This window comes from Virgibacillus senegalensis, from assembly GCF_000821245.2.
In the GTDB taxonomy this organism is placed as follows: Bacteria; Bacillota; Bacilli; order Bacillales; family Amphibacillaceae; genus Sediminibacillus; species Sediminibacillus senegalensis.
Genome location: NZ_LN611424.1, coordinates 252,339 through 310,009 on the forward strand (window position 1 = coordinate 252,339; position 57,671 = coordinate 310,009).

Consider the following 57,671-nt stretch of genomic DNA (forward strand, 5'->3'; position numbering starts at 1 on the left):
CGTTTAGGGTTACGCAGTTTATACCAACGATATATTTTCTTACGTCAATCTTAAGGAAACCGCCGTATACGGGGCCGTATGTACGGTGGTGTGAGAGGACGGAGGTTAATCGCCTCCTCCTACTCGATTTGTTATAATGGAGAAGACAATAATTGCCGAAATCTTTTGAAAGTGGGGAGAGAAGATGAAACTGGTCAGCTATACGTATAAAAATAAGCTAGGGAATGTCCGTATCGGAGCCATCGATGGGGACCGGATTATCGACCTTGAGGAAGGGCACAGACATTTTCTTCTGTCACAGGGCGAGGAAGCAGGTGAAAAGTTGCTGCCATCCGATCCGATGGCTTTTTATAGGATAGGCCAAACCGGCATCCATCAAGCCAAGGCGGCCCTCGCATATGTGGCGGAACATCAGGTGGCGAGTGCTGAAGTGGGTCGGACGGAGGTAAAGCTTGAACTGCCCGTGTCCAACCCAGGAAAAGTCATTTGTGTTGGTACCAATTATGCGGATCACGTGAAAGAAATGAACAGTATTATCCCTGAACACCCAGTGCTGTTTGCTAAATTTACCAACGCGCTAATCGGGCCAGAAGATAAAATCGAAAAATCAACTGCTACGGAAAAACTTGATTATGAAGTGGAGCTTGCAGTAGTAATCGGAAAACGCGCGAAGAAGGTTACCAAAGAGGAGGCCATTCCATATATTGCTGGTTACACGATTGGCAATGATGTTTCAGCGCGTGACTTACAAAAACGAACCCCGCAATGGCTGCAAGGAAAGACGCTGGACAGAAGTACGCCGATCGGTCCGTGGGTTGTAACTGCTGATGAAATTGCAGATCCCGGTAACCTTGAGGTGAAGTCATTTATCAACGGCGAGCAGCGACAGTCTTCCAATACGAGCGAGCTCATTTTCGATGTTCCCTATCTCGTCTCCTTCGTCTCGGATTTAATGACGTTGGAACCCGGCGATATTATTCTGACCGGGACTCCACATGGTGTCGGCTTTGCGATGGATCCTCCACAATTCTTGAAGGCGGGAGACCGTGTGACGATGGAAATTGAAAAAATAGGCCGCATGGAAAACATCGTTATCGACCAGGACGCATAAAAAACCCTGTGCAGCTTATCAAAGCTGCACAGGGTTTCTTCGTGTATCAAATCATTCTTCAATCACGATCGCCTGGCTGCCCATTTGTATCCAGGCCTTTTCAAAATTTTCCCTGTCCACTTGTTTGTTCTTTCCACCGTATGGGTCGTTGATATAAACATAGTCGTCCTCATATCCGGTAACTGCCACGCTGTGGAGGCTGAATGTAACCTCTACCTCTCCATTTGGAGTCTGCCAGGTTTCAAACCCGCCGGCAGGAGCAAAGGAAGAGGTGGTAATGATCCAAACCGGATGGCTATTATCCAATGCTTGATAGATGGCGTCCGGATTGCTGCCAGTTAGATCAACTGCTCGATCACCGACATATTTACGGGCTAAATCCATCATCGGTCCATGATAAACTCCAAGTCCCGGACCGTCTGCCATGTTTCCGACAAACCCTTCATTCGGATCCCCTTTAAGCCCATTTTCATAAGTGAGCGGGACAACATTCACGTTTTCCGCCAATTCGTTTTTCGTTACATCGTATCCATGATAATTCAGGATCATCGCCAGACTTGTTACCTCACATCCGTTATACAGACGGGGTGCCGCCATTTGTTCGATAAGTGGTACATCGAGTGGCAGGTCTGCTTTTTCTTCCGGAATGTCCAGTATGAATAAAGGGTCTGCTGTTTGTTCTTCTACGGTTATCGGAATATCGAGCTGCTTTAAAAAATCGGCAGTGGCATAGAGCTTATGGCCATAAGCAAGCACTTGTTCCTGGTTAACTCCATTCATTTTTAAGGCTTGCAGCTTTTCCTGTTGGCTCTGTTGCTTGGATTGGGGAAAATGAATTTGTTCTTCCTCGACCGTAGCAGTAGCCACCTGTAATAAGGAATCGTAAGCAAGCTTGATCGAAGGGTGATAGGTCAAAATGGGATCCACTGGTAAGTAATATTGCTTTCCTTTCCGCAGTACCGGATTTTCGAGTTGTTTTTCTTTAATCTGTAGCTTCGCTTCAGACTTGGTCACGGGAGTCGTGGCTGGTTTTTTGGCCGTCTCCGCTGAAGCTGTTTTTTCTTCCATCTTAGCAGGCTGCACAGCTGTTTTATAGAATAGATAACTAATAGATGCTATGCATAAAAACGCTACAAGAATAAGCGATTTTTTCAATCCAATCAACTTCCTTTGTACTTCTGAATTAGTGCTTATTATAGTACAAGATTCATAGAAAGAAAATGACCTGGATTGCTCAATTTGTCCAAGAGTGTCGGGAGTTGTCGATCGTCGATCGGCTTGATAGATTGCCCTTTTCGAGCTGCATTACCTGGCTCTTCCGTCAAATCTGCTTGTAACTTGTTTTACGCCTTCTCTGCTATTCTCACAAGCTGCTTACCAATGTTTTCACCGGTGAACAGTCCAAAAAATGCTTCTGGAATTTGTTCGAAGCCTTCTTTTATGGTTTCTTTATAGGAGAGTTTCCCACTTTCGACCCATTCTGCCAGTTTGGAAAAGCCTTCTTTGAATCTGGACTGGTAATCACTAACGATGAAACCTTTTACAAGCGCACGGGATTTGACGATATACATTTGCAATCTCGGTCCCTGGGCATCTGGATCATTATAGGTAGCAATCGATCCGCATTGCGGAATTCTCGCGAAATCATTCAGCAGTGGGTACACAGCATCCGATACTTCTCCTCCTACATTATCAAAATAAACATCGACCCCATTCGGACATGCTTCAGCCAATGCCTCCCGGAAGTGATCGGATTTATAATTAATTGCCTTGTCGACCCCTAGCTCTTCTGTTAAATAACGGTTTTTTTCCTCACTGCCTGCTATTCCCACGACATGAGCACCATAAATTTTGGCAATTTGCACGACAACAGACCCAACTGCTCCTGCTGCAGCAGATACGACGACTGTTTCCCCTTTTTCCGGCCTGCCGATATCGGTAAGACCGAAATAAGCGGTTAAACCAGGCATTCCTAAAACACCCAACGAAGTGGTGACAGGGCCTAGGTCAGGGTCTATTTTTCGAAGTCCGTCGGCTGGTGCTGTGGAATACTTTGCCCATGGCAAGGTCCCTGTAACCACATCGCCGGGTGCTAGCCTGTCTGCATTGGATTCCACTACCTGCGCAATGACTCCGCCGTTGATCGCCTCATGTAAGGCAAAAGGTTCCACATACGATTTGGCATTGCTCATCCGTCCTCTCATATACGGATCGACCGATACATAAAGGGTCTTTAGCAGTACCTCATTTTCCCCGGGCACCGGCATTTCCGTCTCCACGCGTTGAATATGTTCTTCAGTCGGCATTGCTTCTGGCCTTTTTACTAATTGGATTTCCTGATTTTCAGTCATGCTTCTCTCCCTTTCGTATAAAAGTAGTTTCTATTTAAATGGTAACACGCTCGATTTTAATGGGCATCTCATAAGGGTTGAGAGCAGTGCTTATCTGTTTTCAGAGATAAAGAGAATGAAACGCTTATCGTAAATGTTGAAATATCTGAATAAAATAAAAAATACGGTTGTATAAAAATTCATATTAAAGTATAATTATTAACCAATCAATTGTATGGTCAGGAGTGAGGATTTAAGGTGAAGGTAGCGATTATTGGTGGGACCGGCTATGGTGCCATCGAACTGATACGTTTTTTATATAACCATCCATATGCAGAGATTGAAGCAGTTATCTCCCATTCACAAAGCGGTCAGCCGCTTGCAGCAGTGTACCCCCATGTTAACGGAGTACGAGAAATGCCGCTTGAAAAACTTTCCGTACCGGATCTGGCTGATCGTGTCGAGTTGGTGTTTTTCGCCACTCCACCTGCTGTCAGCAAGGATTTGGTGCCACAGTTTCTGGAGTATGGTATCCCATGCATCGATCTCTCAGGAGACTTTCGCCTGAAATCTCCACAAGCTTATCAGGAATGGTACGGTTCTCCTGCCGCTGAAGAACGGTATTTGGAAGCGGCGGTTTATGGGTTAAGTGAAATGAATGGAGCGGAAGTGGCTGCAGCAAACCTGGTAGCCAATCCCGGCTGCTATCCAACCGCTGCCCTGCTCGGGCTGATTCCGGCAATCAAAAGCAACATAATCGAAGACCGATCGATCATCATCGATGCGAAGTCGGGTGTTTCCGGTGCTGGACGGGGAACATCGCTGAACACCCATTATCCTGAAATGAATGAGAATTTAAAGGCTTATAAACTTGGACGGCACAAGCATATACCGGAAATTGAACAAGAGATTAGTAAGATGGCTGGCCATCCTGTGCAAGTAACGTTTTCGACTCATCTTGTCCCGATGACAAGGGGGATAATGAATACGATATATGCAGACCTCCGTCAGCTTGTTTCAACGGATGAAGTGATAGAGATGTATGAAGCATTTTATCGGCTGCAGCCTTTTGTGCGTATTCGCAAAAATGGAGAACTGCCTGCAACGAGAGAAGTATATGGAAGCAATTACTGTGATATTGGGATCCATGCCGATCAGAGAACAGGGAAACTGACCATTGTTTCAGTGATCGACAATTTAGTGAAGGGGGCGTCAGGGCAGGCCATTCAAAATATGAATCTATTGAAAGGCTGGGACGTCTCTACAGGTCTAAACTACTTACCTATTTATCCTTAAGGAGGGCGAAAAAATGTCAGAACATGTAGAACAATTGACCAAAAAGGAAGTGACCCTGTTGCCGGATGGAAACATAGCCACTCCTCAGGGGTACACGGCAGGCGGTGTCCATTGCGGACTTCGAAAAACCAAACTGGATTTTGGCTGGGTATATTCGGAAGTACCGGCAACAACGGCAGGTGTCTATACAACAAATGCTTTTCAGGCGGCACCGCTCCTAGTAACCCAAGAAAGCATCAATAGTAGTCAAAAAATCCAGGCGTTACTTGTCAACTCCGGGATTGCCAATGCTTGCACGGGGGAGCAGGGGCTTAACGATGCGTATCAAATGCGTAAGTGGGGAGCAGAAGCATTTCATGTTATGGAGGAGTACACGGCCGTTGCATCGACGGGGGTCATCGGTGAAACTCTGCCGATGGAAAAAATCAAATACGGCATCGATCAAATCCATCTGCCAGACAATAATCATGTTTCCCGCTTTGAACAAGCAATTTTGACAACCGATACAAAAGAAAAGGCGACTGCCGTTGAACTTGAAATTGATGGTCGAAAGGTATCGATCGGCGGAGCGGCAAAAGGTTCCGGAATGATTCACCCGAACATGGCAACGATGCTGAGCTTTATTACGACGGATGCGGCTGTCGAAGCGTCGTCTTTATCGCAGGCTTTGAAGGAAATTACTAATAAATCTTTCAATATGATTACCGTAGACGGAGACACGAGTACAAACGACATGGTACTGGTGCTTGCGAATGGCAAGGCAGGAAATCAGCAGCTGAAAGCAGATCATCCGGACTGGGAATTGTTTAAACAAGGGCTGACGACAGTTTGCGAACTACTGGCAAAAGAGATCGCCCGGGATGGAGAAGGTGCCACCAAATTAGTAGAAGTCCAAGTGGAAGGGGCGGATTCTGATCAGTCAGCCCGCACCGTCAGCAAGGCAATTATTTCTTCCAATCTGGTAAAAACGGCTATTCACGGAGCAGATGCCAACTGGGGGCGGATTATAACGGCAATTGGTTATAGCGGCCAGCCGGTAGATCCAGGCAAGGTCAGCATTTCGCTCGGCCCTGTTCTGGTAGTGAACAAAGGGATGCCTGTACCGTTTGATGAAGCAGTGGCAAAGGACTATTTACTTCAGGATAAAGTATCGATTCATACCGATTTGGGGAGTGGTACTGGAAAAGCTACGGCCTGGGGCTGCGACTTATCTTATGAATACGTACGGATCAATGCATCCTACCGTACTTAAAGGGAGGAAGTCGGAATGGAATATGTTGTAATCAAGTGCGGTGGCAGTATCTTTTCACAGCTGCCGCCAGCTTTTTATCGAAATATCGCAGAATTGCATAAAGACGGAGTCCAGCCGGTGCTTGTCCACGGTGGAGGACCCTTGATATCCCAAACACTTTCTCAACTACACGTGGAAACCCAGTTTGTTGATGGATTAAGGGTGACGACGGAGGATGTATTGGAAGTAGCAGAAATGGTCCTAAGTGGATCGATGAACAAGCAGCTTGTACGGCAACTACAGCTGCAGGGTGGAAAAGGATTTGGCCTAAGCGGGGTAGACGGTGGGTTGCTACAGGCTGTCCCTGCTGAAAAGCTTTCTCTCGGTTATGTCGGCACGGTTGAAAAAGTAGAGGTCTCGATCCTCGATAACCTTTTCAGCCAGGGTTTTATCCCGGTTATATCCCCGATTGGAATGGACCAATCTGGCCAGAAATACAACATCAACGCTGATGTAGCCGCTGCCGCAATTGCCCAGGCGCTACAGGCGAAATTGTGTTACATCAGTGACATCCCCGGCATTTTAGTCGAAAAGAATGGCAAAACGGTGGTTCTGCATGAAACGACGAGCAGCCAAATCGAACAATTAATCGTCGATGGGACGATTACCGGTGGGATGATTCCCAAAGTACGATCGGCATTGCAGGCGCTGGAAAACGAAGTGCCGGAAACTGTGATTCTGAACGGATTGGAGCCGTACAGCCTGCTGTCTTTCTACCAGGGAAAGGCTGTCGGAACCAAAATCAGTTTACATTCGGAGGTAAAATATGTCTAAACAAACAGTACCTATGGCCACACCAATGCTCATGCCTACTTATAATCGTTTTCCACTTACATTGGTCAAAGGGAAAGGAAGCTGGGTTTGGGATGAAACGGGCGGTAAATACCTTGATTTTACGGCCGGTATTGCCACTTGTAATCTCGGTCATGCTCCCGACCAGGTGAAAGCAAAGCTGGAGCTTCAACTCGATCAATTATGGCATTGCTCGAATTTGTATCATATACCCCCTCAGGAAGAATTGGCCGAAATGCTGGTGAAGAACAGCTTCGGAGACCAGGTGTTTTTTTGCAATAGCGGAGCCGAGGCAAACGAAGCGGCAATTAAATTGGCTAGACGCTATGCACAGGTAGTTAAAGGAACAAATGCTTGTGAAATCGTCACTTTCAGTCAGTCATTTCACGGCCGGACGCTGGCCACCCTGGCGGCTACAGGACAGGAGAAAATCCAACAAGGCTTTGCGCCGCTGGCCGAAGGATTTCGTTATCTTCCTTATAATGACAAGGATGCACTGGAACTTCTGGTAACGGATAAAACATGTGCTGTTTTACTCGAACTCGTCCAAGGAGAGGGAGGAGTCATTCCTGCAGATTATGATTGGGTTCAACAGTTGGCAGCAATTTGTAAGCAAAACGGTATTTTGTTGATGATTGATGAAATTCAAACGGGGATTGGCAGAACAGGAACGTTGTTCGCTTATGAACAATACGGTCTCGAACCGGATGTAATCAGTTTGGCTAAAGGACTGGGGAGCGGCATTCCGATTGGAGCGATTATCGCCAATCAAAAAGCGGCCCAGGCATTTTCACCCGGCTCTCATGGTAGTACTTTTGGCGGCAACCCCTTTTCTACAACAGCTGGACTGGCAACCATTACGCACATCATCGAGCAGGGAATAGTGAAACAGGCAGCAGAATTGGGTGCTTATTTAGAGGAAAAATTGCACGGATTAAAACAGCAGTTTCCGGAAATTAAAGAGATTAGAGGAAAAGGCTTGCTGCAGGGTATCGTCGTAGAAGGCAATGCAATGGATTATGTGACAAAAGCGCGGGAGCGGCAACAGCTTTTATTACTTGTTGCCGGCCCAGACGTCATTCGTGTCCTTCCACCATTGACGACCAGTGAAGCCGAGATTGATCAATTTATTGCTGCGATGGAAAAAGTATTTGCCTCATAAACAGTTGGCAGCTCTCCCATACAATGGCACAACGTATAGTAGAAAAATGTTAAACGTATCATTTGTCCTCTGTTTAACCTGAAGCGATTTGCCTATCGGTACGTTTTCTTTAAATATATAGGACATATCGAGTACAATATAAAGGCAGATATTTAGAAAAAGAGGGATTTATAATGACAGATACATCGCAAGCCAACTGGAGTGCTTTTCAGGAACAACATAAGAACAAAGCAAGATTATTAATTCATTGTCCGGACCAGCCTGGGATTGTCTCGGCTGTTTCTGAATTTTTATATCAGCATGGAGCCAATATTATCGAATCGAACCAATACACGACGGATCCTTCTGGCGGGGAATTTTTTATGCGTCTGGTGTTCGAAGCAGAGGAGCTTTCGGCTAAAAAGGAAAAACTTGAACAAGATTTTCAGTCCATTGCTCAATCCTTTCAAATGGATTGGCGTTTTAGCTATGTCTATCAAATCAAGCGGATGGCCATTTTTGTCAGCAAAGAGCTTCACTGTCTCCGTGAACTGTTGTGGGAATGGCAGAGCGGTGACTTAATAGCAGATATTCCCCTCGTCATCAGTAATCATGAAGATGCAAGGGAGACCGTTGAGTCACTTGGCATTCCGTTTTACCATATTCCAGCTAACAAGGATATTCGAAAGCAAGTTGAGGAGAAACAACTGGAACTGTTACAGGAATACGATATTGATTTAATTGTTCTTGCTCGCTATATGCAGATTCTCACCCCTGAATTTGTGGCGGCAAATAAAAATAAGATCATCAATATACATCATTCCTTCCTGCCTGCTTTTATCGGTGCCAACCCATATGAGCGTGCTTATCAGCGCGGCGTGAAGTTAATCGGGGCGACTTCTCACTTTGTGACCGATGAGCTGGATGAAGGACCGATCATTGAACAAGATATCAGTCGTGTCGACCATCGTGACAACAGTGCGGCTATGAAAAAAATCGGGCAATCGATCGAGCGGAGTGTACTTGCCAGGGCAGTCAAATGGCAGCTGGAAGATCGAATTATCGTCCATCAAAACAAAACAATCGTTTTTTAGTTTAAGCGTGAACCCAGGTCATCCGATGACTTGGGTTTTTGTCTGCAGGAGCAAATACCACGTTATGTCTCGGTTTTCCGTATGCTTGTTTTTCCGGTATACTGAGAACAGTTAATTCGTTGCGAAAGACAGCGGAACGGAACCGGAGGTGATGGAATGACACGATGGCAGGATAAATCAAAAAGCGAGCTTGTTTATGAGGGCTTTATGATCGTGCTGGCCGCCTGCTCGGTTGCTACGATCTGGCAAAGTACCCGTTATAATAGTTACATCGTCTGGGTCACCTGGGGGATATTTTTCGTGGACTTTGTTTACCGGGTTCTACGTAGTGACCATAAGTGGCAATTTATCAAAAGCAACCCTTTTCTTCTCATTGCTGCCATTCCATTAGATGCAGTCTTTCAGCTTGCCCGCTTTGCCCGAATCTTACATTTGCTGCGCCTGAAGACGATCACGAAGTACTATACCAAGCCGTTCCTGCGGTTTCTTCGCCGGCAGCGTTTGGGAACCGTTCTTTCTGTAACCATAGTGCTTGTCTTTCTTTCAATCATTCCATTGCATTATTTTGAACCCGGGGTACAGAGTTACTGGAAAGCGTTGCTCGGCAGCATCAGGACGCTCGTCTTTTTTGGACAGGCATCCTTTGACCCTGCTACGCCAGCTGGTCATGTAACGGTGGTAGTGCTGACGGTTTTTGGGGTCATCCTTCATGGACTGGTAATAAGTACGGCTTTTGATTATTTCTTTCATTCTCGAATTGTCCAAAAAATGGTGCAAAAGAGGAAACAAAAAGCAGGTTAGCTGCACGTTTTTTGTTACCGCTGAATAGTTTAGCTATGGGCGGTGATGAAATTGACCAATCATTTTCAAATAAACCAGGAGTTGGAACGTCTTTTAATCCAACCAAATTTAACCAGGGCAAATGTGGCCCATAGTATTTATATTGATCAGTTGCTGCACATGGTCCAAGTACATGGTGGACGTATTTCTGTGGATACGACCCATCTTCGGGAAGGGACTCACCAGTTACACATTGTTTCTATCGAACTTCCAACAGGAATACCGGTAGCTTCTGCTGAATGGGAATTTCAAATTGGACAGCGACACGCTAGAGTTCGAGATTTTCACCCGGGTGATATTCTTGTGGCAAGTGATAACCTCGACGAGCTAAAAACAGGTTATGTCGGCCATTCTGCACTTGTAGTCGATAAAGAAAATGTTATTGAGTCGCCTGGCTTGCACCCAGCTATTCGCAAAGCATCGATCCAACAGTTCTTGGATAAGCATCCTATTCATGCCCATTTCCGGCCAAAGTCGCCTGAGGCAGGAAAATCTGCCGCTGATTTTGCAAAGGAATACCTCAGTCAGTTCAAAGAAAAAGGGCAGCAAGCGCCAGTTTTTTCCTTCAATCTATCATCTGCTTTAGATGACCCGTGGGAATATATCTATTGTTCAAAACTGATTTGGCTCAGCTACTACTACGGAGCAGACTATAAGATGGAAAACGATTTTCTTTGGTTCTCACCGGAAGACCTGTATAATAAATTGAAGGAGAACGGTGACTTTACGACAGTTTACAAGCATCCTGATGTAAAGTTCATTCTCAACACGTAGCCGATTCTCCGGCTGCGTTTTTGTTTGGTGGAAAGGAAAAAACGTATGGGAAAGTTTTTTAGGAAGTCTTAGCGAGAATACTTAGATGAACAAACGGAAAGGAGCAACAAAATGAATCAATCGTTTCGAGCATACAAAGTGAATCAGACAGAGTCGGGATTTTCGGCCGGTATCGAGTCTCTTCAAAGTGAAGAGCTGCCGAAGGGCGAAGTATTGATAAAGGTTCATTACTCCAGCGTCAATTTTAAGGACGCAATGGCTAACACCCCAGATAACAAAATTGTGGAAGCCTATCCTATGGTGCCAGGAATAGACCTGTCGGGAGAAGTAGTCGAATCGGAAGATGACCAGTTTAAACCTGGCGATAAGGTGATTGCAACCAGTTACCAAATCGGAACCGGGCATTATGGCGGTTACAGTGAATATGCCAGAATCCCATCTGAATGGGTCGTGCCGCTACCGGATGGTTTGTCGCTGAGAGAATCGATGATTCTTGGAACGGCAGGCTTTACTGCTGCCCTGTCCATCCAGCAGCTGGAGGCAGCTGGATTAAACCCCGATAAAGGCAAAGTGTTGGTTACAGGAGCTACTGGAGGAGTAGGCAGTACCGCAATTGCCATGCTGGCCAAACGCGGTTACCATGTCGTGGCAAGTACAGGAAAAGAACATGCCCACGAGTACTTGCGCAACATAGGAGCAGACGAAATTGTATCGCGGGAAGCCGTTTATGATGGGAAAATTAGACCTTTGGATAAGCAGGAGTGGGCCGGTGCTGTCGATCCGGTCGGTGGTGAACAGCTCGCCTCCCTACTTACCAAGCTGCACTATGGAGGGGCGGCAGCTGTCAGCGGCCTGACAGGCGGCACTTCCGTTCCCACGGCTGTATTTCCGTTTATCAGCCGTGGCATCCAGCTGTTGGGCGTTGATTCTGTAAACTGCCCAATGCCTATTCGCAAAAAGGTCTGGGAACGTTTGGCAGATGACTTGAAGCTAGAAAGCCTGACAGAGTACATTGAAAAAGAAATCAGCTTGGATGATCTACCGGATGCCTTGCAGACGATCCTCGAAGGAAAAGCGCAAGGACGGATGGTTGTCAATCTCCAGAAATGATAGAAAACGAAAACCTTCGCTTGCATACCATGCATGCGGAGGTTTTTTGTATAGATTTACAAAAGCCACAAAAAATAACGGTAACGATACATAGATGGGAGGGTAAAAAAATGTACCGATTAAAAAGAAGCTGCTGCATGTTAGCCTTAATGATAGCAATTCTATTCATTGGCGCGGGCACTATTCAAGCTGATGAGGACCAACAGGAGATAGTGGAGAAAAAGCCAGAGCTCACTGAACATCAACAAAAAGAGCTGGCAACTTTGTATCAAGACTTGTTTGACAAGCGCAAAGGGATCATCAACAAATATGTGGAATTCGGTGTAATAGAAAAAGAAAAAGCGGATAAAATCATCAAAAAACTGGATGAGCATTATCGAGTGCTTGAAAAGAACGGTTTTATAATGGATCACAAACATCATAAGGGAAAACATGATCATAAATTTTCCCACTAGCCAAAAAGCCCAGCCAATTTTGGTTGGGCTTTTATACTGTCATGTCCTCTTTCTTTTCCGTCTTTTCTTCCGTATCATCCGCCCGAAATAGCCTGTCTCATTCTTCTCTTTTCCTTATTTTTTGAATAAATTACTCGTTATAGTTGATTGTACGTACAATTTAACTTATTATTAAATTATCCGAAACTTATACGTACAAATGACAACTTGTTTGATAAGGGGGAAGCAATATGCTTGAACAACTAAAGCAGGAAGTGTTGGAAGCGAATCTTGCTTTACCGAAACATGGATTGGTGACTTTTACTTGGGGAAATGTAAGCGGTTACTCTGAAGAGGAACAATTAGTTGTGATTAAACCAAGCGGAGTGGCTTACGATGAATTGACGGCACAGGATATGGTGGTAGTTGATATGCAGGGAGATGTAGTGGAAGGGAGACTGAATCCTTCTTCTGATACCCCTACCCATCTCGTTCTATATCGGCATTTTAAAGGTATTGGCGGTATTGTCCATACGCATTCTCCTTTTGCTACAAGCTGGGCACAGGCGGGAAGGCCAATTCCGGCATTGGGAACCACCCATGGTGATTATTTTTATGGAAGCATCCCATGTACTCGCCGAATGACCGAAATGGAAATTCATCAAAATTACGAACAGGAGACAGGGAAAGTGATTGTAGAAACATTTAAAGATACCGATCATCACCAGGTACCCAGTGTTTTGGTACATAGCCATGCCTCCTTTAATTGGGGGAGGAATGCACAAGAAGCTGTCCATAATGCTGTCGTTCTTGAAGAAGTGGCTAAAATGGCCATGCATACTTACCAATTGAACCCGGCGGTAGAAGAGATGGATCAAGCTTTACTGGATAAACATTACCTAAGAAAACATGGTTCTGACGCTTACTATGGTCAAAAAAATAGGTGAGGGGGAGAAGCGGAAAATGACAGAAAGATATGCAATTGGAATAGATTTTGGGTCCGAATCGGGCAGAGCTGTACTTGTTTCCTTGAAGGATGGAAAAGAGATTGCAGATCATGTAACCCATTACCCGCATGCAGTCATGACAGAACAGCTTCCTACAGGAGAACCGTTAGGACTGGAATGGGCTCTGCAACATCCTGATGACTATTTGGAGGTACTCCGGAAGTCGATTCCTGCTGTGCTCAACATATCAGGAATAAATCCGGTCGATGTCATTGGGGTTGGAATCGACTTTACAGCATGTACCATGCTGCCAATAGATACATTAGGCAACCCGTTATGTTTTGACCAATCGTTAGCCCGTAATCCGCACAGCTGGGTAAAGCTGTGGAAACATCATGCGGCTCAGCCTGAAGCGACAAAACTAAATGAAATTGCCGCACAGCGCGGAGAGAATTTTCTTGCGCGTTATGGAGGGAAAATCTCCTCAGAATGGATGATAGCGAAAATTTGGCAAATCCTTAACGAAGCGCCTGATATTTATGAGCGAACCGATCAGTTTGTGGAAGCGACTGATTGGGTTATTTCCAAATTGACCAACCAGCTTTTACGTAACAGTTGTACTGCTGGCTACAAAGCGATTTGGCATAAGCAGGAAAGTTATCCGTCCAAAGACTTTTTTAGGGCATTGGATCCCCGGCTGGAGAACCTTACGGAGACTAAGCTTCGGGGCGACGTAGTGCCGCTCGGAACAAAAGCCGGAGGGTTGACGGAAGAGATGGCCCACATTACCGGTTTGCAACCCGGCATTGCGGTAGCTGTCGGAAATGTTGATGCACACGCCGCCGTTCCGGCCATGGGCGTGGTATCCCCCGGAAAAATGGTAATGGCAATGGGCACCTCGATTTGCCACATGCTGCTTGGTACAAATGAGCGCGAGGTTGAAGGGATGTGTGGGGTGGTAGAGGATGGCATTATTCCAGGCTATTACGGTTATGAGGCAGGCCAGTCGGCTGTAGGTGACATATTTGCGTGGTTTGTGGATAAGGCTTGTCCGGAAGAAGTGTTCCGTGCTGCTGAAACCAATGGTGTCAGTGTACACCATTGGTTGGAATCAAAGGCAGCAGCTTACAAACCGGGCGAAACAGGTCTACTGGCCCTCGATTGGTGGAATGGCAACAGGTCCGTGCTAGTTGATACAGAACTGAGTGGATTACTGATTGGGGCTACATTGCAAACAAAACCAGAAGAAATCTATCGAACATTGCTAGAATCCACCGCTTTCGGGACAAGAAAAATAGTAGATGCATTTCATGACAATGGCATAGCCGTTCATGAGTTGTATGCTTGCGGCGGACTGCCGCAAAAGAACAAACTGCTGATGCAAATTTACGCGGATGTAACCAACCGGACAATCCGGATTGCAGACTCCAGGCAAACCCCTGCCTTAGGGGCAGCGATGTTCAGTGCCGTTGCAGCCGGAAAAGAGCAGGGCGGATTCAACTCTATCGTGGAGGCGGCTGAAAAAATGGGTCGAGTAAAGGAAGAGGTAGTCACGCCGATTCCAGAGCATGTGAAAGTGTATGAGCAGCTTTACCAAGAATACAGCAGGCTGCACGACTACTTCGGTCGTGGTAAAAATAATGTGATGAAGCGGTTAAAAACCGTTAAAGCTTCAGCCAGAAAGGAAGCTGCAGTAAAAACTACTTAAATTTGAAACTGTTGAACAAGGAGAGGGTCCGAGATGTTAACAATAAAACCTTACGAGTTTTGGTTCGTAACGGGAAGCCAACACTTATATGGGGATGATGCACTAAAGGAAGTGGAGGAGCATTCGATCCAATTAGTAAAAGGGCTAAATGAAGGAGACAGTTTTCCTTTTAAAATTGTATTTAAATCTGTCCTAACCACGGCAGAGGAGATATATCGGTTTATCCAGCAGGCAAATACCGATGAACACTGTGCCGGAATCATTACCTGGATGCATACCTTTTCACCGGCGAAAATGTGGATAGCTGGTCTCGACAGCTTGCAAAAACCGCTTCTCCATTTGCATACCCAGTATAATAGGGACATTCCATGGCAAAAAATAGATATGGATTTCATGAACCTAAATCAATCCGCTCACGGGGACAGGGAGTACGGTTTTATTGGGACTAGGATGGACATCTCACGGAAAGTGATTGTCGGTTATTGGAGAGATCCGAAGGTGCTGGATAAAATAGGAATCTGGATGTTGACAGCCGCTGCTGTGGTTGAAGGCAGGAATATCAAAGTAGCCCGCTTTGGGGATAATATGCGAAATGTAGCAGTTACGGACGGAGATAAAATTGAAGCCCAGATAAAATTCGGATGGTCCGTTGATTACTATGGGATTGGTGACTTGGTAGAAGAAATCGAACGAGTTGAGCAGGACCGTGTCGATGCTTTATTTGAAGAATATAAGCGTGTTTATACAATAAAAGACGAAGAGATTAATAGAGATACAATAAGAGAACAAGCGAGAATAGAAATTGGCCTCAAGCGATTCTTGGACCGTGGAGGTTATACAGCTTTCACTACCAACTTTGAGGATTTACACGGAATGCAGCAGCTGCCAGGATTAGCAGCACAACGCCTCATGGCTGAGGGATATGGATTTGCAGGTGAAGGTGATTGGCGTACTGCGGCATTGCTTCGGCTGATGAAAATCATGGCAAACAACCAGGGTACGTCTTTTATGGAAGATTATACGTACCATTTGGAACCTGGAAATGAGATGATTTTAGGCTCCCATATGCTGGAGATTTGTCCGACGGTTTCTGCTACGAAGCCGGAGATCGCGGTCAATCCCCTTACTATGGGAGGGAAGGCGGATCCAGCCCGGCTCGTATTTGATGGAAGAGGAGGCCATGCTGTCAATGCTTCTCTTGTCGAGATGGGTGGAAGGTTTCGTTTGGTTGTCAACGAAGTGTTGGCCGAGCAGCCATCTATCGAAACCCCGAACCTTCCAGTAGCAAAGGTGCTTTGGAAACCACTTCCGTCTTTAAGTGAGGCTACCGAGGCTTGGATACTCGCCGGGGGTGCCCATCATACGGTCCTGTCGTTTAACGTGGCAACAGACCAGCTGCTGGACTTTGCTGAGATGTGCCGGATTGAATGTGTGGTTATCGACCAGGATACTAATCTACGGCAGTTCAAAAAAGAACTAAAATGGAATGAGAGTGTCTGGAAATAAGGATAATACGTAGAGGGCAGAGATTATGGCAAAGTCTCTGCCCTTTTTATCATCATTACGGAGGAAGCCGAAATAAATCCTATTTGGAAGACATAGCCTTTCGTAGAATGAGGTGTTATACTGACAAGGATAACTTATACGAATAACTTTAGGGATGTATAACAAGCAGAGGTGTTAAGATGCAAACCAAACATAGTATGGTGAAACAGGCGATAAAATCGAAAATACTGGACGGAACGTTTCAACCCAATCAAAAAATAAGTTCTGAAAGTGAATTGATGAAGCAGTTTAATGTCAGTCGGCATACGGTCCGTTTAGCAATCGGGGACCTGGTCAATCAGGGATGGCTATATCGTGAGCAAGGTGCTGGTACGTTTTGTGCAGATCGTTCCAGCTTAGAAGATAAAGACAGGCCATCTCAAAAAAATATTGCCATTATAACGACCTATATTTCTGATTATATCTTCCCCTCTATTATTCGAGGTGCAGAATCGTATTTAAGTGATAAGGGCTATAATGTTTCATTGTTCAGCACTAATAATAACCATGAGAGTGAAAAAGAATTATTGGAAAAAATATTGACTCAACAGTATGACGGAGTGATTGTAGAACCAACCAAAAGTGCATTCAGTAATCCTAATATCAATTTGTACTTGAACTTAGAGCGGATGAACATTCCATACTTGATGATCAATGCGTTCTATGAGGAGTTAGAGCCGCTTTACATCGTGATGGATGATGAAAAAGGCGGGTTTACTCAAACGGAGTATTTAATTAAACAGGGACATAAAAATATAGTTGGATTCTTTAAAACGGATGACTTGCAGGGAATTAAAAGGATGAAGGGATTTATCAAAGCACATAGAGCGAACCGTTTGCAAGTTGATCCGCAGAACATCATCACCTATAGTACCGAAGAGAAACGATCCAAGCCCTCAGAGGAGTTAGCATCTATTCTTGCTTCATCCGGTAATCGTCCTAGTGCACTCGTTTGTTACAACGATGAACTTGCGTTAAATATCCTGGACGTTTTACGAGAACGAATGTTATCAGTCCCGGATGATATCTCGATTGTCGGATACGATGATTCCATACTCGCGCAACTTTCTGAGGTGAAATTGACAACGATAGCACACCCGAAGAGCGAAATGGGCGAAAAGGCAGCACAAGTAATCCTTGAGTTGATTGATGCTAAAAATGGCAGAGGGAAATTGAATGTCGATACGATTTCGTCCGTGGTGTATGAACCAGAATTAATTGAACGAAATTCGACGAAAAACCTTGAGATCGTAAAGGGTTAAATAAAAATCGCTTTTCGTATTTGTATGGTAACGATTTTAGCTGCAGGACAACAGTATGGATACAAGGAAAGGAAGTTTTTACAGGCACCAGGGTGTACATGATCCATATTCTACAGATAATGATTCCAATACAGTTATTAAAGGGATATCCAGTAAAAGTACGTACAACTGGATATTCTTTTTTATTTGGTTTGGACAAGCGATTTCACGCCCTTTATCAAAGGTATCTGGCGATATTCTATATAAGTTTTTCGAAAGTTAAAAAAGTTATTGCATAATGAAAGCGCTTATCTTATAATAAACGTACGTACAACTTGGGCGCTTGATGAAAAGAAGCTGTGTATTCCAATCTCTTCTTTTGAAAGCGTTATCTAAATCTGAGTAAGGAAAACGAGGGGGAGAAGCATGAAAAAATGTTATGCACTATTATTTGTTGTATTTGCGCTTGTTCTTAGTGCTTGTGGAAACAGTGGCCAGGCCGGCAGTCAGGAAGAAGGAGACAAAACAGTAGGGATCGCTATGCCGACAAAGTCGTCCGAACGGTGGGTTCATGATGGAGATAATATGGTAGAGCAGTTTGAAGAGCTGGGTTATAAAACAGATCTGCAATATGCGGAAGATGTAGTGGAAAATCAGGTATCTCAAATTGAGAATATGATTACCAAGGGCGTGGACTTGCTGGTGATCGCTTCGATTGACGGCGAGGCACTTACAGATGTTCTGGAACAAGCTGAACGTTCGGATATTCCGGTAATTGCTTATGACCGCTTGATTATGAACAGTGAGCATGTAAGCTATTATGCTACTTTTGACAACTTTCAAGTCGGTGTTTTACAAGGAGAGTATCTGGAAGAAAAACTAGGTCTTGCAGATGGTGAAGAGGGACCGTTCAATATCGAGTTATTTGGAGGATCTCCAGATGATAACAATGCCTATTTTTTCTGGGATGGGGCAATGTCGATTCTTCAGCCATATATGGATGAAGGGAAGCTTGTAGTACCAAGTGGCCAAACAGATTTCAATCAGGCAGCAACGTTAAGATGGAGTGGATCAGAAGCGCAAGAACGTATGGACAACATCCTAAGTGCCCATTATTCAGATAAAAACCTAGACGCGGTTTATTCCCCGTATGATGGAATCAGTATCGGTGTCATCTCTTCCCTGAAAGCTGTCGGATATGGAACCGATAATCAGCCGCTCCCGGTTATAACGGGACAGGATGCGGAAAGCGCCTCGATCAAATCGATTATTGCTGGTGAGCAAACCCAAACGATTTTCAAGGATACCCGCATACTTGCAGAGAAAGCTGTTTCGATGGCAGATGCAGTGTTAAAGGGTGAGGAGCCAGAAGTGAACGATACAGAAACTTATGATAACGGAAAGAAAGTAGTGCCTTCCTATCTTGTTGAACCGGTTTCAGTGGATGCTTCTAACTATGAGGAAGAACTAATCGAAACAGGATACTACACGGAGGAAGATTTAAAGTAACGCCCGGTACATAGATGATTCGGTTGTAAACTGAGTCATCTATATCCTTTTTTGCAGGAGTGATAAAACAGATGGCAACGATATTGTCGATGAAAGATATTACGAAAACATTTCCTGGTGTAAAAGCACTTGATAACGTGAACTTGGAGGTGGAACAAGGAGAAATTCATGCCCTGGTAGGTGAAAACGGGGCTGGAAAATCCACCTTAATGAAAGTGCTTAGCGGTGTTCATCCTCATAATAGCTACTCTGGCGATATATTCTTTCAAGGAAAAAAGTGTGAGTTCAAAAACATCAATGAAAGTGAAGAATTGGGGATTGTGATTATCCATCAGGAGCTAGCTTTAATTCCTGAGTTATCGATAGCAGAAAATGTTTTTTTGGGGAATGAGCAATCGAACAAAGGAGTCATTAACTGGCACGAAACGGTTGAAAAGACCAAAGCACTGCTTCATAAAGTAGGATTGCCAATCGATCCTCAAGTATTGATCAAGCATATAGGTGTAGGCAAGCAACAGCTTGTTGAAATAGCCAAAGCACTCTCGAAAGAAGTAAAACTACTTATATTGGATGAGCCTACCGCAGCACTGAATGAAGAAGACAGCGAAAATCTTTTGAATCTATTGATTGAATTTAAAAAACAGGGCATTACTTCCATATTAATTTCCCATAAGTTAAAAGAATTAATGGCAGTGGTAGATACCATTACTATCCTTAGGGATGGAAAAACAATTGAGACGCTTTCAATGGAAAAAGACGGCGTTACGGAGCAGCGTATTATCAAAGGGATGGTCGGGCGTGATTTGCGTGATCTTTATCCTGAGCGTATTTCACAACCTGGTGACACAGTTTTGGAAGTGAAAGACTGGAAGGTTTTCGATCCGGAAAATCCACACCAGCAAATCATCCATAATGCTGACTTTTACGTTAGGAAAGGCGAAATAGTTGGTATCGCAGGTTTGATGGGCGCGGGCAGAACCGAGTTGGCGATGAGTGTGTTCGGGAAGTCATATGGAAGAAATATAAGCGGCAAAATCTATAAAGATGGAAAAGAAATTCAAATAGAAAATGTCAATCAGGCTATCGAGAATGGACTGGCATATGTATCAGAAGATCGAAAAAAATATGGTTTGATACTGAACGATAGTGTAAGGAAAAATTTAAGTTTGTCTAACTTATTTAGAATATCACAGAGAGCCATCCTTAATAAACATGAAGAAGTGAAGCAGGCTGAAACCTTAAAAACATCGATGAATATTAAGACGCCTAACATTGAACAAAAAACAATCAATTTAAGTGGTGGCAATCAACAGAAGGTTGTTTTAGGAAAGTGGATTTTTACAGATCCGGACGTATTGATATTGGATGAACCTACCAGAGGGATAGATGTAGGAGCTAAAAACGAGATTTATAAAAAAATAAATGACTTAGCCTTAGAAGGCAAGGGGATCCTGATGATTTCCTCGGAACTGCCGGAATTACTAGGTATGTGTGACCGGATTTATACGCTGGCAGAAGGTGTAATCACAGGGGAGGTCAATAAACAAGAGGCAGACCAAGAGAAATTAATGACATATATGACTCGTAGTAGGAGGTCCTGAGAATGGGAGAGTTGAAAGAGATCATTTCGCAGAACGTTAGACGGTTTGGCATGGTGATAGCATTAATTGGTATTGTTTTATTGTTTCAAATATTGACAGGCGGTATCTTATTAACGCCTTTGAATATAACGAATATCGTTATGCAAAATAGTTATATCATTGTCCTGGCCATTGGAATGACATTGATCATCATTACCGGAGAAATTGATTTATCGGTTGGATCCGTGGCAGCATTTATCGGTGCCATTTCCGCCTATTTTATGATCAATCTTGATATGTCTGTAGCTGTTGCTGTCATTCTTTCACTTATTGTGGGGGCTGTTATCGGGGCATGGCAAGGTTTTTGGGTCGCATTTGTCAATGTGCCAGCTTTTATTGTGACATTGGCAGGGATGCTGATTTTTAGAGGGTTAACCTTAATTGTTCTCGGTGGAAGGACGTTATCCCCTTTTCCAGAAGGTTTCAGTACCATAAGTTCTGATTTTCTTCCTGATTTATTTGGTGGGGGAGATTTGCATTTACTAACCTTACTATTGGGCGGATTGGCCGTTATCATTTATCTAATCAACGAGATGAAATTAAGAAAAGACTATATTAAATACAATTATAATATTGTTAGTTTTCCTATGTTCCTCGTCAAAGTGATAGCTATTTCTATTATTATTCTAGCATTCACCTATATTCTCGCCTTGTACGCAGGTGTTCCTAATGTAATGCTGATTCTTTTATTCCTAATAATCGGTTATAGTTTTTATATGAATAATACGACTACGGGACGTCATATTTATGCGGTGGGCGGTAACAAGCATGCTGCACAGTTATCAGGCATAAAGACAAAAAAGGTAACCTTTTGGGTTTTTGTCAATATGGGTGTGTTATCAGCGTTGGCTGGATTGATATTTGCAGGTCGGTTAAACGCGGCAACTCCCCAGGCTGGTAACTTATTTGAACTGGATGCCATCGCTGCTGCGGTAATTGGCGGTGCTTCACTGGCCGGTGGAATTGGCACAGTAGTTGGAGCGGTTATTGGGGCATTGATAATGGGTGTTCTTAATAACGGGATGTCCATTCTGGGTATAGGAATTGACTGGCAGCAGGCAATTAAAGGACTCGTACTCTTAGCAGCTGTGGCGTTGGATATGATTAGTAAAAACAAGACCAGATAGGTTTATTAAAATGCCCCTTTTATTTACATAGAGACGGCATCAGGTATAAGATAATGCCATACCACCGAAGAAAAGGGGGCATTCTTTTGTTTGCGCTTGTGAAAAAACTAGCAGCCGAAATAGCCCGTGCTGATAAAATCGCAGTACTGACTGGTGCAGGGGTTTCCACGGCAAGCGGAATCCCTGATTTTCGTTCTGCAGGCGGAATCTGGCGGGAAGATCAATCACGCGAATACTACATGTCGCAGGAATACTTTTATCAAAATCCAGAAGATTTTTGGGGGAAATATAAAGAAGTCTTCCGTTTGAAGTTGTTGAAGAATTACGCCCCCAACCATGTGCACCTATTTTTACATCACTTGGAACAGGAGGGAAAGCGGGTTTCTGTAGTGACCCAAAATGTCGATGGTCTGCATGAGGCAGCTGGCAATCAGCATGTGATTGAATACCATGGCAACGTAAACACGGCGACATGCCCCACCTGTGGAACCAAGTACCCGTTGGATTATGTAATGGCCAGGCAAGTACCTCGCTGTTCGGAAACGGGATGTGGGGATATCCTGAAACCCGATATAGTCTTGTTCGGTGACCCGATCACCAAGCATGATGCAGCAGAGGTGGAAGTGGAACAGGCTGATCTATTGCTGGTAATGGGAACTTCCTTGCTTGTATCTCCGTTTAATCTTCTGCCGATTTACGCTTGGGACAACCAAAAACCATCCGGGTTGATTAATCGGGAACCGACCCCGATGGACGATCAGTTTGATGTGGTCATACATGCTGATTTAAGCGAGACAGTCAAAGAGCTGAAAAGCCTGATAAAATAGGGAGCTGCAAACGAAGGCAGCTCCCTGTCATTTATCCCTCTATCATTTTTCCGATGTATCTGCGGCTTCGCGGTCCATCGAATTCACAAAAATATACCCCTTGCCAGGTTCCTAATTCAAGCTTGCCATCGGAAATAATCAACGTCTGGGCATGCCCGACGGTGCTTGTTTTCAAATGGGAGGCAGTATTGCCTTCTGCGTGTCTGTCCTGCGGGTGCTCCCATGGAAAAACTTCATCAAGGCGCATCAAAAAATCTTTTTTGACATCGGGATCAGCATTTTCATTCACCGTAATTCCGGCTGTGGTATGAAGAGAAGAAACAATCAGGATTCCTTCTTTGATATTTTCTTCCCGGATCCATGCTTCCAATTCACTCGTAATATCGATCATCTGCGAATGGTTACTTGTTTTTACATGAAAGGTCTTTTTCATGACCAGTCTCCTTTCTTTTTTGGAGAAATAATCTCCCATTACTAACTTTGGACGACTTCTTTCCATCCTTACCGGAGTGGTCATCCATTGCTGCGGAAATACTCTGCGCTTTCCGCGGGCGGTTGGTGAGCTTCCTCGAGCTAAAGCTCTGCGGGATCTCACCGAGGCCTTTCCACCCGCAGGACAAGGAAGGCTACGGCAGCGACACATCGCAAGAAGGAAATCGGTTTGTATTTTCGAGGAGTCTTCGGATATTTCCTCCGCAATAAATTAGTAAAGCCGGATTACCCGCTTTTCTTTGCTGCTTTTTACTGCTGTTTCAATGATTTGAATGGTGCGCAGGCCATCTTCCGCTGGAACAGGATTGTCAGCCCCGTTCCGGATACACTCGTAAATTCCCTCATAATAAGCAGGATAGTTGCCTGGGATCGTTCTAATCGGCTTTTCCAATTCCTGTCCAGCTTCGTTCACATACAGCTTCCCATAGTTTTCCGGTTCATCGGCTCCCCAGTCATCCTGATTTGGCAATTGACCCGCACTCAAGGCCGCCTCTTGTCCATCGATCCCATACTTAATGAAACTGCCTTTACTGCCATGTACCATGAATTTCGGCCCTTGCTGCTTGACGATCAATCCGCAATGGAGAATTACCCGCATGCGCTGATAGCCAAGGATCAGATGAAAATAGTCATCCACTAGCGAGGCTTCCCGCTGGTTCCAAAGATCACAAAATACTTCCTGTGGTTCCCCGAATAAATGGAGCGCCTGATCGATTAAATGAGAACCTAAATCGTAAAGCATGCCGGCGCCTTTTTGCCGGTGCTCCCGCCATTGTTGATTCGGCTGTGGGTTGAACCGGTCAAAGTGAGCTACATACGTATTGATGGTTCCCAGGTTTTCGTTCTTGATTAATTCTTTGACAGTCAAAAAGTCATTGTCCCAGCGTCTGTTCTGGTAAACACTGAGCATCCGCTCGTTTTGGTTTGCCAATTCGATGAGGTCTTCTGCTTCTTTGCTGGTCAGGACCATCGGTTTTTCCAGAACTACATGTTTGCCAGCTGTTAAACTTCGCTTGGCCATATCAAAATGGAATCGGTTCGGAGTCGTGATGACGACTAATTCTATCGTTTGATCGTTGAGTATCTCTTCCAGTTCATCGACGACTTCTACGGCCCCAAGATCCTTGGCTACCTCGTCGATACGGCTAGTGTGAACCTTGGTAATAGAGAATTGCTCGGAAACCTTAAGCAGCGGAGCGTGAAATACAGCCCCGGACAATCCATAGCCGACAAGGCCGACATTGATTTTTTCCATAACCATTCCTCCTCGGTATTGCCATCTTTTCTCTCATTGTAACATGCAGTCTCTCTAAAGCTTATTAGGAGGACTTGAATATGGTAGACTGGAAATGGAAGATTCAGAATAGTGGGAGGAGATAAGCGATGAGTAGAAAGGAAATCCAAACAGAAGCAGCACCACAGGCTATTGGTCCCTATTCTCAAGCCATCGAGGCAGGAGGATTTGTGTTTGTTTCCGGACAGATTCCAATCGACCCGTCTACAGGTGAAGTGGTTGAAGGGATCAAGCAGCAAACCAATCAGGTAATGAAAAATCTTCAGGCCGTACTGGCGGAAGCAGGTTTAACGTTTGCTGATGTTGCCAAGTTTACGATTTATATTACTTCCATGGATGACTTTGCGACTGTAAATGAAGAATATGCTAACTATTTGAGCAAGCCTTACCCGGCGAGAGCCACGGTGGAAGTTAGCAGACTTCCGAAAGGTGTACAAATTGAAATGGACGTATTGGCAGTACGGGAGTAAAAGGGTGGGGACCGTTTTTGGTTGTCCCCCTTTTTATTTTCAAGCAAGGATAAAGATTCGCTTAATCTCGGCGCAACGGTTTAGAAGAAACACTTGGAAAATACGCCTCAGGACCTATTCTCTTTCCAGATAATGCTGGTAAAGTAAGCAGTGAGTCTGCTTGCGTGACTTCTCAAAAATATCTTCCCATATTGTGAGGAAACCAGCATAATAATAATAATGGGACAACCATTATTACTCGTTTTGAAAAGGAGACGGTAACACGATGAAAAGATGGTTAAAATTATCATTCATTTTGATGTTAGTTATAGGATTTGCCAGTACAACTTCACCGGTATTCGCCAGTGACGGAAATGGGGAAGACAGTGGAGAAGTGATCAATGAAAAATTAGGAGTGCCACGAGTCGTGTATGGCGAAACGCTGACCGAAGCCCAAAAGGATCAGGTCCGCGAGCTTCTTGATGTGGGGGATCCCCAAGCGGTGGATGAATACACCGTAACAGCAGAGGATCTGGTTAATTATATTGATGGCGATCCCAATTCCCGTATGTATTCTTCGGCAAAAATCACTCGTACAGAAGAAGGTAGCGGATTAGTGATCAACGTCGTCAATTCGGAAAATATTACACAAGTTACCAATGAAATGTACGCCAATGCTTTATTGACTGCCGGAGTGGAAAACGCAGTAGTTGATGTCGCTTCCCCGGTAAAAGTTACTGGGCACTCTGCACTCACCGGTATTTACAAAGCGTTTAACGTGGAAGGCGAGTCATTGGATAAAGACCGGATGGAAGTAGCCAATGAAGAATTGGAAGTTGCGACTGATCTTGCAGAAGAGGAAGGGATGGATCAGGAAAAAGTAAGTGATCTGCTCACCCAAATCAAACAGCAAATCGCAGAACAGAACCCTGCCACCAAAGAAGAGGTCGAGCAGATCGTCCAGGAGCAGCTGGATAAAATGAACATTGAGTTGAGCGAAGAGGACAGGCAAATGCTCACCAATCTGTTCGAAAAAATGCGAAACATCAACATTGATTTTGACAATGTGCGCAGCCAGTTAGATGACATCGCAAGCGACATTCGCTCCAAACTGGGTGAAGTGGCCGATAATGAAGGATTCTGGCAGGGAGTAGCCGATTTCTTTAATCGGTTGATCGAAGGAATCAAAGGATTGTTCAAATAAAAACGAAGAAGAAGCCGCTATGTTAGACGATAGCGGCTTCTTCCTATTATGATAGGTAAAAAGATATCATCATGATTACAGGAGCGTAGATCAATATGAATTCTTCCCATTTATCCCTTTCCAAAACGGGACTTGAAACCTTGCAATGGTTTATTTTTTTGTTGGCCAGCTCGGTTGCTTTGCCGATTGTGATCGGCTCTATATATGAAATGAATTTTACGGAAGTCGCCGGTTTGATGCAGCGTACTTTTTTTATTGTCGGGGTCGCCTCCCTGCTGCAAGGCTTGCTTGGTCACCGGCTGCCAATCATGGAAGGGCCGGCAGGGTTATGGATCAGCATTTTTTCCGTGATGGCTGTGACTGGTTCCCAGCAGGGTATGAGCAATGGAGAGACACTGCAATCGGTAGAGACGGCCATGCTGCTTACCGGGGGATTTCTTTTCTTGTTTGGCGTGTTCCACCTGGCTGAAAAGCTGCTTCCCCTGTTTACGCCGCTTGTAACCGGATCGTTCTTGTTCCTGTTGACTATTCAGCTTAGCGGAACTTTTCTGGAAGGGATGCTTGGAATTCAACAGGAAATCGAAGCCATTCATGGTACGGAAGCAATTCTTGCATTCCTCACTTTTTTTATTGTGCTAGGTTTATCGATTTTCGGTAGAGGATGGCTCGGAAACTACGCCGTTTTGATCGGTATTGTGCTTGGTTGGTTATCTTATCGTCTATTTGTCGGCAATGATTCGGCCCAGACAGCAGATGTCGCTGGGTTTGCTTTGCCCGAATGGTTTGCCTGGGGTACACCTAACATGGATTGGAGCGTCATTCCAATTGCCTTCATCACAGCTGTTATTTTGTTATCCAACGTGGTTGCTTCCGTAGTAGCAACAAGCCAATCCGTTTATGGAAAAGCCGCCTACTCAAGCAAACAAATCAATAGGGGAAGCGCAGTACTTGGAGTAAACCATGGGCTGGTCGGAATGTTTTCCGCTATTGCCAATGTGCCACTGGCTACATCGGCTGGATTTATTAAAATGACCGGACAAACAAGGAAACAACCATTTTTGTATGCATCCGGTTTATTGATCCTCGTCGCGTTCTTCCCGCCGTTGGTTGCCTGGATTTCCGGGATCCCTGCCCCGATTGCCAATGCTGCTATCCTGGCTACATTCGTCCAGCTGATGGGCCTGGGACTTAGCAATATTGTCAGTGAGCCTTTGGATTCCAGGAGGCTGACCATTATTGGAGTATCGTACCTGTTTGGAATTGGGTGTATGTTTTTACCAATGGAGGTCTTCGCCGAACTGCCATTGCTGATTCAAAACCTCGCGAGTAACGGCCTGCTGGTCGGCACCATTTTGGTCATCATTCTGGAACAGTGCTGGAGAGAAAGCCGTGAAGAGACATCCGGCGTAAAATAACAAAGTTGGGAGACAATGATAGTAATCGTTTCTTGGCAAAATTGGGGGTGTAAGGAATGGAGAAATTAAAAGATGTCATTGGGATAGGAATCGGTCCTTATAATCTGGGATTGGCGGCATTGCTTGAAAAAGTACCGGAATTGGAAGCCGCTTTTTTTGATGAATCACTGGAGTTTGCATGGCATCCAGGTATGTTGATCGAAGAAATGGATTTACAAGTGCCATTTTTGGCAGATTTAGTCACGTTCGCAGACCCGACAAGCCATTTCGGTTACTTGAATTTCCTGCATGAGCACAACCGAATGTATCAATTTTATTTCTATAAAAAGTTCGAAGTTCCCCGTAATGAATATAACGACTACTTGAGGTGGGCAATACAAAAGCTCGATAACCTGCATTTTCGATCACGGGTAGTCGATGTTCTGGATCATCAGGACACAGAAAATGCCCATTATGAGGTGGTCGTGGAAGATGTCAACAGCGGAGCCCGCACCAGTCACTATGCACGGCATGTCGTGATGGGGACCGGAAGCAAACCTTCCGTACCAAATGCGCTGCAAGGGATGCCTTCCGATGATATCGTCCATACGAGCCGTTATTTGGATGAAAAGGAAAACCTGCTGGAAGCGGAGTGTATTACCGTAGTTGGGTCTGGACAAAGCGCGGCGGAAGTATTTCTTGACCTGTTAAAGGAACAAGAAAGGATCGGCTGTCATTTAGCCCTATTTACTCGATCTCCCGGGTTGTTCCAATTGGAGCAGGCCAAATTGGGACAGGAATTCTTTTCTCCTGATTATGTGGACTATTTCCATGCCCTGGATTTTGAAGACCGAAAAAATACGTTAGGCATGCTTGATAAACTTCGGAAAGGTATCGACCCGGATACCTTGAAAGATATTTACAATAAACTTTACCAGAAGTCCCATGGCGGGCGGAAAATCCCGATTACCATCCAGCCGTTGACGGAGATAAAGGATATTACCAAAAAGGATGGCGTATATCAGTTGACCTGTCATCAATGGCAGCAGGACAGGACGTTCACCTTCAAAACCGATAAAGTAGTGCTCGCCACTGGTTACAAGCCAGCCATTCCTGATTGGTTTTACGACCGGTTTGCCGACCTTATTAAATGGGAAGACGACAAGCGTTTCAAGGTGACGAGGGATTACCAGCTTGCCTTTAAGCAGGATAGACCGCACCAATTCTTTACTTTGACCAATTTGGAACATTCTCATGGAGCCGGGGCGACCAACCTTGGGTTGGCCGTTCAGCGTAATGTGCATATTATCAACCGCCTTGCCGGCCGGGAGGTCTATCCGAACCAGCGAAATACAATATTTCAACAATTCACCATGGACGAGGTTGATTCATAGTCTGACCGAGGACTGGTCTGCCATCTAAATAAGAGCTGTCCCATAAGTTTTACAGTTTTATGGGACAGCTCTTCATGCATTCCATGAGGTCAATGGGAATGGGATTCCCGTTTTGACAAAGCCGGATGGCGATACATGGTGCCGAGCAAAACGAGCCCGCTCAACACAAGCAAACTGCTAGTGACAAAAAATACCGATGCAAATCCGAAGAAACCGGACAGCATGCCTCCAAGTGCTGGCCCGATCATATTGCCGAAGAAGCGGATGCTTGTATTGTAACCAAGTACTTCCCCTTGCATGGCAATAGGTGCTTCCTGTCTGATATAAGCAATTCGTACTGGGATGATGCCGCCAATTGCCACTCCAAGAAAGAAACGCAGTACAACAAGCTGCCATATGTTCGTTACAAAGGCACCCGGGAAGTAAACAATGCCGGCCATGAATAGTAAAATGACGAGAATTTTTATATAACCGAAGCGATCTCCGATTTTCCCCCAATTCCTTGCCATCAATAAGTTGCCGAGACCTGCTGCTGAAAAAGCAATCCCGGAGAAAAGGGCAATATTTGCAGGCCCGTGCAATTCTGCTACATATAACGATAAGATAGGCTGAATGCTGAAATGGGCTATTTGAACAAACATCGAGACTAGCATGACAATCAATAAAACCGGATGCCTGGTGATATGCAGAACGACTTCCTTGCTTGTGTAGGACGTCTTTTTGCCTGCCTCCTCTTCAATCCGCTGTTCTTTAATGCCAAATAAAACGAGCAGTGCAGAAATGAGCAAGGCGACCGATATACTTTTGAAGGTAGTGGCAAATCCGAGGGCATCCGCAACGGCGCCGCCGATCAATGGTCCCATCAGACTGCCAGTGATGCTGCCGGTTTGTAAGGTACCAAGTACCTTGCCGGCTATGTGCTTCGGTGTTTGGGTAGAAATCAGCGCTTGCGACATGGAAATGAATCCAGTAAATATCCCCATAAATAAACGCAATAGGAATAGCTGCCAGACGGATGTGACAAAGCCCATTGCGAAGACAGATACACACAGACCGGCTGCCGAAATAACCAGGATCGGCTTTCGTCCGTACTTGTCGCCGATTTTCCCCCATATTGGTGAAAAGGCAAAAGCGGCAACAAACGTAATGCCAAAGGTCCATCCCGACCAGTTTTGCACAAATGTATCAGAAAAATTGCCAAGCGTTTCAATGTATAAGGAAATAAAAGGTAGGATCATCGTCATACTGCCTCCGATAAAAAAGTTGGCAAACCACATGATGCTCAGGTTACGTTTTGCAATTTTTTCCTGTGTCGTGATAATGGGTCACTTCTTTCGAAATATTTCGTAACACTAAATATATTAGCCGATTATGGCATAAATAAAAAGGATAATGCATGAAATGGACGCATTCACCATGTCTGATGCCGAATAACGTATAATAGTAGTAATACCAAACTTTATCGTTAAACGAAGGGGAAAAATATGAAGGAGATCTTTACATACGCAGCTAAATATAAAGTAGCAGCATTTTTTGCTTTGTTTTTAATGGCAGTCGAGCTTGTCGTAGAGCTGATACAGCCGTTGATCATGGCGGCGATCATCGATCAAGGCATTGTGGAGCAGGATATGGGGAGGGTTGTCCTTTGGGGAGCGGTTTTGCTCGGCATGTCCCTGCTTGCCTTTGCAGCGGGTATTCTTAATTCTTTTTTTGCGTCAAAAGTCAGCCAGGGAACGGCTTATGATTTGCGAAAGGATGTATACGGGCGGATTCAAAGGTTTTCCGTTATGCAAATACAACGATTTGCCACTTCCTCCTTGATTACAAGATTGACCAACGATGTAACGCAAATTCAGTCATTGATTTTTATGGCGATGAGAATCATGCTGCGCGCTCCTTTGTTTATCATCGGTGGTGTCGTGATGGCTTACACGGTCAACGTCCAGCTTGCGCTTGTTTTGACTGCTTTTGTACCTGTTTTACTGCTCGTCATGCTTTTGCTGATGACGAAAGGGGTCAAGTTGTTTGGAATCGTCCAGACCAAAATGGACCGCTTGAATGGAATCATCCAGGAAAATCTGCTCGCCATTCGGCTGGTGAAGGCTTTTTTTCGTGGCTCTTTCGAAACAAACCGGTTCCGCAAAGTAAATCGTTCTTTGATGGAGACCAACAAACGGGCACTCCAGCTAATGGAGGCGGTCATGCCATTAGTGATGCTTGGAATGAATGCTGGCATTATTGCCATTCTGTGGATTGGTTCGGTTCAAATGAACGCAGGCGGTGCACAGCCGGGTGAAATTGTCGCTGTATTAAATTATGCAACGAGAATTCTCGGCTCGTTCGGCGTTTTTTCTTTCCTATTGATGAATATTTCCCGTGGTAAAGCTTCTGCAGCCAGGATTAAGGAAGTGCTTTTGGAACAGCCGGAGGAACAATCAAAAGGAAGGGACGTAGAACCAAAACTTTCAGGAGACGTTACTTTTGACAATGTTTCTTTTTATTATCCCGAAGCGAAGCGCGCGACCTTACAGCATGTATCTTTCACTGCTGAATCTGGAGAGATGGTTGGAATCATCGGAGAAACAGGATCAGGAAAATCGACCTTGGTTCAGTTGATTCCGCGCCTGTTTGCTGTTTCACAAGGAACGGTTTCGGTCGATGGAAAGCAAATTGACTCCTATGATCGTCAGCAGCTTCGCCAGCAAATTGGAATGGTCCCGCAACAGGCTCATTTGTTTTCCGGGACGATTAGGGAAAATCTTTTATGGGGAAACGATCAAGCGAACAATGAAGAAATCATCCAGTCAGCAGAAGATGCTTGTATCCATGAATACATTACCAGCCTGCCGCAAGGGTATGATACGATGATCGGCCAGCGGGGCATCAACCTTTCAGGCGGGCAAAAACAGCGCCTGTCACTGGCTAGAGCGCTGATCCGCAATCCTAAAATCCTGATTCTGGACGATAGTACCAGCGCTTTGGACGCGAACACAGAAGCGAAGGTCTTGCAGGCACTTCGCCGACGGTCCTGTACTGTTTTTATCATTGCCTCGAAAATTAGTTCTTTAAAGGGTGCAGACAAGATTTTACTACTGAAACAGGGGAAACTGGAGGCAGTCGGCCCCCACCGTCAGCTGATGAAGCAAAGCCCTTATTACCGTGCTATCTATCGTTCCCAGTCAGAAACGGAGGTGTTCGAGCATGCAAGGACCGATTCGTAATCCGTCGGGACAACAGTCTGCCAGGATACCTTCCAGACATCATCATGGAGCTCCAAGGCAAAAACCGAAAATTAATAACATGAAGCAAACCCTCAAACGGCTATGGAATTATTTGTTTGCCAAAAAAACATTGTTTTTCCTTGTCCTTATCATGGTGGTGGTTAGTTCTGCTCTTTCCCTTCTTGGCCCGTATCTGTTAGGGGTTACGGTTGACCGTATGATTGTCGATTTTCGAACCAGTGAGCTCGCGCTTATGCTTCTCTTCCTTGGCGGCATTTTTATTGCCGAGTCTGGATCTGTATGGCTTCAAAACTATTGGATGATCACCATTGCCCAGGAGACGGTAAAAACCATGCGAAACGACTTATTTCATCATATCCAGAAGCTGCCTCTGTCATTTTTTCAAAAGCGGCAAAGTGGTGAACTGATGAGCCGTCTGACCAATGATATGGAAAATGTGAGCAGGACCTTGAATTCTTCGGTGATCCAGCTGGCGACGAGCGTGCTTACACTGGCCGGAACCGTAGCGATCATGCTTTGGTTAAGTCCGTTGTTGACCCTGCTCACCCTTACGATCGTACCGCTGATGTTTTGGGGAATGAAATGGATTACAAGCAGGACCGGACGTTATTTTAAAGCACAGCAACAAGATTTAGGGGAAATAAACGGTTTTGTGGAAGAAACGTTGTCCGGCCATCAAATCGTTAAAGCTTTTTCACAGGAGGAGCGGGTGATAGCGGTCTTCCATGAAAAAAACGAACGACTTCGGAACTCCGGGTATTGGGCGCAGACTTACTCGGGTTTCATTCCAAAATTGATGAATTCGCTTAACAACCTTAGTTTTACGATTATTGTAGGGCTCGGTGCAGTGCTGGCTATAAACGAGATGATTTCAATCGGAATTATCGTCACCTTTGTTACGTATGCCAGGCAATTTACCCGGCCGTTGAATGACCTAGCCAACCAGTACAACGTCGTCCTGTCCGCTGTGGCAGGTGCCGAGCGGGTATTCGAAATCATGGATGAAGAACCGGAACGAGATAATCCTGCAGCAAAGGATATGGTCCGATTTCACGGATTGGTGGAGTTCCAAGCAGTTGATTTTGCCTATCAACAGGAAGAACGGACACTATCAGACATTAACTTTCGGGTAGAACCCGGACAGACGATAGCGTTGGTTGGCCCGACTGGAGCCGGTAAAACGACGTTGGTTTCATTGCTTGCCCAGTTTTACCAACCGGGCAATGGAAATATTTTACTGGATGGACAGGACGCTTCTAAGATAACGAAAGCGAGTCTGCGTAGTAACATGGGCATTGTCCTTCAGGATTCATTCTTATTCGAGACGACCGTCCGAGAAAATATCCGTTATGGCAGGCTAAATGCAACGGATGAAGAGGTCGTGCAGGCTGCCAAAGCTGCTAATGCCGATGACTTTATCCGAAAGCTTCCGAAGGGCTATGATACTGTATTGCATGCAGATGGTTCGGGGATCAGCCATGGTCAGCGCCAGCTGCTTTCCATTGCCAGAGTGATGGTTGCTGATCCGTCTATGTTGATCCTCGATGAAGCGACCAGCAGTATCGATACGATTACCGAGATGAAAATAAATGAGGCATTCCGAGAGCTTATCAAGGAAAAGACAAGTTTTATCATTGCTCATCGTCTCAATACGGTACAGAACGCCGATATGATTTTTGTGATTCAGTCGGGCAGCATTACAGAGCGTGGAACACATGAGGAGCTGCTTAAGCAGAACGGCTATTACGCGTCACTCGTTCAAACGGGTAGTATAAAGGAAAACTAAAAACGCCTTTGTGTGCAAGAAATTGGCAAAATACATAATTGCGGATGTACCATATTAAAATAACTACTAGTGTACTAATAACGAACCGCCATGCAAAAGCTGGCTCGTGACGTGTTTAACGCCGGAACGGCTTATGCTCTGTTGAGGAGGATATACGATGATACGATTAAGTGTATTGGATCAATCCCCGATTCCCCGGGGAGGCTCTGCTAAGGAAGCATTGCAAAAAACCGTGAAGCTTGCACAACTGACGGAACAGCTCGGTTACCACCGCTTTTGGGTATCGGAACATCATTTGGAAACGCTGGCCCATTCCAGCCCCGAAGTGTTTCTTCCCCATATTGCTGCGCATACCTCTACGATCCGGTTAGGATCCGGAGGAGTGATGCTCCCGCATTACAGTGCCTACAAAGTGGCGGAGAACTTCCGGTTGCTCGAAGCGCTTTATCCCGGCAGAATCGACTTAGGTGTAGGCCGGGCCCCAGGAGGAATCCCGATGGCCACGGCAGCTTTGCAGCAAAGCAAAGGAACAGGGGAAAGCTATCCTCAACAAATAGAAGATCTTGTTCATTATTTATCCGGTTCTTCCAATGAGACCCACCGCTTTCGAGGGTTGAAGGCCATGCCGGATATTGAGACAGCTCCACAGCTTTGGCTGCTCGGCTCAAGCGGAGGAAGTGCTGGTCTGGCATCAGGCCAGGGGATATCATATGCGTTCGCCCAATTTATCAGCGGACAGCATGGAGGTTCGGTAGTGAAAAGCTATCAGCGCCGGTTCCGTCCATCAGTGTTACAAAGCGAGCCACAAGCGCTGGCTGCGTTTTTCTTTGTTTGTTCCGAAACCGACGAAAAAGCCGAATGGCAGGCGAAAAGCATGGATGTGCAAATGCTGAAGATGGCCAGAGGAGAGGCGAGTGATGGTATCCTTCCTCCGGAAAAAGCGGCGGAGTATGAATTTGCCCCTTATGAACTGCAGCTGGTCCAGGAGAACAGGAAACGAATGCTGGTAGGTTCGCCGGAAACCATTCGGAACAAACTGCTGCAACTAAGTGACGAATATGGTACAGAAGAATTCATGCTAGCATCGATGGACTACTACTTTTCCGATAAACAGAAAGGGTATGAGCTTTTAGCAGAGGCTTTTTTTGATTGATTACCAAACAGGAATGATGATAGGACAATATTTTATAAATGCCGATAGGAGTGTGGCGGCTTGGACGAAAAAGACTGGAAACTAGAAAGAGAACGATTGGACGATGTATTGGATGTCATTGACACAACAGCAGAAAAACTCCAGGAGAGAAAAGGCGGCATCAAAGACCGTGTGCTGGATCTCCGCAAAAACTTTTGGGAAGATGTCACGGTCAATTTGGATGAACCAGATGACGTCATAGAGACACAGGCGAGCCTAAAGCAGCAGGCTGAGCTGTTATCGGAGCGGGAAAGAAGCCATGGGCAGCTAAGTGAACAATTGAAGACTTTGGACAGGTTAAAAGAGTCTCCTTACTTTGGAAGAATCGATTTTAAGGAAGATGGCGAACAGGGGCCGGATAACATTTATTTGGGCATTGCCTCGCTGATGGATGAAAACGAAGACGAGTTTCTTGTCTATGATTGGCGTGCTCCCATCTCAAGCCTTTACTATGACTATCCGCCCGGACCTGCTGAATACGAAACGACCGAAGAGACGGTCAGCGGGGAAATAAAGCTGAAAAGGCAATACATTATCCGGAACAGTCAGTTGAAAGGAATGTTTGATACCGGGTTAACCATCGGCGACCACTTACTGCAATCTGTACTCGGCAACAATGCAAACACTCAGATGAAAAGCATCGTTGCGACGATTCAGAAGGAACAAAACCAGATTATCCGTAATGAAAAAAGTGACCTGCTGATTGTGCAGGGGGTTGCTGGCAGCGGAAAAACGTCTGCTGCCTTACAGCGTGTTGCATATTTGCTGTATCGCTATCGGGAAGTGCTATCCGCTGAAAATATGGTGTTATTTTCACCGAATCCGTTGTTTAACAGTTATGTATCTACTGTTTTGCCGGAGCTTGGCGAAGAAAACATGCAGCAAACGACTTTCCATGAATATTTGGAAAAGCGACTTGGCAGCCGATTTGATATTGAAACACCATTTGCCCAAATGGAATATTACTTAGCTGCCATGGAGGAACCGGCTTATGACGTTCGTGTTTCTGCGATGGCGTTTAAAGCTGGAACACAATATAAGCGGTTGATGGACCAGTTTATCGATGCATTGCAAACAGGCGGAATCGAATTCAGAAATGTTGTCTTCCGCGGCAGCACCATTGTCGACAAGCAAACCATAGCGGAATATTTTTATGGACTCGATTCGGCCATGAACCTTCCTAATAAAATGGAAGAAACAGCCAAGTGGCTGGTGAACCAAGTGGGCAAGTATGCCCAAGAACAGCTGCAGGAGGATTGGGTCCTGGAAGAGGGCCAGCTTCTGGAAAAAGAGGATTTCCTTTCGGTATATCAACAATTACAGGAGGAAGACGCTTCCTCGGATGACCCGTATTATGATTTTGTCCGCGAAGAACAGCTGCTTAGACAAAAAGTGATTGACGATAATTTCGAACCACTGCTTCAAAAGATAAAGCGACGACGCTTCTTTCATGCCGAAAAAACGTATCAAAAGCTTTTTGACGCAAACATTACAGCTGATGGAGTGACGCTGCCGCAAAATTGGCGAGAAATTTGCGATCATTCTCTTCGGTTATTGAACCAAAAGAAATTAACCTGGGAAGAGGCAGCTCCCTATTTATACTTTTATAATCGCTTGGTCGGCTTTCAAGTGAATCGTTCAATTAGACATTTGTTTATTGATGAAGCCCAGGACTATTCATCGTTTCAGTTTGCCTATTTCAAAGAGGTGTTCCCTCATAGCAGGATGACCTTGCTCGGGGATTATAACCAGGCGATCTACGCACATGCACTAACGGAAAAAACGCTGGTTTCTCCAGGCATGGAAGTGAATCACGAGCGGATAACGTTGACAAGAAGCTATCGTTCGACCAGACAGATTGTGGAATTTACCAAATCTTTGATGCCTGGCGGCGATATCATAGAGCCATTCAACCGGGAAGGGGCAAAGCCGATTGTGATGGAAGTAAACGATTTGCAGTCTTTGAAACAACAAATCCTACAGCAAATCCATGCCTATTCTGCTGAAAACCATCAAACGATAGCGGTTATTTGTAAAACGATGGAGGAAAGCAGGCAAGCGTTTCAATTGCTCCAGGAGGAAACGGAAGCAAAGCTGATGGATGAAGAAACATATACCTTCCAGAAAGGATTGCTGGTGATTCCTGCTTATCTTGCAAAAGGCATCGAGTTTGATGCAGCCATTATTTTCGACGCGTCAGCAGACCGTTATAGTCGGGAGTTGGAACGTAACTTGCTTTACACAGCCTGTACGAGAGCGATGCATGAATTGGCTGTGTTTTCGATCGGCCCTATGTCCGACTTTTTAAAAAAGGTGCCGGAGGAATTGTACGAAAGAAGTTAGGCAAGAGCAATGATTGTTCCGGTCGGCGGAGAGAATGCCGGAGCTTTTCCTTAACCTTTATTTGTTGGAGATGCAGGCTCCTCTTCCTGGGATGTCTCCTTGTCAGAACAACCCATCTTTAAGAAGCAGCCAAAACAACATTTGGAAAATCAACTAGTTGCATCATATCCAAGTTGTTTGATAAGATTACTTTAACCGAATAACGATTCTTATAAAGAGAGGCGGAGGGACAGGCCCGATGAAGCCCGGCAACCCACTGATTTTTGATCAGGAAGGTGCCAATTCCTACAGAGTTGATTTGCTCTGAGAGATAAGAAGCCAATTGACGATAAAGCCTTCTTCTTCTCAGGGAGAAGGCTTTTTTATTAGGTTTCTCCCGAGCAATTTATTCGGAAATGCCATCATACAAAAGTCTACCAGTTCACAGGCAGAGGAGAGATAACATGAAGTATGGATTTTGGCTGCCGATTTTCGGCGGATGGTTGAGAAACGTAGAAGATGAAAAGATGCCCCCTACTTTCGACTATGCGAAACAAGTGATTCAGTCAGCAGAAAAATGGGGCTATGATACGACATTGATTGCTGAATTGTATTTAAATGATATAAAAGGGATCGATGCGGATTCTTTGGAAGCATGGTCGACAGCGGCCGGGTTGGCGGCGGTGACGGAAAAAATCGAAATCATGACGGCGGTTCGTCCTGGTTTTCATAATCCGGCAGTAGCGGCCAAAATGGCAGCGAATATCGACCATATCAGTAACGGCCGATTCACTTTGAATGTAGTTTCGGCATGGTGGGAAGAAGAGGCAAGGCAATATGGCGGAGCTTTCACTGCCCACGATGAGCGTTACGATCGCACAGAGGAATTTCTGGAAGTGTTGAAAGGAATGTGGCAGGAAGAAACATTCTCTTACCAAGGAAAGTATTATGAAGTAAACAATGCCAAGCTTGCTCCGAAGCCAGTGCAAAAGCCCTTTCCGAGGCTATATGCCGGAGGTGAAAGCGACCGCGGTAAACAGGCGATTGTTGATTCTTGCGATGCCTACGTCATGCACGGTGGAACGGTCGATGAGATTGCCAGTAAAATAGCGGAAATGAAGGTTAAACGGGAAGAAGCCGGCCAGCCGGCATTCCAATCGTTTGGAATGGCAGCTTATATCATCTGTCGGGACACCGAGGAAGAAGCATTGGAAGAATGGAAACGAATTACCGATGTGAAGGATTCGGCAGGATATGCCGGCTATCAGGACTTCGTCAGCAAGTCGCAGCTGGAGCAGCAGGTCAAACGAAACGACTACTCTGTCTCCAACCGCGGTCTTCGTCCGAACCTAATCGGCACACCGGAGCAAATCGCCGAACGCATTGCCGCCTACGAAGAAGCAGGCTTGGATTTATTGTTACTCCAGTTTTCGCCACAGCTGGAAGAGATGGAGCGCTTTTCAAAACAAGTCATGCCGCTTGTGGAAGAAAAACGTCGTCAATTGCTCAAGTGAATGAATAATAGCATGGAGAGGGGACAGCAAAATGAGCAAAGTGTATGTGATTCATGAAAATAGTGAGTGGACCGAGCACCTTACCAAACGATTGGAAGAGTTGGAGGTACCTTATGAAGAATGGTTTTTAGACCAAGGCGTAGTCGATTTGACCGAAGAGCCGCCGGAAGGGGTATTTTACAGCCGTATCAGTGCCTCTTCTCATACAAGAGACCATCGATATGCCCCGGAACTGACAGAAGCCGTTCTAGCATGGCTGGAGCGTCATGGACGCACGGTGATCAACGGGAGCAGCGCACTCCATCTTGAACTAAGCAAGGTGAACCAATATATGGCTTTGAATAAAGCAGGCGTACGTACTCCGAAAACGCTGGCAGCTGTTGGCAAACAGCAGATAGTTGAAGCGGCTGAAAAACTGAATGTCAGTTCCTTCATTACAAAGCACAACCGGGCAGGAAAAGGACTGGGCGTTCAGTTGTTCCATACCATTGAGGGATTAAAAGACTACCTAGAAGGGCCGGAATTCGAAGAACCAGTTGACGGGATTACACTCGTTCAAGAGTATATAAAAGCTCCGGAGCCTTATATCACCCGTTGTGAATTTATCGATGGGAAATTTGTATATGCTGTCCAGGTAGATACATCGGAAGGGTTTGAATTATGCCCGGCGGATGCCTGCACGATTGACGATTTGTTTTGCCCCGTAGGCGAGCAACCGGAAGAACAATCAAAGTTTCGCATTCTGGAGAACTTCGATCAGCCTATCATAGAAAAGTATGAACAGTTCCTGGCTGATAATGGAATCCAAATCGCCGGAATTGAGTTCATTTACGACCAAAATGGCGAAATCTTCACTTATGATGTCAATACCAATACAAACTATAATTCGGATGCTGAAGCAAAAGCGGACAAGTACGGTATGTTAGAAATGGCAAGGTTTTTGAAGCGGGAGCTGGAAACGTTAAAAAATACTGTTTCTATATAAGAAAGCGGAACGAATCAAAGGCACGCCCTCTTAAGGGTGTGTCTTTTTCATTTCTGTCTGTAGATTCGCGTAACAGATATGGTGAATTCTTCCCCGCCTTTTGGCTGAAACAGCGAACAAGCTGCTAAAAATTTCCCTATCTATGCTTAGGATAATCCTGCGTTTTTCCGGGCAATACTTATTGGTAAGGAAGCATCAGAGGGATTAGTCTTATCGGTGGAAAAGGACCGCCACCCAGGGTTTTTCATTCTCTTTCCGGAGTGGGCTGGGTACTCTCCATTTCATTTACCTATTTATTATATTTGACGTTTGTTTCAAAGAAACCATATAATATTTAATATCTTTTGCAAATTGAGAAAGGACGTGGACCGTTTTCCTTTAGAGTAAAAATCGAATGAATAAAGACACTTTAGACACAGTAAAAAATTCAGAGAGCAAGCCGATGGTTTTCGGACTTGAAAATTATTCGATTTTTAAAGGTATGATACATCCAATTCTATTGAAGAATAATTTCCCATCCAATGGTCTGCAATGATGACAGATAGAGAGAGGGAACGTTGTTGTAGGCACTTGCTCCTTAACATTCAGGAGGAAAAAAGTGCGACAAGAAAAGAAAACAACTTTGAATAATAATAAGACGGATAACTCCGTTTTTATAGTAAGTGGAGGACTACTGCTTTTATTTGTCCTTTTGTCATTGATGGATTTAGACATGGTTGGAGGCTGGATTACGACTTCCTTCAACTTCTCTGCTAAATATTTTGGTTCTTACTGGCAGTTGCTGCTGCTAGCGAATTTGCTTATTGGTCTTGCTGTATCCAAGTATGGGAAGGTCCGGTTAGGAAACAAACCCAAACCGGAAAACAGTAATTTTCGTTGGATTGCCATGATTTTATGTACACTGATGGCCAGCGGAGGTGTATTTTGGGCGGCTTCCGAACCAATGTACCATTTCATCACGAATCCCCCGTTGTTTGAAGACAACTCCTCGACCATGGCTGGTGTAGATCCGGCATTAGCGCAAAGTTTCATGCATTGGGGATTTATGGCGTGGGCGATTTTAGGAACATTGGCTACCATTGTTCTCATGTACACCCATTATCATAAAGGCTATCCGCTGAAACCGAGAGCGATGCTCTACCCACTGTTTGGTGAAAAAATCTTTCAAAAAAGTGTAGTCGGCGCAATGGCCGATATTATTTCGATTATAGCTGTGGCAGCTGGTACCATGGGGCCGATTGGTTTTCTCGGAATGCAGTTGACCTATGGTTTGCATTCTTTATTCGGAGTTCCAAACACCTTAGTGACGAATATCATCGTCATAGCGGTTCTTGTTATTATAGCAGCTATATCGGTAGCAACAGGTGTGGATCGCGGTATTCAATTTTTGAGTCGGATGAACGTCAGTTTGACCGTTGTACTAGCTGTTTTCATGCTGGTTGTGGGTCCTACTATGTTTATCGTCAATAAATTTATTTCGGCGGAAGGTTTCCACCTGCAAAATATGTTGACAATGTCGACCTATCAGGGAGATCAGGCCTGGCTAGGTGGCTGGACGGTATTTTTCTGGGGCTGGTTTTTGGGATACGGCCCAATGATGGCTATCTTTATCAGCAGGATTTCCCGGGGGCGTACCATTAGAGAATTGGTCATCGCGGTTGCTATTGTAGCACCTTTGATCAGTAACTTTTGGTTCACGGTTGTCGGCGGCAGTGGAATAGATGCCGAATTAACCAATCCAGGAGTCATTTCCGATCCATTAAATGCCGGTGGAATGCCGGCAGCGGTCATGGCAATCATGGATCAGATGCCGCTTGGATTGCTATTGTCAATCGGCTTTTTGATTGTCACACTGGTATTTGTGGCAACGACGGTCGATTCCATTTCTTATACAGTCGCAGTAACATTGACTGGTAATGACCATCCACAGAAGTGGATTCGCGTATTCTGGGTAATGCTTTTCGGGGTTCTGTCTATTATTTTATTAGCAATCGATCCTGGAAGTGTTACGGCCATTCAAAATTCGATTGTGGTCACGGCGGTGCCAGTCTCCTTATTGATGCTCCCGACTCTATGGGACGCAATCAGGGTTGCACGTGTTTTAGGGAAAGAACAGCAAATCTTTCCAGCTAAAGCAAGTCAATCTATCCGGGAAGAACGGGCGGCCGAAAAAGATTTAGTCGAAGAGTAATGTGTGAATTGTTTATTTTTGAACCGCCTTTTTAAAGGCGGTTATTTTTTTATAGCAGAGCACCATTAGAGGTAGTGAAGAGGCTGGATTGAAGGTTTTCAGGCTCTATACTGAATGTGGTGGTGTCCCCTGTTGTGATGGGTGTTCCTGCAGTGTGCAAAAGAATACACTCATTCCCTCTCTCTTTGTTACCCTAAAGTTGCTGACACCAAAGGAAAAAGAGAGGGATATGAGTGCAACGTCATTTTATCATGGAATTACTGGGGATTAAAGATAAACAAGTAGATGTATGGAATATAGAGGAAGAAGGAAGCGCCTTAAGAGTAGAGCTTTACACAAGACAAAGGCAACAAAAGTGCCCGTTCTGTAAAGAGAAAACAAACGGGTACATGGGTATAGAAATCAAGCCATCCAAGGCTGCCAACCGGGCTGCGGTGGTAAAAGAATGAAAGGCCGTATAGGTTAATGCCGTTGTTTTCAAGGCACTCGTACACCGTTGATAAAACTCCACCATCTGCAGTCGCTCGTAAAAGGTGCGTCCACAGCTGGTACATAATGACCACCAACCGGTTACTCCGATTGTTTGATCAACAACAGCTAAAAACAAGAAAGGTTCTTCCTCGGGCAATAGCTATTGATGAGTTCAAAGGAGATGCAGGAGGAGAAAGGTTCCAAACCAATGTGGTGGACGTGGAGAATAGAGAGATTATTGACATCCTTCCCGATCGAAAAGTAGAGACAATCGAAAAGTACTTACGTTCCTGTGATACCAGTAAAGTGGAAATCATCGTAATGGATTTATCGAAATCATTTAAGCAGGCAGTCCGCAAGGTAATATGAGATCCATTAATCATTGCCGACCGATTTCATTTCATGCGGCAGATTTATTGGGGATTGGATGAAGTTCGCCGGGAAGTTCAACGAGAGGTAGATAAGCAGACATGTATTCACATGAAGCGAAGTAAGAAGCTGTTGTGGAAGTCGCCTTCCAAACTGTCAGAAGAAGGGCGACAAAAGGTAGAAAAGCTTCTCCAGAACCATCCCCGTTTAAAAGAAGCGTATGGATTAAAGAACAGGTTGGATGAATGGTTAAAGACAAGTAATGCGAAGACAGCCGGAAAAGGGCTCTATAGAGCGAAATAGCGTAGCAGAGGAAATAAGCGAGACTCCTGCGGAAAAACGGGCGGACGAGACCCCACAGCGGGCTTTGCGAGGAGGCTCGGGTGTTCGTCCGCGGAAAGCGAGTTTATTTCCTCTGCGGTCTGAGTAAAATAGCTGTTTTTAGAATGAGCCTTTCGATAAAGAGAGGATGGAAGAAAAATCACACCACCACATTTGACAGAGAACCGGTTTTCATTATATCGAAGCTATGTGGCGTTTAGCTGCCGAAACCGATTAGCAAAAAAAGGCCCGAAAACCGTGGTCTATCCCCGCGTTCCGGAACTTTTCTAAGTAACTTCTTCCATCAAGGCTTGCAGCTCATCTTTGTTAATGATCAGATCGCCAAGGGTATATTGATCAAGTGTTTCCAAAAAGGCATGCAATGCTCTTCCAAGCACTCCTTGCAAACGGCAGGCATCGCTGATCATACAGGTATCCTTCTTCGATGGATCAAAACATTCAACGATAAAGAAATCTTCCTCCGTTTTTCGGACCACTTCCCCTATTGAAATGGTATGGGGTTCTTTTGCGAGCCGCAGCCCACCATTACGTCCTCTAATTGTCTCTATATATCCTAGCTTGCCAAGCTGATAAATGACCTTCATTAAATGGTTATGCGAAATATTGTATACGGCTGAAATTGTCTTTATTTGAACAAGCTGTCCTTCTGGACGGGTAGCCAAAAACATCAACACTCGCAATGAGTAATCGGTGTAGCGTGTCAATTTCATGTTGATCTTCCTCTTTTTTGATAATGGGTTAAGTGTATCATAATTTCCTAAACGGAGAGAATATGCGGTATTCCTCAAAGAATGCTTTTTGCCGGAAATATGAACGATTTGTGAAGGGATTGTGGCAATATTNACGGGTACATGGGTATAGAAATCAAGCCATCCAAGGCTGCCAACCGGGCTGCGGTGGTAAAAGAATGAAAGGCCGTATAGGTTAATGCCGTTGTTTTCAAGGCACTCGTACACCGTTGATAAAACTCCACCATCTGCAGTCGCTCGTAAAAGGTGCGTCCACAGCTGGTACATAATGACCACCAACCGGTTACTCCGATTGTTTGATCAACAACAGCTAAAAACAAGAAAGGTTCTTCCTCGGGCAATAGCTATTGATGAGTTCAAAGGAGATGCAGGAGGAGAAAGGTTCCAAACCAATGTGGTGGACGTGGAGAATAGAGAGATTATTGACATCCTTCCCGATCGAAAAGTAGAGACAATCGAAAAGTACTTACGTTCCTGTGATACCAGTAAAGTGGAAATCATCGTAATGGATTTATCGAAATCATTTAAGCAGGCAGTCCGCAAGGTAATATGAGATCCATTAATCATTGCCGACCGATTTCATTTCATGCGGCAGATTTATTGGGGATTGGATGAAGTTCGCCGGGAAGTTCAACGAGAGGTAGATAAGCAGACATGTATTCACATGAAGCGAAGTAAGAAGCTGTTGTGGAAGTCGCCTTCCAAACTGTCAGAAGAAGGGCGACAAAAGGTAGAAAAGCTTCTCCAGAACCATCCCCGTTTAAAAGAAGCGTATGGATTAAAGAACAGGTTGGATGAATGGTTAAAGACAAGTAATGCGAAGACAGCCGGAAAAGGGCTCTATAGAGCGAAATAGCGTAGCAGAGGAAATAAGCGAGACTCCTGCGGAAAAACGGGCGGACGAGACCCCACAGCGGGCTTTGCGAGGAGGCTCGGGTGTTCGTCCGCGGAAAGCGAGTTTATTTCCTCTGCGGTCTGAGTAAAATAGCTGTTTTTAGAATGAGCCTTTCGATAAAGAGAGGATGGAAGAAAAATCACACCACCACATTTGACAGAGAACCAGATAGGTGCATTCAATGATGACGATTTTCAGGCCAAAGCAGCTGGTTAGCAAACAAACGGAAGGAAATTCCTCCACTTGTCTCGCTGTTTGAAAAGCAGAGTAATACAATTCGTTAACTATTTCGTTACAAAGGTTTGTCACAGAGATAATCGGGGCATATAACAATTACTCACTGCTAGCATAAAAACAGCGATTTGGAGGATATATTATGAACATCTTACTAACATCCGGTGCAAGAAGAATAGATTTTATCGGCTTTTTTCAAGAAGCACTGAAAGAATCAGGAATCCTGGGAAACGTAATCGTTGCAGATCCAGACTATAATGCACCGTCGCTGCAGGTAGCGGATCGCTCCTACGTTATACCGCATCAGACAGAAGACAAATATACAGAAAAGATCCTGGAAATATGCCGGGAAAACGAAATAGAAATGTTGATTCCTTTAAACGATTGGGAAGTACCGAAATTAGCAGAGAATAAAGCTTCCTTTTGTGAGTTAGGGGTTAAATTATTCATTCCCGACTATGAAATAGTGAAAAAGGTAAGGGACAAAGGGAATTATCAACAACTGCTTGGAGAAATCGGATTAAAAGCGCCGAAGACTTATTTTACTATTGAGGAAGTCCAAGCCGGCATTAATAATGGTGAAAGCAATTTCCCATTTATTGTAAAACCGCGGAACGGCTCAGCGTCTATCGGCATTGAAATTGTCAATACGATGGAGGAGCTGAAATCAGCTTACCAATTGGCTGTCCATAAAATTGAGGAATCACCACTACGCTTTGACACAGAAGTTGAACCAGAAGACAATGTGATTGTCCAGGAAGTGATCGAAGGGGAAAAATTCAGCCTCGATATCGTAAATGACCTGGAAGGTAAATTTCTCACTTCGCTGGCCAGGAAACAGTTAGCTATGCGTGGGGGAGATGTCGATCGGACTATTACCAGTCAGGATCATGCCTTAGTGGAAATTGGCAAAAAAATCGGAGATCATTTTAAACACAATGGTTATTTGAACACCGATGTTTTTTATGATGGGAAAGATTATTATATTATCGACATCAACCCGCGTTTTGGTGGCGGCTATGCTTTTTCACACGCAGCTGGAGCCAATATTCCAGCAGCATTTATTGCTCTGGCGGCTGGGAAGCCAATCGATTTTGAATGGCTGACCTCCACGCCTGATATTGAATTGGCACGTTATGATTTGGTCACAAAAATAAATGAGGGAAAACTGAATAATCTAGCAGATTAATCATTTAGGAAAATCCGGCTTTTAAGAAGTCGGATTTTTTATGCTCTTCACCATACGTATGCATAACGGACAAGGGCATAAATCAAAAGATAGACAATTTTTATAAAATAAACAAACAAGAACAATACTTTTCTTGCCAAATCTATGATAAAATAATAGATGGAAACTGAAATGGCTATTAATGCGCAGCAGCTTCTCGCTGCAGCGCATTTTCTGTTTTTCCAATTCTAATGTTTCACGTGAAACATTGGAATGGTGGAGACCTATATAGCCAATGACCGTTTAGTAAAGGTGGTGTGTCTGACTATGTTNGGTTTTCATTATATCGAAGCTATGTGGCGTTTAGCTGCCGAAACCGATTAGCAAAAAAAGGCCCGAAAACCGTGGTCTATCCCCGCGTTCCGGAACTTTTCTAAGTAACTTCTTCCATCAAGGCTTGCAGCTCATCTTTGTTAATGATCAGATCGCCAAGGGTATATTGATCAAGTGTTTCCAAAAAGGCATGCAATGCTCTTCCAAGCACTCCTTGCAAACGGCAGGCATCGCTGATCATACAGGTATCCTTCTTCGATGGATCAAAACATTCAACGATAAAGAAATCTTCCTCCGTTTTTCGGACCACTTCCCCTATTGAAATGGTATGGGGTTCTTTTGCGAGCCGCAGCCCACCATTACGTCCTCTAATTGTCTCTATATATCCTAGCTTGCCAAGCTGATAAATGACCTTCATTAAATGGTTATGCGAAATATTGTATACGGCTGAAATTGTCTTTATTTGAACAAGCTGTCCTTCTGGACGGGTAGCCAAAAACATCAACACTCGCAATGAGTAATCGGTGTAGCGTGTCAATTTCATGTTGATCTTCCTCTTTTTTGATAATGGGTTAAGTGTATCATAATTTCCTAAACGGAGAGAATATGCGGTATTCCTCAAAGAATGCTTTTTGCCGGAAATATGAACGATTTGTGAAGGGATTGTGGCAATATTTAAAAACATGTATTTCAAATATTGCTTTTAAAACCTGAGAGTGAAAAGATGTATATGTAATACATCTTTAAGCGTTAACCATCATAAACCGGAGGTAATCCTATGTTAAGTCAAAAAACGATTGAAATTGTAAAATCTACGGTACCTGTACTAGAGGAACATGGTAAAACGATAACTACTCGTTTCTATCAACTATTATTCGACCATCATCCGGAGTTATTGAATATTTTTAATCATGCCAATCAAAAGAAAGGCCGGCAGCAACAGGCGCTTGCCAATGCTGTTTATGCTGCCGCGGCCCATATCGATCAGCTGGAAACGATTTTGCCGGCAGTAAAGCAAATATCCCACAAGCACCGCAGTCTCGGTGTAAAGCCAGCGCATTATCCGATTGTAGGAGAGAACTTATTGCTTGCCATTAAAGATGTGCTTGGAGAACAGGCTACAGATGAAATCATCGAGGCATGGGGAGAGGCATATGGCGTAATTGCCGATGTTTTTATCCAAGTCGAAGAAGAAATGTATCAGGAAGCAGCTGAAAAAGAGGGTGGATGGAAAGACTTCCGTCCGTTTATCGTGGACAAGAAGGTAAAAGAAAGTGATGTCATTACTTCCTTTTACTTAGTACCTGCAGACGGCGGCAAACTAGCCAATTATTTGCCTGGTCAATACCTTTCCGTGAAAGTGGATATCGAAGGAGAAGCTTATACGCAAATCCGTCAATACAGCCTGTCCGATGCACCGGGTAAACCGTATTACCGGATCACTGTGAAACGGGAAGAAGGACGAAACAATCCAGACGGAAAGATCTCCAACCATCTGCATGACTATCTGAAAGAAGGCGACACCCTGGATGTTAGTGCGCCTGCAGGTGATTTCACACTGGATTTAGATAGCAGCCGGCCAGTCGTGTTACTAAGCGGAGGAGTTGGACTGACGCCGATGATGAGTATGCTACGTACAATTGTTGAAAAACAGCCAGGACGGAAGGTTACCTTTATTCATGCTGCACAAAATGGAAACGTACACGCATTGGACGAACAGGTAAAAGAACTTGCTCGGAAAAATCAGGGTGTCACCAGCTATGTCGTGTACGACCATCCAACCGAAGCTGACAAAGCAGCTAAAAATTACGATAAAGAAGGTTACGTTACATTGCCGTGGCTGAAAGAGGTGCTTGGCACGAATCAGGCAGACTTTTACTTCTGTGGTCCTGTTCCGTTTATGGCGACCATCCATCAATTTTTACAAGAGTGGCAGGTTCCTGAGGATCGTATCCATTTTGAGTTTTTTGGACCGGCTATGAACCTGGAAACGGTTGTTTCGTAATAACGCTATAAAAGGTCCGTGCTAAAGAGGAGGCCACTGAAAATCTCCTTTTTATCACTTGTAGGTGCATGCTTTCCGCGGGGCGTCATCGCCGAACACTCAACTTGGCATCAATAGAGGTAAAACGAAAAGACTGTTTTCACCCGCATCAAGATTCGTGATAATCCGACGCTGCGAAAAAATACTCACTTTCCGTGGGGAACGCTTCACCCTCCTCGCTGGAAAAACGCCAGCTGTGGGGTCTTCAGACTGTTCCTTTTCCACAGGAGTCTCGCATTTTCCCGCAGCTTGGTATGGATTTCTGGACAGAAGGCAAGAAATTCCAAATCCATTCTTTTCGAGAATATTACTATTCCTAAGCTCTTAACAGAGAGGGTAGAACACATAGAAATTAGGAAATATAACCGATTTCCTTCGTGCGATGTCTCGCTGCCGCAGCTTTCCTTTTCCTGCTGAAGGAAAGGCCTCTATTACGCAGAGCTTTAGCTCGAGGAAGCTCACCAGCCGCCCGCGGAAAGCGCAGGGTATTTCCGCAGCGCCGGACTATCATCATCTTAATCTGAATTGGGGGTATCCGCGTATACTGAATTCTCACTCTATCAAAGAGCTTCAGTTTTTCAGCTCTTAACAGCAAGTGTAGAACATATAGAATTCTCGAAAAGACAACCGATTTTCGAACCATTCCTTGAGAGTATTCTCGGTTAGAAACAAAAAGCTGTTCAACACGTAGGGTATTTCCGCGGCGTTGATTAGGAGTTAGTGATATTATCCTGATTCCGGTATAGCATGAAAATGGGATCGGAGTGGGAGTCTAACAGCAACTGACGGCTGGAAAGCAATCCATATCCTTGCAAACGATGGCGAAAGTGTTATTAAATAATAATTGAAGTATTTATCCACTTTCTGCTTAAAGGAGGAATCGCGATGGCTTTCGTTATCACAAGTCCTTGTAAAGACGAAAAAGCGGCAGAATGTGTCACTGTCTGCCCGGTTGATTGTATAGAGGAAGGCCCGGATCAATTTTTTATCGACCCGGATATTTGTATCGACTGTGGCGCTTGTAAAGCCGTTTGCCCGGTTGATGCGATAGAAGAAGAGTACGATTTAACTCCGGAACAAGAAGTCGATCTTGAAAGGGCGGAAGCATTTTTCGCCAATCGTTAGCAATACACACAGAAAGGCAGGTTCTTCATTCAAGAACCTGCCTTTTTACAACGTGAAAAAGGAGGAGAAGCATGGATTACATATCCTATTTGCGCTCGATGGTCGGCCATGAAAAAGTGATCATGGTGGTTGCCGGGGTTTTTGTTTTGGATGAACACGGCCGTCTGCTGTTACATCTGCGTTCTGATAATGAGAGCTGGGGTCTGCCTGGAGGATATATGGAAATGGGAGAAACGGTTTCCGATGCGGCGAGAAGAGAAGTGTTCGAGGAAACAGGCCTGCGGCTTGGTAATTTGGAGCTGTTCGGTATTTATTCTGGTCCGGAAAAAGAAAAAACGCTTGGAAACGGTGACCAGGTAGCCATGGTCCAAATTTGGTTTTCCTGCAGAGAATATAGTGGCAAGTTAGTCAAAAATAATGAGGAAACCCTTGATGCCGATTTCTTTCCGTTGGACGATTTACCTGATCAATTGTTTGCCAGCCATATCCCGATCATCAACGACTATAAAAGTGGTAAAGAGTGGCCCATTGTTAATTGATTCTCGCAAAGCAATCCCGCCTGTATCAAATAGGAGGGATTGCTTCTTTCAATCTATTGATTGACCTGGCTGGTTGTCGAGAAGGGCTGTTTCTGCTTTTCCTCTTTGTCTAGAAAGCGTGCGTATTTTTTCGTCCAGTTTCTCAGAGCCATGAAGTAAAGGGCAATCGTTACTACGGCCAATGCTCCGATTACGTACCAAAAGCTACCGGAAACGACGGCATTCGGGTAAGCGAGACCGATAGGAGAAAATACCACATATACCACACACATAAGGGAGAGCAGTAAAATCGTGACAGGCAATGCATGTTTCCATGGGACTAAGCTGACTTTTGGATCCTTTTTAAAAATATAAGCTTCTTCCCGGGGTTTGATGAACCGAAAAGCAAGGATGATACCGACTTCAATGAGGAATAAGATACCGTAAACGTGGATATAGTTAATGTCCACGGAGAAGCCGAATAAGTGATCCGTTCCCCAAATCATCAAATAATAGGCTATCACGTGAAAAATTATGACCACCTTTGGTGCGATAGCAGGTGTATATTTGGATAAAACTGCTGCCAGCAGGATTGTCACGATCGGGATGTTGAAGAATCCGGTAAACTGCCTGATCAAATCCCATAACCCATTCGGTGCATACATAAGGAGCGGAGAGATGAAAAAGGTTATAAAGGCAATGATTGTCCCGAAGATTTTACTTATCTTGATCAGCTTTTCATCGCTGACGTCTTTTTTTGCCCGTGGCTTGTAAATATCAAAGGCAAACATAGTCGCGGCACTGTTCAATAGCGAATTGTAGGAGCTGAGCACTGCCCCTAACAAGACTGCAAGAAAGAAGCCGGATAAATAAGTCGGAAGCACGTTCGAAATCAATGTAGGGTAAGCCAGATCGACGTTTCGTAAATTTTCCCCGTACAAATGAAAGGCGATGATTCCCGGAATCATCATGAATAAAGGTACCAGCAGTTTGTAAAAACCGGAATACAGCACCCCTTTTTGTCCCTCTTCCAAGCTTTTGGCTCCCAGGGTCCGCTGGATGACGTACTGGTTGGACGCCCAGTAAAACAGGTTGGCGATGACGAGACCGGTGAATATGCTGCCAAAAGGTACCGAATCGTCCGGTCCTCCTATTGCGTTCAATTTCTCGGCATTATTTACGGTGATTTCCTTTATGCCGCTAAGCATGTCCCCGTTCCCCAGGGCAAAGAATCCTAGTACAGGAACAAGGATACCGATGATCAACAAACCGATTCCGTTTAAGGTATCGGATACAGCGACCGCTTTCAGACCTCCAAAAATGGCATAGGCAGCACCGATCAATCCGACGACCCAAACGACCAACCAAACGGATTGTACATAGGAAATACCTAATAAATCGGGAACATTAAACAACCGCAATACCGCTAAAGCCCCGGAATACAACATGGAAGGGATGGTGACGAATACATATCCGAACATGAATAAGACAACAATATATAGTCGAACCGTCTTGTCGAACCGACGGCTTAAGAATTCGGGGAGCGTTGTAACAGACCCCCCTAAGTATTTAGGTAGTAAATAAAGCGCCATGATGACGACGGCTATCGGGGCGGTGACCTCCCATGCCATATTGGATAAGTTGGCCCGGTATGCCTGTCCGTTCAAGCCGACTAGCTGTTCAGCCGACAAATTCGTTAACAGCAGTGACCCGGCTATAAACCCGCCAGTTAGCCCGCGTCCGGCAAGAAAGTATCCTGCTGAATCATTTACCTGATTTTTCGTTTGGCGGTAAGCTATCCAGGCTACCAGTCCCATAAAAAAGATACACGACAATAAGGTAAACCATAGATTGGAATGACTCATGGCAACTCGCTCCCCTTGTAAATTGGTTTTGGTGTGACCTTCCCCTTTTTTACTTGCTTCAAACCAAGCAGTAAAGCAAAACAGGAGGCGGGCGTTTAAGTTGCGGCGGGAAGGATATATAGGAAATAACCCAACTGACTGTTAAAGGAGGATGTATAAATGGAGGATCGCAGTCTCCAAGGTAAAACGGCGATTGTAACTGGTGCCGGTTCTGGAATTGGCAGGGCCTCTGCACTGCGTCTGGCTAAGTCTGGAGCAAAGGTCGGACTAGTAGATCTAAAGGAAGATAATGCTGCCGAAGTGAAACAGGCTATCGGTGATGCAGGTGGTGAAGCAATTATTATCGAGGCCGACGTCTCAGACGCTATTCAAGTAGAAAAGAGTGTCAAAAAAGTGCTCGCTACGTGGGGGCGTTTGGATTTTGTGTTTGCCAACGCAGGCGTCAATGGACATTTGGCTCCGATTGAGGATTTGCCTGTTGACGAGTGGGACCAAACGTTGACCAATAATCTAAAAAGCACCTTTTTAACCGTCAAGTATGCAATACCGGCAATGAAAGATAAGGGCGGAAGTATCGTCATCACCAGTTCCATCAATGGTAACCGGACATTTTCCGGTATCGGAATGTCTGCCTACAGTTCTTCCAAAGCGGGCCAAATGGCGTTTGGAAAAATGGCTGCATTGGAGCTGGCGGAATATCGCATACGGGTCAATATCATTTGTCCGGGAGCAATCGAAACAAATATCGGAGAAAACACTCATCCCGATCAGGAGAACTTGAAAAAGGTGAAAATACCGATAGAATATCCGGAAGGCAACCAGCCATTGGAACATGGTTCGGGAAAACCGGAACAGGTAGCTGACTTAATCAGATTTCTCGCCTCTGATGAGTCCTCCCACATCACGGGAACTGAATTGTATATCGATGGTGCGGAGTCCCTGCTGCGGTAGGCATATTTCCATGGTTTGACATCCACCCTGCTATCGTTTATAATTTATCTTGAAATCGAGATATTTTTTGGAAAACAGCTTAAAAGAGGGATGCATATGGAACTAAAAGGACTCCATCATGTTTCAGCTATAACGGCAAATGCGAAAAACAATTATGATTTTTATACAAAGGTTTTGGGAATGCGCCTGGTCAAAAAATCGGTCAACCAGGATGATACCAGTATGTACCACTTGTTCTATGCAGATGAGGCGGGCAATCCTGGTACGGACCTTACCTTTTTCGAAATTCCGCGGGCAGGGCACACTTACCCCGGTAACAACAGTATTTCGCTTACATCTTTGCGGGTGAAAAATGATGAGGCATTAGCTTTTTGGAAAGACCGTTTCGACGAGTACCAAGTTGTGCATGAAGAGATTATCGAGCAATTCGGAAGAAAAGTATTGTATTTTCGTGATCCGGAAGATCAGCGGCTTGCGTTGATATCAGATGACATCAATCAAGGTGTAGCTGGGGGCACGCCTTGGGAAAAAAGCCCGGTACCGCAGGAGCAGGGCATTATCGGCCTTGGACCTTCCAAGCTGACAGTCCCGCAGGCGGACCGGACCGTGCAGGTGCTGACAGAAATCCTTGGTTTCCGCAAGGTCGGAAATTATACCTCGAAAGGTGGCATTGCGATTCAGGTGTTTGCTACCGGAGAAGGCGGCACAGGCGCGGAGATACACGTCGAGGAACAGGAAGGGCTGCCTAAAGAGCGCCCAGGGCGAGGTAGTATCCATCATGTCGCGTTTCGCGTCGAGGATGAAGAAGAACTGGCTCAATGGGCAGAAAAAATCAAACAAGCGAGATTTCCTAATTCCGGCCTGGTTGATCGTTACTATTTCAAGTCGCTCTATTTCCGAGAGCCGAATGGGGTTTTGTTCGAATTGGCTACCGACGGTCCTGGTTTTGCAACGGACGAGGATATCGAACACCTTGGCGAAACAGTCGCATTGCCGCCGTTCCTCGAAGACAGGCGGGCAGAAATCGAAGCAAGACTGGAACCATTGGATACGACTCAGAATGGATAAAAAACAGCAGGGGAACATCTGCGGCGACTGAAAAACTGAAGGTCTTTGAAAAGTAGAATTTTAAAAAGCGGTCTGTATGGAATTTGATTTCCATACAGACCGCTTTTATCTAATTTCAATGATTTGTGCCCTCTATTTCTTCATGGATTCATCGAGAGAATAAATCATTTTACGGACGTTCTTGGAACGGCTACGCAATACTTCTTGAGGGGATGTTTGTTTGTATCGAGCCTTTGTGTGTGTCGCATCAAGGATGAGAGACTTCGATTGAATCACGCCTTTCCCAAGAGCGACCTCCACGGTTTTTCCAATCAGGAAATCTAAAAGGTTTGGGTCTTTCAGACGTTTACGACGGAAGTAAGCTAATAAGCTGGGATCAATGACGTCATCTTCTGGTGCCATTCAAAGAAAATCACTTCTTTTTCGTTTACCCTCTGTTGATTCCACGATGAGCGTGCGGTGGTGACGCCTGCGGGAACAGCGCGAGCCGAAGATCCACTTGGTTAAGTGATCTTCTTGACCAAGTTAGCTGAGGCCGTGCCCGCGGTAAGCATCCACCGATAAGCGATTGGTGAGAATCAACAACAAACTTTAAAATTTCTTCAAAATTAGAAAGGACTTTTTCAGTGGCCTCGAACATCTCCTGCTGTTTTTGTAGGGAAAATAGGTATTTTCCCTAAATTAAGAAATGCATTTATTATGTTAAAGTGTGGAAATAAGTGGTGATAAAATAGAAAGTGAAGACGATTAAAAAAGGAGGATTTCCGGTGAAAAAATACTTATTTACTTTTAGTATCTTACTTGTTTTGTTTGGTTGTTCTAATGATTCCCCCGAAGAAAGTACCAATCATTCTGAAAACCAAAGCCCTAATAATCAATCTGTGTTGGAAGAGGACATACAAACCATGATGGAGGAGCATGATTATTTGGCGGAAAACATTATAGACTATGAGATAAAAGATGATTTTGTTTATGTGTTTTCGTACATAAGACAAACCGGTCTGAGTGTTGCCGTTTTAAAAACGAATGCTGGATCTTTGGAGTGGATAATGGAAGAGAAGTCTATTGAGACCGTTTCGTTGGGAGACCCGGATGTAAACTCTCCAGTCTTAACAGTAGTACAAAGTGATAATTCTAATGTCAAGAATGTAAAAGTGGAAGGCAACAATGCCAAGTTGATTAAACAAACGGTTGAATTAGCTGATGATTATAATAAAGAAGTGGCATTCTGGATTTACTTTTCAGAAATGAATGAAGACTTTAAGAATCTGAAAAACCTTCCTTCAGAAGATGTGGAGTATATCGACTAATACATTAGGAAAGCTGATTGCACCCTCCCAGAAGGAGGGTGCGGTTGTCCTTAGTAGTTTTGAAAATTGTAACCCTCTAAAGTGTACACGCTAGTATATCTTATACTACCTTCATTTACTTGAACTTTAACTCCCCGGTGGATCCCCCATTTATTCCAATTATTTCCTATTATTGTTCCACGTTGCAGGAAAAGGTTGGAAAGAATTATCTAATTACTAATTCTTTTCAAGGAAACCTTCCTCAAACACTAAATTTAGTAAATATTGTTCAAATAGTTTATACAGTTTAAACTTTACGAATGGTTTAGGGGGTATCCAAATATATCCTTCCATTTGCTCTGGCTTTTTGCCCAACTTCCTATTTGATTATCGGTAATTGTTTAAGATCTTGGCTTAAAATAGGTGAAAGATTCATCATTTGTGCCGAATGGTTTGCTAATGAACAAAAAAACGGTATTCTGGAAAGGACAAGATAAACAGCGGAGGTAAACAGATGGCATTTCAGGCAAAAGCAGTGATTCTCGACATGGATGGAACCATGCTCGATCATGAAAACCGAGTGAGTCAAACATTAACCGATATCATTAAAACAATCCGTCAGAACGGCCGGAAAGTATTTATTGCTACCGGCAGGACGATAAAGGAAGCGAAGGATGCAACTCCTCATGACTTGGAAGTGGACGGAATTGTCTGTGCCAATGGCATGGTCGTGTACATGGACGGGAAGCAGATTGTTAAGCATTCCCTGGACAGCAATTTGGTTACAGAACTGGTCGGCCAGGCGCAGAAGGAGAAAATATATTATGAAGTTCACCCAATAGAGGGAAGCGGAGCAGCCTTGATCCGGGACAAGGCCTTTTTCATGGAAGAGATTCAGGATCCAAAACCTGAATCTGTCAAAGAGGATGAGTGGCTTTCCCGGAAAGCGGCAATTGCAGAAGATATTGAATGGACGGATAACCTACCAACAGAGGATGCTGCCAAGATCTATTTTTTCAGCAAAGATAAGCAGCGGATGACTGCGTGGAAACAGACGTTGGACCAGCTGAAGGAGAAGCATGATTTTAGTGCTTTTGCCTCTTCCGATCACAACGTGGAAGTGATGCAGAAAAATGTTTCTAAAGCTACGGGTATCCAATACCTGTTGGAGCATTACGCCTTGACCAATGAAGACATCATGATGATTGGTGACAGCGAAAATGACCTGCCTTTGATGGAAATAGCCGGTTACGCCGTTGCGATGAAAAATGCAGCGGATGTGGTTAAACAGCAGGTGGATGAAATAACAGCATACAGCCATAAAGAGGATGGGTTATATCACTTTTTATATGAAAAGTTTTCTGATTGAAGAAGGAGCTGTGCAGGCTCCTTTCTTTTTGGGAAAAATGAAAAGGATCGTGATGGGGTATGCTAGAAAGCTCCAGCGCACATTCCTTGCATGTGAAAATTAGGAATGGGGCAAAAGTTAGGTGCTCGTTTTGTAAGCGTTACATTTGTGGTGTGCGGAAGGACGTGCCATAATTAATTTATATTTTGAAAAGTGAAAATAATAGCGTAACTTGGAAGGAGCTGGTCAAATGAATTACCGTCAGTTAGGCAACACGGATTTAAAGGTGAGCGAGTTAAGCTTTGGCACCTGGGCAATCGGTGGTTCCTGGGGCAACACAAACGATGAAGAATCTTTGAAAGCTCTCCAGCAGGCAATGGATGCTGGTGTGAATTTTTTCGATACAGCCGATGTTTACGGCGATGGTCATAGTGAGGAGCTGTTAGCCAAAGCGACAAAAGGGAAAGAGGCTGATATCCATATTGCGACTAAATTCTGTCGGGCAGGGGATATTGAGGATCCGGAAACCTATTCGGAACGGCAGGTTAGGGAATACTGTGAAAACAGCTTGAAACGACTGGATAGGGAAACGATCGACCTGTATCAGATTCATTGTCCGCCGCTTGCCATCCTGAAAGACGGCAGTGTCTTTGAGGTATTGGATAAGCTAAAAGCGGAAGGGAAAA

Annotated in this window: 47 protein-coding genes, 3 pseudogenes and 1 riboswitch (2 of these 51 cut by a window edge); of the genes and pseudogenes, 41 read left to right on the forward strand and 9 right to left on the reverse strand. The window is 44.7% G+C overall.

Annotated elements, in window-relative coordinates; all coding sequences use genetic code 11:
- Positions 1–54, forward strand: the final stretch of a protein-coding gene (gene ltrA / locus BN1067_RS05515; RefSeq protein ID WP_053217889.1) for a group II intron reverse transcriptase/maturase. 1,203 nt of this gene lie to the left of the window's left edge; the window shows 54 of its 1,257 coding nt (coding positions 1,204–1,257); the start codon falls outside the window, past its left edge; its stop codon occupies positions 52–54.
- Positions 55–184: 130 nt separating this feature from the next.
- Positions 185–1,111: a fumarylacetoacetate hydrolase family protein gene (locus tag BN1067_RS05520; protein ID WP_053217890.1), complete on the forward strand. Its 927-nt coding sequence runs from the start codon at positions 185–187 to the stop codon at positions 1,109–1,111.
- Between the two features lie 51 nt (positions 1,112–1,162).
- On the opposite strand, the gene BN1067_RS05525 is transcribed toward BN1067_RS05520, so the two are convergent.
- Both BN1067_RS05525 and BN1067_RS05530 read right to left on the reverse strand, forming a co-directional pair.
- The gene (locus tag BN1067_RS05525; RefSeq protein WP_053217955.1) at positions 1,163–1,891 is read right to left on the reverse strand and encodes a C39 family peptidase; all 729 of its coding nucleotides are present in this window, start codon (positions 1,889–1,891) and stop codon (positions 1,163–1,165) included.
- A 563-nt stretch (positions 1,892–2,454) separates the two neighbouring features.
- Positions 2,455–3,462: an NADP-dependent oxidoreductase gene (locus BN1067_RS05530; protein WP_053217891.1), complete on the reverse strand. Its 1,008-nt coding sequence runs from the start codon at positions 3,460–3,462 to the stop codon at positions 2,455–2,457.
- Positions 3,463–3,699: 237 nt separating this feature from the next.
- Between BN1067_RS05530 and argC the strand changes: the two genes are divergently transcribed.
- The 17 genes from argC (at position 3,700) to BN1067_RS05615 (ending at position 22,757) form a co-directional block, all read left to right on the forward strand.
- Positions 3,700–4,737, forward strand: a complete 1,038-nt coding sequence (gene argC, locus BN1067_RS05535) for an N-acetyl-gamma-glutamyl-phosphate reductase (RefSeq protein WP_053217892.1) — start codon at positions 3,700–3,702, stop codon at positions 4,735–4,737.
- 13 nt (positions 4,738–4,750) lie between these two features.
- A complete protein-coding gene (gene argJ, locus BN1067_RS05540) occupies positions 4,751–5,989 on the forward strand; it encodes a bifunctional ornithine acetyltransferase/N-acetylglutamate synthase (RefSeq protein ID WP_053217893.1) in 1,239 nt (412 codons plus the stop codon).
- Between the two features lie 15 nt (positions 5,990–6,004).
- On the forward strand, positions 6,005–6,802 hold the full coding sequence (gene argB, locus BN1067_RS05545) for an acetylglutamate kinase (RefSeq protein WP_053217894.1): 798 nt from the start codon (positions 6,005–6,007) through the stop codon (positions 6,800–6,802).
- Entirely contained in the window at positions 6,795–7,982 is a 1,188-nt protein-coding gene (locus tag BN1067_RS05550) for an aspartate aminotransferase family protein (protein WP_053217895.1), read from the forward strand. Before argB ends, BN1067_RS05550 begins: the two co-directional genes overlap by 8 nt.
- A 173-nt stretch (positions 7,983–8,155) precedes the next feature.
- A complete protein-coding gene (purU, locus tag BN1067_RS05555; protein WP_053217896.1) occupies positions 8,156–9,055 on the forward strand; it encodes a formyltetrahydrofolate deformylase in 900 nt (299 codons plus the stop codon).
- Between the two features lie 156 nt (positions 9,056–9,211).
- Entirely contained in the window at positions 9,212–9,856 is a 645-nt protein-coding gene (locus tag BN1067_RS05560; RefSeq protein ID WP_053217897.1) for a hypothetical protein, read from the forward strand.
- 51 nt (positions 9,857–9,907) lie between these two features.
- A complete protein-coding gene (locus tag BN1067_RS05565) occupies positions 9,908–10,669 on the forward strand; it encodes a C40 family peptidase (protein ID WP_053217898.1) in 762 nt (253 codons plus the stop codon).
- Positions 10,670–10,780: 111 nt separating this feature from the next.
- On the forward strand, positions 10,781–11,779 hold the full coding sequence (locus tag BN1067_RS05570) for an NADPH:quinone oxidoreductase family protein (protein WP_053217899.1): 999 nt from the start codon (positions 10,781–10,783) through the stop codon (positions 11,777–11,779).
- A 110-nt stretch (positions 11,780–11,889) separates the two neighbouring features.
- The gene (locus tag BN1067_RS05575) at positions 11,890–12,234 is read left to right on the forward strand and encodes a YckD family protein (RefSeq protein WP_053217900.1); all 345 of its coding nucleotides are present in this window, start codon (positions 11,890–11,892) and stop codon (positions 12,232–12,234) included.
- Positions 12,235–12,464: 230 nt separating this feature from the next.
- Positions 12,465–13,160, forward strand: coding sequence for an L-ribulose-5-phosphate 4-epimerase (araD, locus tag BN1067_RS05580; RefSeq protein WP_053217901.1), 696 nt, complete (start codon positions 12,465–12,467; stop codon positions 13,158–13,160).
- Between the two features lie 16 nt (positions 13,161–13,176).
- The gene (locus BN1067_RS05585) at positions 13,177–14,868 is read left to right on the forward strand and encodes a ribulokinase (RefSeq protein ID WP_053217902.1); all 1,692 of its coding nucleotides are present in this window, start codon (positions 13,177–13,179) and stop codon (positions 14,866–14,868) included.
- Between the two features lie 33 nt (positions 14,869–14,901).
- Positions 14,902–16,374 carry an L-arabinose isomerase gene (gene araA, locus BN1067_RS05590; RefSeq protein WP_053217903.1) on the forward strand — a complete coding sequence of 491 codons (1,473 nt, stop codon included), beginning with the start codon at positions 14,902–14,904 and terminating at the stop codon, positions 16,372–16,374.
- 179 nt (positions 16,375–16,553) lie between these two features.
- Positions 16,554–17,675 carry a GntR family transcriptional regulator gene (locus tag BN1067_RS05595; protein WP_053217904.1) on the forward strand — a complete coding sequence of 374 codons (1,122 nt, stop codon included), beginning with the start codon at positions 16,554–16,556 and terminating at the stop codon, positions 17,673–17,675.
- Positions 17,676–18,080: 405 nt separating this feature from the next.
- A complete protein-coding gene (chvE, locus tag BN1067_RS05600; RefSeq protein ID WP_053217905.1) occupies positions 18,081–19,163 on the forward strand; it encodes a multiple monosaccharide ABC transporter substrate-binding protein in 1,083 nt (360 codons plus the stop codon).
- Between the two features lie 71 nt (positions 19,164–19,234).
- Positions 19,235–20,764 carry a multiple monosaccharide ABC transporter ATP-binding protein gene (gene mmsA / locus BN1067_RS05605; RefSeq protein ID WP_053217906.1) on the forward strand — a complete coding sequence of 510 codons (1,530 nt, stop codon included), beginning with the start codon at positions 19,235–19,237 and terminating at the stop codon, positions 20,762–20,764.
- 2 nt (positions 20,765–20,766) lie between these two features.
- On the forward strand, positions 20,767–21,930 hold the full coding sequence (gene mmsB / locus BN1067_RS05610) for a multiple monosaccharide ABC transporter permease (protein WP_053217907.1): 1,164 nt from the start codon (positions 20,767–20,769) through the stop codon (positions 21,928–21,930).
- Between the two features lie 86 nt (positions 21,931–22,016).
- On the forward strand, positions 22,017–22,757 hold the full coding sequence (locus BN1067_RS05615) for an NAD-dependent protein deacylase (protein ID WP_234400634.1): 741 nt from the start codon (positions 22,017–22,019) through the stop codon (positions 22,755–22,757).
- 31 nt (positions 22,758–22,788) lie between these two features.
- Here BN1067_RS05615 and BN1067_RS05620 read toward each other — a convergent pair whose 3' ends face one another.
- Entirely contained in the window at positions 22,789–23,190 is a 402-nt protein-coding gene (locus tag BN1067_RS05620; RefSeq protein ID WP_053217909.1) for a secondary thiamine-phosphate synthase enzyme YjbQ, read from the reverse strand.
- Between the two features lie 270 nt (positions 23,191–23,460).
- Positions 23,461–24,504, reverse strand: a complete 1,044-nt coding sequence (locus BN1067_RS05625) for an oxidoreductase (protein WP_053217910.1) — start codon at positions 24,502–24,504, stop codon at positions 23,461–23,463.
- Positions 24,505–24,632: 128 nt separating this feature from the next.
- On the opposite strand from BN1067_RS05625, the gene BN1067_RS05630 reads away from it, so the two are divergent.
- The 4 genes from BN1067_RS05630 (at position 24,633) to BN1067_RS05645 (ending at position 28,984) form a co-directional block, all read left to right on the forward strand.
- Positions 24,633–25,013, forward strand: a complete 381-nt coding sequence (locus BN1067_RS05630) for a RidA family protein (RefSeq protein ID WP_053217911.1) — start codon at positions 24,633–24,635, stop codon at positions 25,011–25,013.
- 265 nt (positions 25,014–25,278) lie between these two features.
- A complete protein-coding gene (locus BN1067_RS05635; RefSeq protein ID WP_053217912.1) occupies positions 25,279–26,196 on the forward strand; it encodes a DUF1002 domain-containing protein in 918 nt (305 codons plus the stop codon).
- Between the two features lie 95 nt (positions 26,197–26,291).
- Complete coding sequence (locus BN1067_RS05640) at positions 26,292–27,611, forward strand: purine/pyrimidine permease (RefSeq protein ID WP_053217913.1); 1,320 nt, start codon at positions 26,292–26,294, stop codon at positions 27,609–27,611.
- Between the two features lie 56 nt (positions 27,612–27,667).
- Positions 27,668–28,984 carry a lysine N(6)-hydroxylase/L-ornithine N(5)-oxygenase family protein gene (locus BN1067_RS05645; protein ID WP_053217914.1) on the forward strand — a complete coding sequence of 439 codons (1,317 nt, stop codon included), beginning with the start codon at positions 27,668–27,670 and terminating at the stop codon, positions 28,982–28,984.
- Positions 28,985–29,073: 89 nt separating this feature from the next.
- Here the strand turns inward: BN1067_RS05645 and BN1067_RS05650 are convergent, their stop codons facing one another.
- A complete protein-coding gene (locus tag BN1067_RS05650; RefSeq protein WP_053217915.1) occupies positions 29,074–30,261 on the reverse strand; it encodes an MFS transporter in 1,188 nt (395 codons plus the stop codon).
- A gap of 207 nt (positions 30,262–30,468) precedes the next feature.
- Here BN1067_RS05650 and BN1067_RS05655 point away from each other — a divergent pair, with 207 nt between their 5' ends.
- The 8 genes and pseudogenes from BN1067_RS05655 to BN1067_RS20690 form a co-directional block, all read left to right on the forward strand.
- Positions 30,469–32,205: an ABC transporter ATP-binding protein gene (locus tag BN1067_RS05655; protein WP_053217916.1), complete on the forward strand. Its 1,737-nt coding sequence runs from the start codon at positions 30,469–30,471 to the stop codon at positions 32,203–32,205.
- The gene (locus tag BN1067_RS05660) at positions 32,186–34,012 is read left to right on the forward strand and encodes an ABC transporter ATP-binding protein (RefSeq protein ID WP_053217917.1); all 1,827 of its coding nucleotides are present in this window, start codon (positions 32,186–32,188) and stop codon (positions 34,010–34,012) included. The genes BN1067_RS05655 and BN1067_RS05660 overlap by 20 nt, the downstream gene beginning before the upstream one ends.
- 157 nt (positions 34,013–34,169) lie before the next feature.
- A complete protein-coding gene (locus BN1067_RS05665; RefSeq protein ID WP_053217918.1) occupies positions 34,170–35,165 on the forward strand; it encodes an LLM class flavin-dependent oxidoreductase in 996 nt (331 codons plus the stop codon).
- A gap of 60 nt (positions 35,166–35,225) precedes the next feature.
- Positions 35,226–37,547, forward strand: coding sequence for an RNA polymerase recycling motor HelD (helD, locus tag BN1067_RS05670; protein WP_053217919.1), 2,322 nt, complete (start codon positions 35,226–35,228; stop codon positions 37,545–37,547).
- A gap of 206 nt (positions 37,548–37,753) precedes the next feature.
- Positions 37,754–37,864, forward strand: a riboswitch (SAM riboswitch).
- 126 nt (positions 37,865–37,990) lie between these two features.
- Positions 37,991–39,040 (forward strand): LLM class flavin-dependent oxidoreductase, encoded by a 1,050-nt coding sequence (locus BN1067_RS05675; RefSeq protein WP_053217920.1) that lies wholly within the window; start codon positions 37,991–37,993, stop codon positions 39,038–39,040.
- Between the two features lie 31 nt (positions 39,041–39,071).
- Entirely contained in the window at positions 39,072–40,025 is a 954-nt protein-coding gene (locus BN1067_RS05680; protein WP_053217921.1) for an ATP-grasp domain-containing protein, read from the forward strand.
- A gap of 598 nt (positions 40,026–40,623) precedes the next feature.
- Positions 40,624–42,216: a BCCT family transporter gene (locus tag BN1067_RS05685; RefSeq protein WP_267893598.1), complete on the forward strand. Its 1,593-nt coding sequence runs from the start codon at positions 40,624–40,626 to the stop codon at positions 42,214–42,216.
- A gap of 233 nt (positions 42,217–42,449) precedes the next feature.
- Positions 42,450–43,344: pseudogene (locus BN1067_RS20690) on the forward strand (transposase); the annotation flags it as partial.
- 320 nt (positions 43,345–43,664) lie between these two features.
- Here BN1067_RS20690 and BN1067_RS05705 read toward each other — a convergent pair.
- Positions 43,665–44,108, reverse strand: a complete 444-nt coding sequence (locus BN1067_RS05705) for an Rrf2 family transcriptional regulator (protein WP_053217923.1) — start codon at positions 44,106–44,108, stop codon at positions 43,665–43,667.
- 307 nt (positions 44,109–44,415) lie between these two features.
- Between BN1067_RS05705 and BN1067_RS05715 the strand changes: the two are divergent.
- Positions 44,416–44,988, forward strand: a pseudogene (locus tag BN1067_RS05715) (transposase); the annotation flags it as partial.
- A 430-nt stretch (positions 44,989–45,418) separates the two neighbouring features.
- Complete coding sequence (locus BN1067_RS05720) at positions 45,419–46,465, forward strand: ATP-grasp domain-containing protein (protein WP_053217724.1); 1,047 nt, start codon at positions 45,419–45,421, stop codon at positions 46,463–46,465.
- Positions 46,466–46,877: 412 nt separating this feature from the next.
- On the opposite strand, the gene BN1067_RS05725 is transcribed toward BN1067_RS05720, so the two are convergent.
- Positions 46,878–47,321 carry an Rrf2 family transcriptional regulator gene (locus BN1067_RS05725; RefSeq protein WP_053217923.1) on the reverse strand — a complete coding sequence of 148 codons (444 nt, stop codon included), beginning with the start codon at positions 47,319–47,321 and terminating at the stop codon, positions 46,878–46,880.
- Between the two features lie 234 nt (positions 47,322–47,555).
- On the opposite strand from BN1067_RS05725, the gene hmpA reads away from it, so the two are divergent.
- The 3 genes from hmpA (at position 47,556) to BN1067_RS05740 (ending at position 50,485) form a co-directional block, all read left to right on the forward strand.
- The gene (gene hmpA, locus BN1067_RS05730) at positions 47,556–48,782 is read left to right on the forward strand and encodes an NO-inducible flavohemoprotein (protein WP_053217924.1); all 1,227 of its coding nucleotides are present in this window, start codon (positions 47,556–47,558) and stop codon (positions 48,780–48,782) included.
- Between the two features lie 924 nt (positions 48,783–49,706).
- Positions 49,707–49,946: an indolepyruvate ferredoxin oxidoreductase subunit alpha gene (locus tag BN1067_RS05735; RefSeq protein ID WP_053217925.1), complete on the forward strand. Its 240-nt coding sequence runs from the start codon at positions 49,707–49,709 to the stop codon at positions 49,944–49,946.
- Positions 49,947–50,017: 71 nt separating this feature from the next.
- A complete protein-coding gene (locus BN1067_RS05740) occupies positions 50,018–50,485 on the forward strand; it encodes an NUDIX hydrolase (RefSeq protein ID WP_053217926.1) in 468 nt (155 codons plus the stop codon).
- Positions 50,486–50,538: 53 nt separating this feature from the next.
- On the opposite strand, the gene BN1067_RS05745 is transcribed toward BN1067_RS05740, so the two are convergent.
- On the reverse strand, positions 50,539–52,329 hold the full coding sequence (locus BN1067_RS05745; RefSeq protein WP_053217927.1) for a solute:sodium symporter family transporter: 1,791 nt from the start codon (positions 52,327–52,329) through the stop codon (positions 50,539–50,541).
- 159 nt (positions 52,330–52,488) lie between these two features.
- Here BN1067_RS05745 and BN1067_RS05750 point away from each other — a divergent pair, with 159 nt between their 5' ends.
- Both BN1067_RS05750 and BN1067_RS05755 read left to right on the forward strand, forming a co-directional pair.
- A complete protein-coding gene (locus BN1067_RS05750; RefSeq protein ID WP_053217928.1) occupies positions 52,489–53,280 on the forward strand; it encodes an SDR family oxidoreductase in 792 nt (263 codons plus the stop codon).
- Positions 53,281–53,376: 96 nt separating this feature from the next.
- Positions 53,377–54,348: a ring-cleaving dioxygenase gene (locus BN1067_RS05755; protein WP_053217929.1), complete on the forward strand. Its 972-nt coding sequence runs from the start codon at positions 53,377–53,379 to the stop codon at positions 54,346–54,348.
- Positions 54,349–54,483: 135 nt separating this feature from the next.
- Here the strand turns inward: BN1067_RS05755 and BN1067_RS05760 are convergent.
- Positions 54,484–54,750 (reverse strand): annotated as a pseudogene (locus BN1067_RS05760) (IS5/IS1182 family transposase); the annotation flags it as partial.
- 365 nt (positions 54,751–55,115) lie between these two features.
- Here BN1067_RS05760 and BN1067_RS05765 point away from each other — a divergent pair.
- The 3 genes from BN1067_RS05765 to BN1067_RS05775 all read left to right on the forward strand — a co-directional run.
- The gene (locus tag BN1067_RS05765; protein ID WP_053217931.1) at positions 55,116–55,658 is read left to right on the forward strand and encodes a membrane lipoprotein lipid attachment site-containing protein; all 543 of its coding nucleotides are present in this window, start codon (positions 55,116–55,118) and stop codon (positions 55,656–55,658) included.
- Between the two features lie 493 nt (positions 55,659–56,151).
- A complete protein-coding gene (locus tag BN1067_RS05770; RefSeq protein ID WP_053217932.1) occupies positions 56,152–57,006 on the forward strand; it encodes a Cof-type HAD-IIB family hydrolase in 855 nt (284 codons plus the stop codon).
- Positions 57,007–57,235: 229 nt separating this feature from the next.
- Positions 57,236–57,671: the beginning of an aldo/keto reductase gene (locus tag BN1067_RS05775; protein ID WP_053217933.1), read on the forward strand. 548 nt of this gene lie beyond the right edge of the window; 436 of the gene's 984 nt are visible here — the first part of the coding sequence; its start codon is at positions 57,236–57,238; its stop codon lies beyond the right edge, outside the window.

Bases quoted from the DNA above. Each gene is read 5' to 3' on its own strand.
- BN1067_RS05520 (WP_053217890.1), top strand. From the start codon at position 185: ATGAAACTGGTCAGCTATACGTATAAAAATAAGCTAGGGAATGTCCGT.
- BN1067_RS05525 (WP_053217955.1), bottom strand. From the start codon at position 1,891: ATGAATGGAGTTAACCAGGAACAAGTGCTTGCTTATGGCCATAAGCTC.
- BN1067_RS05530 (WP_053217891.1), bottom strand. From the start codon at position 3,462: ATGACTGAAAATCAGGAAATCCAATTAGTAAAAAGGCCAGAAGCAATG.
- argJ (WP_053217893.1), top strand. From the start codon at position 4,751: ATGTCAGAACATGTAGAACAATTGACCAAAAAGGAAGTGACCCTGTTG.
- argB (WP_053217894.1), top strand. From the start codon at position 6,005: ATGGAATATGTTGTAATCAAGTGCGGTGGCAGTATCTTTTCACAGCTG.
- BN1067_RS05550 (WP_053217895.1), top strand. From the start codon at position 6,795: ATGTCTAAACAAACAGTACCTATGGCCACACCAATGCTCATGCCTACT.
- purU (WP_053217896.1), top strand. From the start codon at position 8,156: ATGACAGATACATCGCAAGCCAACTGGAGTGCTTTTCAGGAACAACAT.
- BN1067_RS05560 (WP_053217897.1), top strand. From the start codon at position 9,212: ATGACACGATGGCAGGATAAATCAAAAAGCGAGCTTGTTTATGAGGGC.
- BN1067_RS05570 (WP_053217899.1), top strand. From the start codon at position 10,781: ATGAATCAATCGTTTCGAGCATACAAAGTGAATCAGACAGAGTCGGGA.
- BN1067_RS05575 (WP_053217900.1), top strand. From the start codon at position 11,890: ATGTACCGATTAAAAAGAAGCTGCTGCATGTTAGCCTTAATGATAGCA.
- araD (WP_053217901.1), top strand. From the start codon at position 12,465: ATGCTTGAACAACTAAAGCAGGAAGTGTTGGAAGCGAATCTTGCTTTA.
- BN1067_RS05585 (WP_053217902.1), top strand. From the start codon at position 13,177: ATGACAGAAAGATATGCAATTGGAATAGATTTTGGGTCCGAATCGGGC.
- araA (WP_053217903.1), top strand. From the start codon at position 14,902: ATGTTAACAATAAAACCTTACGAGTTTTGGTTCGTAACGGGAAGCCAA.
- BN1067_RS05595 (WP_053217904.1), top strand. From the start codon at position 16,554: ATGCAAACCAAACATAGTATGGTGAAACAGGCGATAAAATCGAAAATA.
- chvE (WP_053217905.1), top strand. From the start codon at position 18,081: ATGAAAAAATGTTATGCACTATTATTTGTTGTATTTGCGCTTGTTCTT.
- mmsA (WP_053217906.1), top strand. From the start codon at position 19,235: ATGGCAACGATATTGTCGATGAAAGATATTACGAAAACATTTCCTGGT.
- mmsB (WP_053217907.1), top strand. From the start codon at position 20,767: ATGGGAGAGTTGAAAGAGATCATTTCGCAGAACGTTAGACGGTTTGGC.
- BN1067_RS05620 (WP_053217909.1), bottom strand. From the start codon at position 23,190: ATGAAAAAGACCTTTCATGTAAAAACAAGTAACCATTCGCAGATGATC.
- BN1067_RS05625 (WP_053217910.1), bottom strand. From the start codon at position 24,504: ATGGAAAAAATCAATGTCGGCCTTGTCGGCTATGGATTGTCCGGGGCT.
- BN1067_RS05630 (WP_053217911.1), top strand. From the start codon at position 24,633: ATGAGTAGAAAGGAAATCCAAACAGAAGCAGCACCACAGGCTATTGGT.
- BN1067_RS05635 (WP_053217912.1), top strand. From the start codon at position 25,279: ATGAAAAGATGGTTAAAATTATCATTCATTTTGATGTTAGTTATAGGA.
- BN1067_RS05640 (WP_053217913.1), top strand. From the start codon at position 26,292: ATGAATTCTTCCCATTTATCCCTTTCCAAAACGGGACTTGAAACCTTG.
- BN1067_RS05645 (WP_053217914.1), top strand. From the start codon at position 27,668: ATGGAGAAATTAAAAGATGTCATTGGGATAGGAATCGGTCCTTATAAT.
- BN1067_RS05650 (WP_053217915.1), bottom strand. From the start codon at position 30,261: ATGTGGTTTGCCAACTTTTTTATCGGAGGCAGTATGACGATGATCCTA.
- BN1067_RS05655 (WP_053217916.1), top strand. From the start codon at position 30,469: ATGAAGGAGATCTTTACATACGCAGCTAAATATAAAGTAGCAGCATTT.
- BN1067_RS05660 (WP_053217917.1), top strand. From the start codon at position 32,186: ATGCAAGGACCGATTCGTAATCCGTCGGGACAACAGTCTGCCAGGATA.
- BN1067_RS05665 (WP_053217918.1), top strand. From the start codon at position 34,170: ATGATACGATTAAGTGTATTGGATCAATCCCCGATTCCCCGGGGAGGC.
- BN1067_RS05675 (WP_053217920.1), top strand. From the start codon at position 37,991: ATGAAGTATGGATTTTGGCTGCCGATTTTCGGCGGATGGTTGAGAAAC.
- BN1067_RS05680 (WP_053217921.1), top strand. From the start codon at position 39,072: ATGAGCAAAGTGTATGTGATTCATGAAAATAGTGAGTGGACCGAGCAC.
- BN1067_RS05705 (WP_053217923.1), bottom strand. From the start codon at position 44,108: ATGAAATTGACACGCTACACCGATTACTCATTGCGAGTGTTGATGTTT.
- BN1067_RS05720 (WP_053217724.1), top strand. From the start codon at position 45,419: ATGAACATCTTACTAACATCCGGTGCAAGAAGAATAGATTTTATCGGC.
- BN1067_RS05725 (WP_053217923.1), bottom strand. From the start codon at position 47,321: ATGAAATTGACACGCTACACCGATTACTCATTGCGAGTGTTGATGTTT.
- hmpA (WP_053217924.1), top strand. From the start codon at position 47,556: ATGTTAAGTCAAAAAACGATTGAAATTGTAAAATCTACGGTACCTGTA.
- BN1067_RS05735 (WP_053217925.1), top strand. From the start codon at position 49,707: ATGGCTTTCGTTATCACAAGTCCTTGTAAAGACGAAAAAGCGGCAGAA.
- BN1067_RS05740 (WP_053217926.1), top strand. From the start codon at position 50,018: ATGGATTACATATCCTATTTGCGCTCGATGGTCGGCCATGAAAAAGTG.
- BN1067_RS05745 (WP_053217927.1), bottom strand. From the start codon at position 52,329: ATGAGTCATTCCAATCTATGGTTTACCTTATTGTCGTGTATCTTTTTT.
- BN1067_RS05750 (WP_053217928.1), top strand. From the start codon at position 52,489: ATGGAGGATCGCAGTCTCCAAGGTAAAACGGCGATTGTAACTGGTGCC.
- BN1067_RS05755 (WP_053217929.1), top strand. From the start codon at position 53,377: ATGGAACTAAAAGGACTCCATCATGTTTCAGCTATAACGGCAAATGCG.
- BN1067_RS05770 (WP_053217932.1), top strand. From the start codon at position 56,152: ATGGCATTTCAGGCAAAAGCAGTGATTCTCGACATGGATGGAACCATG.